We start from the raw sequence: 57,671 nt of genomic DNA, 5'->3' as shown, positions 1-57,671 counted from the left end.
GCTGGTCATGCGGCACAACCTGGCGCACTGGACCGGTGAGGCGGGCGACGCGGGCACCGCGCGGGCGCTGCTGGAGTCGCTGAGCGCGGACAGCGAGCGCATCCTGGGCGCCGAGCACCCGGAGGCGGTCAACAGCCGCCGCGCGCTGGACTGGTGGACGTGGGGTCCGAAGGCCGGCGGCAAGCCCGGCGCGGAGGACGCGGGCGGCCCGAAGGGCCCGGGCGGTCCGGACGGCGGCAAGTCCGCGGCGAAGACGAAGGACAAGTCCGCGAGCAAGGCGAAGAACGCGGCCGAGGCGCAGACCGGCGACCGGGCCGACGACCAGACGGACGACCAGGCGGAGGACCAGGCCGGGGCGAACGCGGCCTGACCCGGTCCGACGTGCGGCGGCGTCGTCCGCGCCGCCGCTCGCCGGCAGATCCACCGGACCGTGCCTGGTCCCGCTAGTCCCGCTCGGGGACCGGCTCCGCGAGGCGGTCGAGGTCGAACTCGCCGTCGCGCACGCCGAGCACGAAGGCCGTCCACTCGCCTTCGGTGAACCGCAGGACCGGGCCTTCCGGATGAGCCGAGTTGCGCATCGCGACCGCGCCGCCGCCGATCTCGGCGGTCTGCACGACGCCTTCGCCGGTGGTGTCCTCGCCGTAGCTGATCCACTCGGCGCCGCTGATGTCGCGCGCGTACAGCTCGGCCTTCTCGGCCTCCATCTCCTCCTGCGTGGCCATCGCGTGTTCCCCTCTGCTCGCTGTGCCGGCCGGGTCGTTCGCTGGCCAACGTACGGCACAACGCGATCGCGCGGACACGGTACGTGCCAAGACGGCAGCAGGCGCGTGCGCCGGGACGGCTTCGCCGGTACGTTCCGCCGTCCCGCCGCACACGCCCGAGCCCGCGGCCCCACCCCCCGGAGCCGCAGGCGCCGACCCGCCGGGTCAGCCCGTCAGAGCACGACCTCGGCGGCGATCCGCAGGTCGCCCGCGTTCCGGCCGACCATGACGGTGTAGGTGCCCGGCACGACCGTCCAGCCCTCGGCCGCCTCGTCCCAACGGGCGAGCGTGGCCGCGTCGACGGTCACCGTGGCGACGGCCTTGGCGCCCGCGGCGGCCTCGACCGACGCGAACCCGACCAGGCGCAGCGGCTCGGGTGCGCCGAACAGCGTGCCGTCGGCGGGCTCCAGGTAGACCTGCACGACCTCGCGGCCGTCCCGGCTGCCGGTGTTGGCGACGGTCACCTCGACGGTCAGACCGTGTGCGGCGTCGCCGGACACGGTGGCGCCTTCGTAGGCCCAGTCGGTGTAGCCGAGGCCGTAGCCGAACGGGTAGGCCGGGGTGAGGCCGCGGGCCGCCCAGAGGCGGTAGCCGATCGCGGAGCCCTCGGCGTAGTCGTGTCCGCCGTCGACGACCTCGGTGGACAGCACCGGGACGTCGGCCTCGTCGGCCGGGTAGGTGGTGGGCATGCGCCCGCCGGGCTCGACGGCGCCGGTCAGCACGTCGGCGAGCGCCGCGCCGCCTTCCTGTCCCGGCAGCCACGCCCACACCAGCGCGGCGACGTCGTGCCGCCACGGCATGATCACCGGCGAGCCGGCGTTGACCACGACGATGGTGTTGGGGTTGGCGGCGGCGACGCGGGCGACGAGTTCGTCGGTGCGGCCGGGCAGTGCCAGGTCGGTGCGGTCGAAGCCCTCGGACTCGATGTCGTCGGTGGTGCCGACGACGACGATCGCGACGTCGGCCGCGGCGGCGTCGGCGACCGCGGCGGCGATCTCGTCGTCCTCCGCCAGGCGCGGGCTCTCCCAGCCCAGGCCGGTGGCGGCGAACCCGGCCTCGCCGAGGGTGTAGCGCATCTCGACCTCGACCGGCACGCCGGCCGCGGCGGCCACCTCGAAGCGCTTGATCGGCGGCTTGAGCAGCTCTTCGATGGTGTCGTTGCTCTCCGACACGAGCGCGAACTCGCTGCGGACGCCGTCCAGGGTCAGGACGAACTCCCCGGCGCCGCGCACGTCGAGCAGGTGGGTGCCGTCGACGGCCGGGGTGAGGCGGGCGCGGGCGGTGAGGGCTGCGGTGCCCTGCGGGAGCGTGCCCGGCCAGAAGACCAGGTTCGAGCCGAGGCGGTGATCGGTGCCGAGCGAACTGCCGTCGGCGGCATGGAACTCGACGCCGAGGCCGGCCTCGCCGGTGGCCGGGTCGACGGACGCGTCGAGCGGCAGGTCGGCGAGCGCGCGGTGGGTGAACGCACCCTGGCGAAGCGTCAGTTCGACGTCGGGGCCGAACGCGGCGCGCAGGCCCTCGGGGATGCCGACGACGTGGTCGGGGTTCACGTGGGCGCTGCCGCCGCCCTGCGAGGACAGGCGCACGGCGTTCGGGCCGACGACGGCGACGCGGGCGAGCTTGGCCGGGTCGACGGGCAGCACGCCGCGGTTCTCCAGCAGCACCATGGCGCGGGCGGCGATCGCCCGGACCTGCGCGTCGGCGTCGGCGGGCAGGGTGACGTCGCCGCGCGGGGCGGTGTCGCCGAGGACGCCGACGCGGGCGGCGAGGCGCAGGATGCGCAGCACCTTGTCGTCGAGGACGACTTCGTCGACGCGGCCGGCGGTGACCGCCTCGACCAGCGCTTCGCCCCAGAACTCGTTGGGCGCGGGCATCGCAAGGTCGGTGCCGCCGTCGGCGGCGGCCTCGGTGGAGCGGACGGCCAGCCAGTCGGAGACCACGACGCCGTCGAAGCCCCACTCGCCCTTGAGGACGTCGTTCTGGAGGCGTGCGTTCTCGGTCATGGACCGGCCGTTGGTCGCGTTGTACGCCGACATGACCAGCCAGACCCGGGCCTCCTGGACGGCGGCGCGGAACGGCGCCAGGTAGACCTCGCGCAGGGCGCGCTCGCCGATGCGGGAGTCGTAGCTCATCCGCTCGTTCTCGGAGTCGTTGGCGACGTAGTGCTTCATGGTCGCCGCGACGCCCGCGGACTGCACGCCTTCCACGAAGCCGACGCCGATCTCGGCGGTGAGCAGCGGGTCTTCCGAGTAGCACTCGAAGTGTCGGCCGCCGAGCGGGGTGCGGTGCATGTTGACGGTCGGCGCGAGGAGGACGTGGATGTCCTTGTCGCGGGCCTGCGCGCCCATGAGGTAGCCGATCTTGCGGGCGACCTCGGGGTCCCACGCGGCGGCCTGGGCCGTCGGGGACGGGAACAGCAGCGACGTGTCGCGCTCGTCCCACAGCACGCCGCGGACGCCGACCGGGCCGTCCGACATGCGGAGCTTGCGCAGGCCGATCTGCGGCATCTCGGGGAGCGACCAGAAGTCCTCGCCGACGACCAGGCGGACCTTGTCCGCCAGGGACAGCCGGGCCACCAGGCCGCGCAGCTCGTCCTCGCCGATCCCGGTGTCCGGGGTGGGGGTGTGGCTCGTCATGGCGTCTCCACTGTCGCTCTCCGAAAATCCTGCGCGTCCCGGAAAGGTAACCCCAAAAACCTAGTGAATGGTAGTTTTGTTATTCCTGCGTGATCCACACCATGTCCGCGCCCCCACGAGGCACGGCAGGATGGGCACATGGAAGCCACAGAGACGGCAGACCGTACGGCCGGCGGCCGGGGCCGGCGGCAGGGTTACGCCACCGGCGACGCCCGGCGGGCCCGGATCCTCAACATCGCCCTCCAGGAGTTCGGCGAGAACGGGTACCGCGGCACGTCGCTCGCCCGCATCGCGGAACGCGCCGAGCTGACCCAGGCCGGCCTCCTGCACCACTTCCGCAGCAAGCAGGACCTGCTCACCGCGGTCCTCGACCTGCGCGACCGGATGGACGGCGAACGCCTCGACCTGGCCGACCACGCCGACGGCGCGGAGGGCGCGCTGGCGGCGCTGGTCGACCTCGTCGGCCACAACGCGCGGCAGCCCGGCCTCGTGCAGCTGTTCACCGTGCTCACCGGCGAGGCGGTCACCACCGACCACCCCGCGCACAGTTGGGCGCAGGAGCGCTACCGCGTGCTGACGACCTCGCTGACCACGTCGTTCCGCAACGGCGTCGAGTCCGGGGAGATCCGCCCGGACGTCGACCCGGCGGTGTGCGCCCGCCAGGTCCTGGCGATGATGGACGGCCTCCAGCTGCAGTGGCTGCTGGAGCCGGAAGACGTCGACATGGCCGCGGTGTTCGGCGAGTACGTGCGCGGCTTCCTGGCGCAGATCCGGGCCTGAGCCCGGCCTGCGCCGCGGCCTACTCCGCGGCCTACTCGGCGGGCGCCGTCTCCGGCGCGGTCAGCTCGGTCAGCACCGCGGCCAGGTCCCAGCCGGACAGGCTGGCGATCGCCTCGCGGAACGTGGTGAGCGCGAACAGGTCGCCGCGCGCGGTCATCCGCCCGTCCACCAGCGCTTCCCGCGGCAGCGACCGGTCGTTGTCGAGCAGCAGGCTGCGCGCCGTCGGATAGTCCATGTGGATCATCAGGTCCGGTCCGGGCAGCAGCCCGGGCCGGACCAGCACACGGCCGTGGAACACGTCCAGGTGCAGTTCGGCCGGGTCGCTGCGGCCCGGCACGTCGCTCACCACGATGTCCACCACGGCCGGGTGCGGGGTGCGCTTCTCGGGGTCCGGAGTGATCAGCCGGCTCAGCCGGGAGACCGCGGCGATCCACTCCTCGGACATGAACGGGTACCGCTCGAGCGCCGGGGCTTCCGGCTCGGCCGGCACCTCGGGCTCCACGAAGTTCTCCGCCTCCATCGCCCGGCCCACCGACTCGCCGAGCTGACGGGTCGCCAGCCGCCGTATGGCACGTGCCAGTTCACTGTCCACCGCGCGCTGCGCGAGCGGCCGCAGGCGGCGGATCAGCTCGGCCATCTCCGGGGCCTCTTCGTCCGGCCCGGCCTCGTCGAGGTAGTGCTGCCACAGGTGCGCTTCGGTGAGCTGCATGAACGTCCCGGCAACGCGCTCCATGTCGGACCGCAACGCCCGCAGGTAGTCCAGCAGCGCGTGCACCGGCACGCCCGCCGCGTGCAGCTCGGCGCTCACCGCGAGTTCGCGCGGGCTCGGCACCCGGAACACGGTCAGCGTGTCGTCCTCGGGCTCCAGCAGCCCGAACTGCACCGCGCCGGCAATCGTCACCGGATCGGACAAACCGCCGAACATCGACGTCAGTTCGGCACGTGTCATCCGGCCCGGTTCCTCATCGGTCCACGGCCCGGTGACCTCGGCCACCAGGCCGAGGACGCCGCCCAGGCTGCGGCCGTTGTCCCACGCATCGAGCAGCTCCTTGATGCTGACCAGGCTGTAGCCGCGTTCGAGGAGCTGGCCGATCAGGCGCAGCCGGGCCAGGTGGCTGCCGTCGTACAGCGACACGCGTCCGGCCCGACGCGGGCGGGGCAGCAGCCCGCGGTCCTGGTACGCGCGGACGTTGCGCACCGTCGTCCCGCCCTCGCGCGCCAGGTCCTCGATCCGGTAGTCGCCCAACCTCGTGCCTCGCGATCTCTCTGGCTGCACCGACCTTGTGCGGTTACTGCGGTCGGTCAGCAACGTAATGCAGGTTCGCGTGAACCTCGATCACGAAGACGAAGCGAAATCCGCGAGGATTTTCCGTGAATGCCGACGAAACGGTCAATTCGTCCGCAGTGCGGCGGTCACGGGATCACCACGACGGGGCGTTTGGCGTGCTTCACGAGCCGGCAGGAGACCGAGCCGAAGAGCCGGCTCACCAGCCCCGAGGACCCGCCGACCACGATCGCGTCGGCGGCGAATTCTTTGGCGACGTCCTCGATCTCGTGGCAGATGTCGCCGCCGCGCTCCACGAGGATCCAAGGCACGTCGCTCAGGTGGTCGGCGCACGCCAGTTCGAGGCCGAGCGCTTCGGAGCGGTTGTCGGGCACGTCGATGAAGACCGGGGGCTCGCACCCGGCCCACACGGTGGCCGGGATCCGGTTCGCGACGTGCACGATCACCAGCCCGCCACCCATGCGGCGGGCCATGCCCGCCGCGTACGCCAGCGCACGTTCACTCGCCCCCGAGCCGTCGAACCCGACCACCACCGGGTGTTGGAACGCCGGGTCCCGGGGGCGCCGGGAGTCGGGACGGAGCAACGGGGTGCCGTCCGGGAAGTCACTGAAGCCGAAGTCGAAAGCAGCCATGGCAATCGGGGCGTCTTTGCTGAGGAGGGGCGCCGCAGGCCCCTTGAGATCAAATGAAAGAGCCTATGCGTACAGATTACGTCTTGCGGTCGGAATCGGACAGGCTGTGCGGTACGTGAGCACGCACCTTAGTCGCCCTTCGCGCCGTGCGGGAGCCCCTGAGGCCCGGCAGGCGGCCATGTGGGTGAACGCCGGGAGGTCCCGCGGCGATGTCCGCAGCGGATGACTCCGCTGACCGGATACCGGCGTCGCGCGGAGCGGACAGCGCTCCCCCGCCCGCGCTCCCTTTCCGCCGATCTCCCGCCGCCGCGCGGGCGGGCGCGCCGTGTCCGCCGGGTGGCGCGCGGGCACCCGGCTGCCCGCCGCCCGTTACCCCCGGGCGCGACCGGGCGTTGCACAGGGCGACACCGCGTGTCCGGGCGGCCACGTCGACCGGGGCGGCGATCCCCGTCGAGGACGCCGACCCCGCGTCGACGGGGCGCGCCCGAAATTCCCCCAGACCGCACACAAAGCCGCATAGATCTCATTCATGAAATGCGGCGGCGTATAGGGGCATTACCTTCCCAAGCAGCAAGGCCGGTGGTGTGACCGCCGTCACAAACAGGCATATCTACATAACGTCACGTGGAGAACACCATGCATAGACAAGGCCAGAAAGAGTAAGTTCCGATCTTGGGTGACTTGAGTGGCGTGTGTGAACTACTGGGACTCGCCATCAACGACCCCTCCCATCTCGCGGGACGGATCCGGCGGGGCGCGGAGGGCTGAAGAGGGGGCGATCGGAGCCATGAGCAGGACCGACGGTCGACACGCAGGTCGGCACGTCCGGATCGGCACCGCGGAAAGCGGGCGCGAGGACGCGGCGGAAGGGCCCGGAGCGGGCGCCGAGGACGCGGCTTCCGCGTCCGGCGGCCCGGACACCGGGATACCCGCCGGCATACCCGCGGCCCGCGGCGCGGAGCCGCCTGCGGGTCCGGCCCCCGACGCGGACGCCGCGGACGCGGCGCAGGTCCCGGGACCGCGTGCGCAGGGGGAAGCCGACACGGAAGGCTCCGACACTTCCGACGCCGGAACCGGCGCTGCCGGTTCCGCGGACGCCGGGGACTTCGGGGACTCTGGGGACTCCGGGAACACAGAGAAGGCCGATCCCGACGAAGTGTTCGGCTTCGCCGCGGAGGCGGGCGCCGGGCTCGACGCCGAGGACCCGGACGAACCCGACGAAACAGATGAAACAGACGAGTCCTTCGAGGACGACGGAGCCGACGAGGACGCCCCGCTCTTCGCCGGGCACGTCGCGCGGACCGTCGCGGCGGACTCCCGCGACGACTACGACGACGAGTACGACGAAGACGGGCGGCTCGTCCGCGCGGACGCCGCGCCCGGTGCGTACGGCGAATGGCCGGCCCGGCTGGTCGGCCGGCGCCGCGCCGAGACCATCGCGGTCCTGCTGTTCGCCGAGACGCCGATCCTGGAGAGCTCGATCCCGATCTCGGTGTTCGGCGTGGACCGACGGGACGCCGGAGTCCCCAACTACCGATTACTGGTATGTGCCGCCGAGCCGGGTCCGCTCCGCACCACGGGCGGTGTCGAACTCATCGCCCCGCACGGCCTCGACGGGCTGCACCGGGCGGGCACCGTGATCGTCCCGGCGTGGCACTCGCCGTCCCGCAAGCCGCCGGCCCCGGTGCTGGAGGCGCTGCGCCGTGCGCACCGCGAAGGCGCGCGCGTGGTGGGGCTGTGCGGCGGGGCGTTCGTGCTGGCCGCGGCGGGGCTGCTGGACGACCGTCCGGCGACGACGCACTGGATGTACGCGCCGGCGCTGGCAAAGTCGTTCCCGAAGGTGCGGGTCGATCCGCGCGAGCTGTACGTGGACGACGGCGACGTGCTCACGTCGGCGGGCACCGCGGCGGGCATCGACCTGTGCCTGCACCTGGTGCGCATCGACCACGGTGCGGACGCGGCCAACGCGCTGGCCCGGCGACTGGTGGTCCCGGCCCACCGGGTGGGCGGGCAGGCCGCGTACATGGACCTGTCGCTGCCCGAGGAGATCAGCGGCGACCCGCTGGCCACGGTGATCTCGTGGGCGTTGGAGAACCTGCAGGAGAAGTTCGACATCGAGGTGCTGGCGACGCGGGCGTACATGAGCCGCCGGACGTTCGACCGGCGCTTCCGGTCGCTCACCGGGTCGGCGCCGCTGCAGTGGCTGCTGACCCAGCGGGTGCTGCAGGCGCAGCGGATGCTGGAGACCACCGACCTGCAGGTCGAGGAGATCGCGCGGCGGTGCGGTTTCCGGTCGCCGGTGGCGCTGCGCGGGCACTTCCGCAAGCAGCTCGGCATTCCGCCGGCCGCGTACCGGGAGGCGTTCCGTACCCGGGACCCGGATGCGGAGGACGCCGAACCGGCGCGCGCGTCGTAGGACGGGGCAGCCGCGGGCCGGGCCTTCGGGTCCGGTCCGCGGCGCCGCCGCGGTGTCGTCGCACCGCCGTCGCAGCCTTCCCCGGCAGGTTTCCGCGGCACGGCCTAGGCTGATCGGCTATGAATGACCGCTTGGTCTGGATCGACTGCGAGATGACCGGACTCGACTTGTCCCGGGACGCGCTCATCGAGGTGGCCGCTTTGGTGACCGACTCGGAGCTGAACGTCCTCGGGGACGGAGTCGACGTCGTGATCCGCCCGCCCGCCGAGGCGGTGGAAGGCATGCCCGACGTGGTGCGGGCCATGCACACCGCCTCGGGGCTGCTCGACGTCCTCGACGAGGGGGTGACGATGGCGGAGGCGGAGGAGCTGGTGATGGGCTACATCCGGGCGCACGTACCGGAGGGCCGCAAGGCGCCGCTGTGCGGCAACTCCGTCGCCACCGACCGCGGCTTCCTGGCCCGGGACATGCCCGGCCTGGAGTCGTACCTGCACTATCGGATCGTCGACGTGTCGTCGATCAAGGAGCTGTCGCGGCGCTGGTACCCGCGCGTGTACTTCCAGTCGCCGCCGAAGACCGGCAACCACCGGGCGCTGGCCGACATCAAGGACAGCATCACCGAGCTGAAGTACTACCGGGACACCGTCTTCGTCCCGATGCCCGGCCCGGACACCGAGACCGCGAAGGCCGCGGCCGCGAAGTACACCGCTCCGCAACTGCCGCTGCCGTAGTCCCCGCTCGCTCCCCCGGGGGGCCTTCCCGCGGCCGGAGGCGGCGCCGGGTGACGGGTCGCGAACCCGCGACTCGGCGGCGCTGCCGGCCCGGGAACAACCCGGGAGCGAGCACCCCTCAATCCCCTGTACACTCTTTCTCGCTGCTCCGGTCGGGCAACCGGCCGAGTCGCGTGGTGGGTGTAGCTCAGTTGGTAGAGCACCTGGTTGTGGTCCAGGACGTCGCGGGTTCGAGTCCCGTCACTCACCCCACTCATACGAAGGCCCCGTCCGCGGAAACGCGGACGGGGCCTTCGTCGTTGGCGCCTATTCCGCCGGGGCCCGCTTGGCGCCGAGGAGGCGGGTGTAGCGGGGGCGGGCGGCGAAGTCGGCCGGCGTCCAGACGGCCGGGCGGGCCGCTTCCTTGCAGAGGTGGAGGATGCGGTCGGCGGCGAGGTGGACGGCCACGTGCGCGGCGTAGCCGTCGGGGCGCCCGGGGAGCGGACCGGCGTCGTAGAGGAGCAGGTCGAGGGGGCGCGGGTCGGTGACGGTGGTCACGGCGGTTTCGTCGGCCCACAGGTCGGAGGAGCGCAGCGGGGGGACGCGGCGGCCGAAGTGGGCGAGGACGGCGTACGCGTACACCTGGCAGTTCGCGCCTTCGGAGACGTCGCCGGGGGTCGTGCGCCCCGGGTCGCGGGCGTAGACGTAGGGGACGTTGCGCAGGTGGGTGGGGAGGAAGAGCAGGTCGGGGTCGGCGGGACCGCGGAGGAGGGCGTCGGCGCGCACGGTGAGGGTGGTGCCGTCCCAGGCGAGGCAGGCCAGGTCGGGGACGACGATGTCCGCGTCGGAGTCGAGGGCGCGCTTGCCGATGCCGACGACGTGGCCCGCACCGGCGGCGCGTGCGGCCCGGATGCCGGCCGCGGTGTCTTCGAAGACGGTCGTGTGGGCGGGGGCCAGGCCGAGGCGGGCGGCGGCCGCGAGGTAGCAGTCCGGGGCGGGTTTGCCGGTCGCGACGGTGTCGCCGGAGACCAGGACGTCGGGCAGCGGGAGCGCGGCGCCGCCGAGTCGGGCGGTGGCCAGGACGGTCGTTGCCGAGGTGACCACGGCCCAAGGCCGCTCCCCCAGGCCGGCGAGCAGCGCCGCGGCGCCGGGTATCGGCCGGGTGTGGACGGCGTCGGCGGTTTCGATGGCGTCGATGCGGGCGACCGCGGCGGCGATCCCGGCGTCGTCCCGGTCGGGCAGGAAGTGCCGTGCGGTTTCGGTGGATCGGCGGCCGTGGATGGCGGGCAGGACGTCGGCGGGGTCGAGTCCGTGTTCGGTGGCCCACTGGGCCCAGCCCCGTTCGCCCGCGGCGACCGAGTCGACCAGGACGCCGTCGCAGTCGAAGAGCAGGGCCTTGGTCGGGATGCGGAGGACGTCGGGCGAAACGGGACCGTGCGGCATTCGCTGCTCCGTGATCGGCGCGGGACGACGGACTGATCACGCTACTCATCGGCGGAGGCGTCCGCCCCGGGAATACCGCGTCGCGGAACCCGCCCTGCGCCAGGGCGGGTTCCGCGGCGGATCAGCCCGCGGACAGGTCGGTGTGCCGAGGGGAGTCGCCGGAGCGGACGCGCTGCCACGTGCGGCGGTAGAGGGCTGCGGCGGGTTCGGCGGGAACGATCGCGCGGCGGGTGGGCAGGTTGCGGTCCATCAGGCCGTACAACGGCAACTTCCAAGCCTCCAGGGGAAGATGCGGGGCCTTGGCGGCCTCCCACTCGCCGGGGAGGAACAGCGAGCGTCCGGCGCGGGCCCGGCGGGCTTCGACGACCCAGCCGCTGCCTGCCAGCGCGGCGCGGGCGGCCTTCGCGCGGGCGGGCTTCCAGCCGGTCCACAACGCGGTGTTGCGGTCGGTGGGGTCGGGCATGGCGAGCAGCATGAGGAACAGCGTGGCGGCATCCTCGGCGAGGCCCAGTTCCGCGGCGACCTCGGCGACCAGGTCGGGGACGGAGCGGGACGGGTCTTGCGGCCACCACGTGCCGTCCCGGTCCCGGCTGCCCGCGACGGGGTCGCCGGGGTCGCCCAGCAGCGCGGCGAAGGCCGGGTCGAAGGCGCGGCCGAGGGTGATGCGCCGGGGCAGTCCCGGGTCGAACTTCGGCTCCGTGGCGAAGGCCAGTTCCAGGTAGGGATCGTGCCCGGCGTCGTCCAGCAGGTCGGTGCGGACGAGCGGCGAGGTGACGATGCCCGGGTGCGCGTCCCAGTCCAGCCGCGGCACGACGAAAGCGCCGTAGCGTTCCCAGCCCTCCCCGGTTTCGGTGGGCTCGCCCGCGGCCGTGCGGTACGCACCGAAGTGCGCGAGGGCGTCGAGGTCGAGCAGCATCCCGGGTGCGGCGAGCCGTTCGCGGATCCGCGCGAGTGCGGTCGGCAGGGAGGAGCGCAGCGGGTCGCCGGCCGGCAGGCGGTGCGCGAGCCACTGCGCGGCGGTGACGGTCACGTCGAGGATGCCGCCGTGGAAGGCGGGCGTCTGCGCGTCGGCCGGAATGGGCCGCCCGTCGTCCAGCGTCCACGTGTGGTCCCCGGTCAGCTCGGGGCACGCGTCCGGGTCCAGCACGGCCCGCACCGCGGCGGCGGGGCCGCGGGAGACCAGGTCCGCTTCACTTGCCCAGCGCATGCGGCCCGCCCTGGCCCACTGGAGGTTGGGCAACGTGGCGTTCGCCTCGACCAGCAAGGGGTCGGGGATCGGCCGCAGACGCCCGACGCGGGCGTTCCAGACCTGGGCCGCCGCGGCCGCGTCCACGCCGTCGGTCCACAGCCGGGCCGGGTCGGCGGGCAGTAGCGCCGCGACCAGTTCGGCCCGCACGTCGGGAGCCGCCAGGCGCCAGACCTCGCCGCGGGCGGCTTCGGCTTCGGACGCCTTGAGGCCGAGGACGGCGCGGAGTTCGGCGGACGGGAAGACCGGGCTGGACAATTCCGGGAGTCCGGCCGTGACAAGGCGGGCCACGGCGCGGCCGACGCCGGTGGCTTCGGCGAAGACGTCGGCGGCGGCCGGATTCCACGGCAGTTGTCCGTGCCGGGCCCACGCGTCCAGGAAGTTGCCGAGTCGGGCGAACCACGCAGTGTCGACGGGTGCCGCATCGGTGACGGTGTAGCCGTCCGGGAGGGCGAAAATGCCGGACGGGTCGCGGATCAGCGCGGTCACGTCCAGGCCGTAGCCCCGGCGGTTCCCGGTGTAGAGCGGGATGTCGGCGTCGCCGACGAACAGGAACGCCCCGCCGCCGAGCCCCAGGACACCGCGCGCGTCGTCGTCGTAGGCGTTGTCGCCGTGCCACTCGGCACGTTGCAGGGTCTCCCGGTCCACGTGCAGGCGGAGGCGGCGCCAGCTGCCCGGGTTCTCGGTGCCCAGTCGGAAGGCGTCGAGGAGCGTGAGCAGGATGTGGAGCGCCTCCTGTTCCGCGGGCGGGGTGACGGGTGACGCGGCCTTGAAGGCGATGGCCGCGGCGTACAGGACGACTCCCTCGACGCTGATCTCGGAATGGCGCAGACCTTCCTGGCCGAAGTGCAGCCGCCGTATGTCGTCCGCTGCCTCGTCGGGTGCCGCACGCCTTGCGGTGAATTGCGCGTGCAGCTCGCGGAGTTGCTTGAACCCCCGGGCTTGCCCCTGGCGCACGGCGGCCCACGTCGGCTCGGGTGGCTTGCCGATGGCATGCTGCGCGAGGCCGAGCCCGTCGAGGGCGCAGCGAAGCAGCTCATCGCCCGGGTCGGTCTTCGGGTCTCCCGGCACCTCGTGAGGCCCGTTCTCCGGCTCGGGGGTGGTGATGCGCGCGGCCACCGCGTCGAGGACGGTCCGGCGCTGGGCGGCGAACCGGACCACGCCGGCGATGCCCGCGGCCAGGACGGGGTCGGTGACCGCGGGAAGCAGGCTGCGGATCGCCGCGGCGAGGTCGTCGGCAGCCGCCGCCTTGAGCAGCGCCGCGGCGGTCTCGTCGTCGATCGCGCGCAGAGCGGCCGAGCCCGCGGCGTCGCGGATGCGCATCAGGTGCCAGAACGGCGTCGGTGGCAGGACCGGGTTGCCGGCTCGGAAGTCGTCGAAGGTGCCGGCGGTGATCACCCCGTCGGGGTCCGCGATGTCGACCTGGTCGTGCTTGTCGCGGAGCAGCGCCCGCGGCCGGTCGTCGCCGGGCAGCGTCAGTGCCGCGAACGGGTGGGCGGGGAAGGAACGCTCGGTCGCGTCACCTGGCACGGTCACGACCCGACCGGCGAGGTCTTCACCGCGCAGCATGCCGCCCGGTTGCGCGGTGACCCGCCAGCCGAGCAGCCCGTCGGCGGGGACGCCGACCGGGCCGGGCTCGACGCCGGGCGCGGGCCGCACCCAGCTGTGGCGGCCGTCGAGACCGTCGGCCGCCAGGAAGGCGGGCTGGTCGCGGTCGCCGCGCAGCCCGGTCACGGGGTCGTGGCGGAACCACGCGGATGCCTGGTCGTCCCAGGCCCAGAAGTGCGTGCCGTCGCCGCTCACCGCGCCGTCGCCGGGGATGTCCGAGGCGTCCGCGGCGAGGATCCCGCGGCCGGTGAAGCGGCCGCCGCCGGGCAGCGGTAGGGAGACGTCGTCGGCCCGCGGGTCGCGTTCGTCGTCCAGGCTGCGCAGCGGCACGGGCTCGGCGGGGGTGTCGGGCGACTCGTCCGGCCGGTACCAGTAGCCGCGGAAGCCGCTGGCGAAGTCTTTCCAGTACACGAGCAGCGCGCCGTCCACGTACCGGAACCCCAACCGCCAGGAGCGGTCCTCCGGCACGCGCGCGGTGTGCCGCAGCACCACGCCCTCGGGGCCCAGTACCCGGACGTCGTTGTCCGCGGCCACGATCAGGTACGGCCAGGCCTCGCCGACGATCGGCCGCTTCTTCTCGCGCCCCCGGGCGAGTTCCTCGAACTCCGGCCAGCACAGCTCGTCGGTGAGTCCGGTGCGGAGCGTACGGGCCAGTTCCGGGGCGAGATCGGCCTTCGTCGCGTTGAGGACCGAGTCGGGAGCGAGGGCGGCGATGTCGCGCGGGAGCCAGGCCAGGCTCTGCTGCGCGGCGGGATGGTTCGGCAGGCCGGCCGGGGCGGAAGCACGGGACAGTTCGCGGATCCAGTCGGCGAGCAACTCGCGGCCGCCCGGGGTGGCCGCGACGGTACGGGCGGTCCGCGGATGTTCGCTGTCGTCGTACCAGCCGCGGGCGCCGTTGCCGAACGCCCGGGCCAGCGCGGGAGATGCCGCGAGGGCACGCAGGTCGCGCCGCTCGGGGCCGCGCGCCCAGCGGTCGAGTTCGAGCCGGTGTCCGCGCGGATCGGGGTCGGAAACCGGGATGTCCAAGGAGAGCAGGAGGTCGATCAGGTCGACGTCCGTGGCGAGGCGCCAGGACATCTCGAAGCTGCGTCCGGATGCCGCGAGTTCGCCGCGTATCCGGTCGGCGATCGGGGGTAGCAGGGCATGCAGGCCGGGCATGCGAGGGTCGTCGCCGCCGGCACTCCAACCGTCCAGGATGCGGACGAGCCATCCGGCCGTGCCGTCGGACGGGCGTTCCGCGTCCGTGACGTCGGCCCCGTCGCCGAGTCCGGCGGTGGCGCCGCAGTCCTCCAGAAGCGCGATCCACATCGCGCTCAGCGCCCGGGCCTGGTCGAACGTCATGTCGCGCTGATGCCATTTGGGGGCGACGTTCAGCAGCCCGCCGCGAAGGGCGGGGTCGCGCCGCGCGGCGGCGACCACGGCGGTCCGGTGCGCGGTCCACCAACCGGCGGGGGCACGGACGACGACGGGCATCCGCAGGATCTCCGCGACATACTCCTGCTCGCGCCTTTCCTTGTCGCCCGCCTCGCGTGCCAACTTGCGGATGGCCGAAGCCATCTGGACGGACGGCGGCATCCCGGCCTCGGTACGGCGCACGCAGAGCCGGGCGAACCGCGCGAAGGCCTCATCGGCGGAGAAGCGGCTCGACAGGTCCTTGGAGTATTCCGCGACGGCCTTGGCGGGCAGTGCGTCGGCGACCACGAACTCCAAGAAGATCGCGTCGACGTGGTCGTCGTCCACCGGCAGCCCGTGTTCGGCTTCGGCCTGCCGCGCGGCGGCGAGCAGTTGCGCGGCGAACGCCTGGTGCCGGGTGGACAGGAAGGCGCGGGCGGCGTACTCGTGGAAGCCTGGCAGGAGGTGCGGGGCGGAGCGGGTCAGCTCGGCGGCGATGCCCTGGTACGTGCCGAGGGCCTTCTTGGGCTGGGACCAGGCGCGGCGGCGGGCGGTCTTGAGGTCGTCGGGGAGTCCCGGCAGCAGGCGCAGCAATCGTGCCGTGTCGTGGGGGTGTTCTCGACGCACCCAGTCCAGAAAGTCGCTCTTCTCCCGCGCACTCATATGACCGCACCTCTCCACCCGGCTGTCTGAAATCCCGCTGCCGCCAGCGGCGTTCTGCGGGGTTCGAGCGAGGCTAACCGGGCCGGAGGACAACCACGCGGCACGGCGAGGCCGTTCTGCGCTGCGCGGATAGCCGTGGTCTCCACCGGATGCCAGGTCTGCCGCCTGCCGCCCTCACCGCCCCAGGATGCCGCTCCAGATGTCCGCGGCGAAGCGGTTCATCGGGCGCAGGACGCGGCTGTTGAGCCAGCGGGCCGGGCGGGCGACCGCGTACTGCCAGACGACGCCGAGAGCGTGCAGGATCGGGCGCAGGACCGTGCGGTAGACGGCGCGGCAGGGGACGACGGCGGTGACGCGGACGATGGCGGTCGCCACGCGCCAGCCGTAGCGCAGCGTGGCCTTGAGGGCACGCCACAGCGGGTGCAGGATCCAGCGCCACAGCAGCCGGAGCGGCCACACGACGCACCAGTTGAGCACGAACACGACCGCGCACAGCACGACTTTGGCGATCGGCTTGAGGACCCGGCGCCACAGCCACCGGCCGGTCGGGACGAGGACGCGGCGCCACAGGAACTCCTCGACGGCCTTGCGCACCGGCTTGAGGATCCAGTCGACGACGAACGCGACGATCGGGGTGAGGATCAGCCCCCACAGGAGGTGCCGGAGCAGCCAGCCCCACAGGAAGTCCTTGAGGACGATCCAGAGCGGCCGCAGCACCCACCGGTGCAGGAAGCGGCCGACGGGCCGCATCAGCCGCATCCAGAAGAACACCAGGGCGGCCAGCAGGATGCGGCAGACCAGCTTCACGCCTTCCCACAGCAGCCGCAGCGGGATGAGCACGATGATGGCGATGATGCGGGCGATCCACTGCCCGATCGACGTGCGCGGGGCGGGTGGGCCGCCCGGAGTGCTGGGTATCTCGGCCGACATCTGCCGCTCCTCTTCAGGGTGTTGACGCGAAGGTACGGCTCTGCGCTCGGGCGCGGACAGGGTGCGGATACTCAGATTCCGCCGGGAGCTACGGGTGAGTGCCCGGTCGAGCGCGCCGGTGGGTGTTCAGGCCTTCGGGTGAACGCCTGCCGTCGCTCGGGCCGAACGCCGGGGTGCGAGCCCGGGGGCGGCCCAGCCTGGCGCCATGCCCGTGATGGACTGCTGCGGATCGGGACACGTTCGTCCCCCGTGGCCATGGCCCAGGCCGAGCAGGTGGCGGGGCTGCTGCGCGCCGAGTGGCTGGTGCGCGAAGTGCGGGTCGTGCCGTCCACGACGTCGGGCGACCGGTGGACGGGCGATCTCGCCAAGGCGGGCGGCAAGGGCTCGTTCGTCGGTCTGTTCCGATGGCCGAGTGGATCGGCGAGGCGGCCGGGCAGACGCTGCTCGACCAAGGTGCCCGCGAGCTGATCGACGCGATTCCGCACTGAGCGCCGGGCCCGCACCGCAGGGCCGTCCGCGCCGTAGCATCCGACGATGCGTCAAGTGTGGGCTGCGTGGGGGGATGTGCTCGTCGCATGGGCGGTCGCGATACCGGTGCTGGCCGGTGCCGCCGTCGCCGTGTTCCGGCGGCGGGTGCGGCGGGGCATGCCGCGTGCGGAGGCGACGCGGTTCACGGTGGCCGAAGCGTCGCTCCTGGGCGGGACGGTGCCGTGGGTCTGGATGATCCTCACCCCCGTGTCCGGCGAACGCGCGGTGAGCTGGGTGCCGTTGCGGGACCTCGTCGCGGTGCTGGGCAGTGATCCGACCACGGTGGTCGTGCAAGTCGGCGCGAATCTGGTGGCGTTCGTGCCGCTCGGGTTCTTCCTGCCGCGCCGCACCGGGCTGGGCCCGGTGCGGGTGACGCTCGTCGGCCTGGCGATGTCGGCGTCGCTCGAGGTCGCGCAGTACGGGCTCGCGCTCGGCCGGGTGTCGTCGGTGGACGATGTCGTGGTGAACACCGCAGGCGCGGCGCTCGGTGCCTGGCTGTCGGTGCTGTGGACCGGCCGGACTACTGCTTCTTCGGCCGGCTCGCCCCGTCGTCGGAGCCCCCGCCCTTCCGGAGGCGGCGCAGATACTCCCGGGTCCAGCCCGTCGTCTTCACCACATCCGACTGCTTGACGCCCGCGGATAGCGCGGCCACCGCGGCGGCCTTCAAGGCCTGCCGCGCCTCCTCGTGCGCCTTCTCGGTCCGTCGGTAGGCCTTGGCGGCTTTTCCCAGCTCATCGGCCGCGTCGCTCTGTTCCACCCCGTCAGGATGTCACAAGGATCGGCCAAGCACGTAGGCCAACAGAGTTGACATCGGCGCGCAAACGATGGAATATTGCGGTCGAAGCCAAGGTGAACGTCAGGTTAACGAGACCTGGCCGGTGCGGAACATGAGGCGTGTCCCCGCAGCGGTTGCCGAGTACCCGGAGGGGGCCACGCCATGAAGAAGACGTACGAGACCCGTGCCGTTCCCGCGATGTGCCGCCTGTGCGGTGAGCCGTACCTCGCGTCGCTGCATCCGCGCCCGCTGGTCGAGGTGCCCGCCGGCGGCGACCCGATGGGCGGCCGGCTGACCGTGTTCGACGGCGTGACCTACATGGTCGAGCGGCACACCCCGTGCCCCGAGGCTCGCCTGCCCTACTGACGCACCGGCGCCGCGCCGCCGGGTCGACCGGAACGGCGCACCGGGATCATCGGCCGTCCACGTCCGCAAGGACCTGGGCGGCCATTCCCATGGTCGCCCAGTCCGCGCGGCCGCCGTCCAGGAGTTCGCCGTACGTCGTGGTCTCGACCCATGTGCGCTCGGTGTCACCGCTGCCGTGCGGGCCGGGGGCGGCGGTCAGCCGGGCGAGTTCGCCGGCGGTGACCTCCGCGGAGAAGACGTGGCCGCGGTGCACGGACATGGTGGCGGCGAGCTGGCGCACCCCGTGCGCACGCAGCCGCTCGGGGGCGAGGGCGAGGCCGGTCTCCTCCGCGAGTTCCGCGCGGGCCGTCTGCGCCGGATCGGTGAAGCCGCCGGAGCCGCCCGGGAATTCGTGCACATAGCCGTCGGGCGCGCAGCCGGGCGAGCGGAACTCGCGGACCAGGACTAGCTGTGTATCGCGCACGGTCGCGCCGCAGCGGTACAGCACGATGGCGCTGATGTCCGGTCGCCCGACGACGACTTCGTTGTCCTTGATCCGCCCGCCTTCGGCGGCGATCGCCACCGAGACCCGGGCCGCCCAGTACACGAGCGCGCCGGAGACCCGCAGCGTCCACACGACGCCCGCGTCGCGCAGGGTGTTGCCGGCCGCGCGCTGGGCGGCGTACCAGTGCCGGAACTCCGGTGCCGACCAGACGAGCAGCGGCACATGCCGTTCGCCGTCGGCGCGCGGCGCTCCCGTGCCGATGCGGCCGAGGGCGGCGCGGACCGCGGCGTCGAGGGTGTCGGCGAGCGGGATGCCGTGGTTGCGGGCGTACTCGCGCTGGTAGCGGACCTTGGCGGCGTCGGGCGGCGAACCGAACACCGCGCGGCCGCTGTCCTTGAGCCAGCCCCATTCGTCGTTCGTGGTCAGGCCCGGCAGCGTGGCAAGGTCGCGGGGCACCCAGAAGAGGACCTGGTCGGCGGCGGACAGCCAGCGCAGCTCCCAGCCGATCTGGTCGTCGTAGTCGGCGGTGAACGCGCCGGTCGACGGCTCGGGCACAAACACCACCAGGTCGCCCGGGCCTGCCCAGTGCCGGCGGATCAGGTCGACCGCGGCCGGCCGCCACGGCGGCACGTCCGCGTTGCGTGGGGTCGGTCCGGCGAGGAACAGGCTCGCATCCCAGCGCGGCGGCGGTGCGTCGGTGGCGTGGACGACGGTGACGGTTCCCGGCACACCCGGCATTCCTGGCACTCCCGGCACTCCCGGCATGCGGTTCTCCCCCGGCGTGCGGTGTCGCGTTGTGGTCGATCGGCGCAAGCGAGCCTACGCGGCCCGGCGTTCGCGGGACGGCGCCGGGCCGCGGATGGCAGTCTGACCGCGTGATCGTTTCCCGCCGCCGGAGCCGCCGGACACGCCGCTTGGCCGCGGCCGTGCTGGCCGCGGTGCTGGCCGGCGGGTCCGCGGCGGGCTGCACGCACGGGCGTCCCGAGCGCGACGACCCGCCGCCGCGCGGGCTGGACATCGCGGATGTCGTGTTCAGCCCGAAGTCCGCGCTGTCGCAGCGGCAGTTGGCGAAGGCCGCGCAGACCATCCGGGAACGGGCCGAGGCGTACGGGATCCGCGTCCAGCGCACCCGCATCCGCAACGGCGCGGTCGTCGTCCGCCTGTCCGTGCGCGGACTCGGCACCGCGGCGGAGGAACGCGTCGCCCGCCTCGGCGCACCCGACTCGGTCGTCATCCGCCCGGTGCTCGCGACCGCCGGGCTGCCCGCGGGCTCCGTCCCCGCGGGTGCGGTGCCTCCGGACGCCGCCGTGCGGTTCGCCGCGATGGACTGCGGCAGCGACGACGCCCCTCCGCCGGACGTCGTCCCGTTGCCCGGTCCGCTCCTGGCCTGTGACCCGGACGGCAACGAGAAGTTCGCGCTCGGCCCGCCCGTGCTCGACGGCCGCCAGGTGTCCGGTGCCGCCGCGCACTACCGCGAACACGGCACCGGCGGCTGGCAGATCCTCGTCGCGCTGACCCCGGACGGCGCCGAGCGGTTCGCGGACCTCACCGGGCGGCTCGCGGACGGCGGCCTGCCGACCGCGCGGCTCGCCGTGGTGTGGCGGGGCACCGTGGTCAGCGCGCCGGTGATCCGGACCCGCATCTCCTCCGGCAAGGCCGTGGTCAGCGGCAACTTCACCGAACGCACCGCGCAGGAGCTGGCCGGGCTCATCGCCGCGGGCGCGCTGCCGTGCCGGTTCGCGGTGACGTCGTACGTGCACACCTACTGAGCCCGCGCCGGGACCCGGCTCACCGCGCCCGCTCGGCCTCCAGCGCGTCGCGGTGCAGCGCGAACGCCGTCGATACCTCCAGCAGGACGCCGTTGAGCACCGGGGCTTCGGTGTCCGACGGTGTTCCGCCGTCCGGCGCGGGCGCGGGTTCGCCGCGGCGGATCGCGGCACCCAGCGCGTCCATCCGGTCGGCGCACGCCGTGACGATCCGCGCGGCCGGGGCGTGGTCGATGCTGCTGTCGACGTAGACGGACGCCGCCACGATGGCGTCGGTGAGGTGCTCGATCGACACCAGCACCGGCCAGAACGCCGCGGCCCGGCGGGAGACCGGCGGCGGTTCGGCGAGCGCCTGCTGGAAGGCGGTGCGTGCCGTGGTGAGCGTGTTGTACGACCGCCGCCGGGCCCGTGAGCGGGCTGCTTTCCCGCCGGAGCCTTCCGCGTTGAGCAGCCGGATGTAGGCGGCGTCGGCGTCGACCGCGTTCGCGACCAGTTGCCGGAGCCGGGTGTGCCGGCCTTCCGGCCACAGCAAGTAGCCGAACACCAGCACGATCGCGCAGCCCAGCACGGTGTCGAGCAGCCGCGCGGGCACCAGCCCGGACACTCCGGCATGCCCCAACTGGTCGGTGAACAGCAGCAGGAGCGGCGTCATCGCGGCGGTCATCATCGCGTAGCTGCGCACCATCACGATCGGCACGAGGAAGCCGAGGGCCGCGACGACCGCGACGTCGCCCCAGCCACGCGGCACGTAGGTGAGCAGCACGGCGGCCACCAGGACACCGACCAGCGTGCCGAGCGCGCGGAGCAGGCCGCGGACGAAGACCGAGCCGAAGTCGGGCTTGAGCACGAAGGTGATGGTGAGCACCACCCAGTAGGAGCGCGGCAGATCGGTGACCTGCACGATCGCCGCGCCGATGCCGATGCAGAGGGCGAGGCGGAGTGCGTACAGCCACGGCGCCGGTCCGGCGAGCACGGTGCCGATGTGGGTGAGTCCGGCGCGCGGCCCCCAGGAGCCCTGCGCGACGCCGAGCGCGTCGGGGTCGCGGGCGAACACGCCGGTGGCGTCGGCCGGCGGCGGGGCCAGGCGGCCGGCGGCGTACCGCAGCGCGGCGCGCAGGGCCCGTTCGGCGGGGGTGTGCGGGACGAACCCGGGTTCGTCGACGACGTCGTGGCCGGAGGCGATGGCGTCGCCGAGCCGGGTGACCGCGTCGGGCAGCGCGGGGTCGACGGGGGTGGCGTCCCGGCCGATCGCGGAGATCGCTTCGAGGATCGGGTTGACCGCGTTGAGCTGGATCATGAGCCGCCGCACGGCGGGGTCGCGGCCGGGCGAGGTGGCGCGGTGCCGGACCAGGACGTCGTACGCGGCGTCGATGGCGGCGCCGATGCCGCGGGCCGCCTGCACCCCGCCGCCGCCGGTGCCGACCCGCAGGCGGGCCGCGGCGGCGTAGTAGACCTCGGCGACCGCGGCGCGTTCCTCGATGCCGCGGCGCAGCGGCCAGGCCATCAGGGCGAGCACGATCACCAGGGCGGCGCCGCACAGCATGAGCAGGGGCGGCAGCCACCACGGGTCGGGCAGCGGGACGCCGGTGCCGACGCCGGCCAGCAGGAGCAGCATGAGCCCGCACGACGACGCGATGCCGCCGACCGGGCTGATCACGCCGGAGACCAAGGCGACCGCGACCAGGGTGAGCACGGTCGTCCAGCCCCGTCCGGCGGCCGCGTGGCCGACGACGATGCCGACGGCGCCCGCGAGTTGCGGCGGGATCATGCGGATGAGCCGGGTGCGGTAGGCAGTGTGCCGGTCTTCCATGACGCCGTTGAGGGCGCCGAGCGAGACGAGGACGCCGTACGGCACCTTGCCGACCGCGACGCCGACCGCGAGCGGCCCGGCGATCGCGAGCGCGGCACGGGCCGCGGCGGCCCACGGGACGGGTGCGGGCCGGGGGCGCAGCGCGCGGAGGAACCAGTGCTCCTCCGCGGTCGGCGGTGGAGACAAGCAGATCCTCCGCGGGGGAACGACGGTGGGGAATCCTCCTCAAGAGGACGGACAACACCCTATCCTCGGGCAAAGACGGCAGATGCCGCGGGAGGCCGGGTCTCCTCCGTCCGCGCCTCCCGGCAGACCGCGGGCTGGGGAAGAATCGGGTTTCCGGTACGACGGGTGCCGGACGGCGGACCCGGGCGGCACCCCGGGGGGACACGACGGGGAGGCGCGCGGCGCGTGGGCGATTGGTGGCTCGCCGGCCGGTACCGGCTGATCGAGCGGCTCGGGTCGGGCGGCATGGCCGTGGTCTGGCGCGCCCGCGACACCCACATGCACCGGCACGTGGCGGTCAAGCTGCTGCGCGACGAGTACACCGTGCCGGGCGCCGCCGAGCGCTTGGCCCGCGAGGCGCGCGTCGCGGGCGAGTTGGCCAGTCCGCACATCGTCACGGTGTACGACTTCGGCACCGGCCCGCTCCAGCAGGCCGCGCTGGGCGACCCGCACACGCCGCCGGTGCCGGACGCGGCGGGGCACGAGTCGGTGTACGTGACCATGGAGCTGGTGCCCGGCCGCTCGCTCGCGAAGGTGGTGTCCGACGAGGCGCCGCTGCCGCTGGGGCGGGTCCTCGACTGGGCGGCGCAGTTGTGCGACGCGTTGGAGGTCGCGCACGAGGCGGGTGTGCTGCACCGCGACATCAAACCGGCGAACGTGATGACGACCGACCGCGGTGTGCTGAAGGTCCTGGACTTCGGGATCGCGCGGTCGATGAAGACGCTGGCCGCCGGGTCGACGCTGACCCGGCCGGGCGGGGTGCTCGGCACCGCCGCGTACATGTCCCCCGAGCAGGCCAACGGCAGCGAGCTGGACGCCCGTTCGGACCTGTATTCGGCGGGCTGCCTGATCTACGAACTGCTAGTGGGTGAGCCGCCGTTCGGGTTCGGCGAGGTCCCGAGCCTGCTGTTCCGGCACGTGCACGTCGAGGCCGAGATCCCCGAACGGGTCCGCGCCGGGCTGCCCGACGCGATGGCGGAGCTGATCCTGGCGCTGCTCGCCAAGCATCCGTCGGACCGGCCGCAGGACGCCGCCGCCGTGCGCCGTCGGCTGGCCGCGGTGCCGCTGCCGCCGTCCACGCCGCAGCCGTCCCGGTCCGAGCAGGCCGAGGAACTGGCCCGGCGCATGGACGAGCTGTCCGGCCTGCCGCCCGACGAGGCCGTCGACCGGCTGCGCGACCTGCTGCGCGCGCACCTCGCGGTGTTCGGACCGGACCACGAACGCACCTTGAACGTGCGCGACGACCTGGCGTACTACCTGGGCCTGCGCGGCGAACGCCCGCTCGCGGTACGGGTCTTGCGGCAGCTCGTGGTGGACTGCGGGCGGGTGCTGGGCGCCGAGCACCAGGTGACGTTGGCGGCGCGCCGGAACCTGGCGTACTGGACGGCGAAGGCCGGCGAACCGGGTGAGGCCGCCCGGCTGCTCGTCGACCTCCTGCCGGACTACGCGCACGTGCACGGGCCGAGCGACGTGGAGACGCTCAAGGTGCGGCGCGAACTCGCGCTGTGCACGGGCCGATCCGGCGATGTCGACGAGGCCGTCCGGCTGCTGCGGGTGCTGATCGCCGACATGGCCCGGGTTCTCGGTAGCGAGCACCGGCAGGTGATCACCGCGCGCGAGGAACTCGCCTACTGGGAGCACCGGTCGGCCAAGACCGGGACCGTGCTGCCGGAGCCGACGGCGTCACCGGATTCGTCGCCGTCGGCCCGGCGCACGGGCTGAGCCGGACGTCCTCGAACCGGCGCCGCCGGTCAGAGCGCCAGCATGTCGCGCAATTCCCGCTTGAGCACCTTGCCGACCGCGTTGCGCGGCAGCGGCCGGTCGATGAAGCGCACCGTGGTCGGTACCTTGAACGCGGCCAGCCGCCGCGCCACATGGCCGCGCAGCTCAGCCGCGGACACCGCCGTGCCGGGCCGGACCTCGACCACCGCGGCGACCTCCTCGCCGAGTTCACGGTGCGGCACGCCGACCACCGCGACGTCGGCGACCGCGGGGTGCTCGAACAGCACGGCCTCGACTTCCGCGGAGTAGACGTTCTCGCCGCCGCGGATGATGACGTCCTTGAGCCGGTCGACGACGTACACGAAGCCGTCCGCGTCGACGTGCCCGAGGTCGCCGGTGCGGAACCAGCCGTCCGGGAAGCACTCGGCGGTCGCCTCGGGCAGGTTCCAGTAGCCGCGCACGACGTGCGGGCCGCGGAACCGGATCTCCCCGGTCTCCCCCGGCGCCGCGTCCTTGCCGGTGACCGGGTCGACCACGGCGACGTCCACGACCGGGACCGGGCGGCCCACGCTGTCCGGGCGGTCGTAGTACTCCTCGCCGGAGTTCGAGACGACCACGCACGTCGTCTCGGTCATGCCGTAGCCGTTGAGCGGGGACACCGCACGGCCGGACATCCGGCCGACTTCGTCCACCAGGTCGGGCGGTACGGGGGCGCCGCCCGCGCCGAGGGTGAGCAGCGAGGACAGGTCGTACTTGCCGCGCAGCGGGGACTCCAGGAGGCGGCGCAGCAGGGTCGGCACCATCGTCGCGCTGGTGATCTTCTCGGTTTCGATGAGCTGCAGGGCGCGTTCGGTGTCCCAGCGGCGCATGAGCGACACCTTGGCGCCTTGCCCGGCGGCGATGTAGAGGCCGACGAGGCCGGCGATGTGGAAGAACGGGTAGGTCTGCAGCGCGCTCGGCACGGGGATGTCCGGTACGAGCTGCTGGAAGCGCACCGGCCCGGCGGTGAGCAGGTCGGCGGGGACGCCCGCGCGCACGAGCTGGACGGCTTGCGCGAGCTGCATGGTGTGCAGGTTGGTGGTGTGGTTGCGGTGCGTGCCGACGGCGCCTTTGGGGCGGCCGGTGGTGCCGGAGGTGTAGAGGATCGTCGCGTCGTCGTCCGGCGCGGGTCCGCCGTCCGGCAGGTCGCACGGGCCGGTCCAGCCGCGCAGCCGCGCGGACAGGTCGTCGGCGCCGGGGGGCAGCGGGCCTTGGGCGCGCACCACGAGCATCGCGGCGACGCCGGGCGGGACTTCGCCGAGGACGGCGGCGCGTTCGCCGTCGGCGGCCAGCACGGTGGTGCCGGAGTCGGCGAGGGCATAGCGGAGTTCGTCGGCCGTCCACCAGGCGTTGAGCGGGACGGCGATGGCGCCGATCACTTGTGTGGCCCAGAAGAGCAGCGGCCATTCGGGGTGGTTGCGCATCGCGATGGCGACGCGGTCGCCGCGCCGGACGCCGAGCGGTCCGGCGAGATGGCGCGCGAGGTGGGCGACGAGGCGGAGTTGGTCGCCGTACGTGACGCGGCCGTCTTCGTGTACGAACGCGTCGCGGCCGGCGAAGGCCGCGGTGGCCGTGAAGACGTCCCGCAGCGTGCCGGGCGCACCGGGGAACTCCCGGGTCGGGGGCCCGCCGTCGCGGACGGCCGGCTGGATGGCGTAGACGGATTCGGGCGCGGTGAGCGCCGCCAGAGCCCGTGCGCGATCGGTCATGCGAAGCCTGCACCTCCTGGCCGTTCCGCGAAACGGGGATGAACCGGGGGTGGAACGCGGGTCACTCGAGAGTCTGGTCCCGGACGGGCGGACAGGGCAAGGTTGAACGAGCGTTCGCCAGGGCCGCAGCCGAAGGAGCCGCGTAATGGAGTACGAGCAGATCGCCGTCGAGGCCAAGGACGGGATCATGACGGTCCGGCTGGACCGGCCCGACCGGATGAACGCCTACACGTTCCGGATGCGCGAGGAGATCTCCGCCGCGCTGGACCGGGCGGACGCCGACGACGACGTGCGCGTGGTGGTGTTCACCGGGAGCGGCCGCGCCTTCTGCGCGGGGGCGGATCTGGAGCAGGGCGCGGCGACGTTCGACCCCGCCGGGCATTCCGTGGTGACCGGTGAGCCGGAGCCCGCGGCGGAGGACTTCCGGGACGACGGCGGGAAGCTGGTGATGCGGCTGTTCCGCTCGACGAAGCCGCTGATCGCGGCGGTCAACGGGCCCGCGGTCGGGGTGGGCGCCACGATGACGCTGCCGATGGACATCCGCATCGCCTCCGAGGACGCCCGGTTCGGCTTCGTGTTCGCCCGCCGCGGCATCACCCCGGACGGCTGTTCGACCTGGTTCCTGCCGAAGGTCGTCGGGATCGACCGGGCGCTCGAATGGTGCTTCACCGGGCGCGTGTTCGGCGCGGCGGAGGCGCTCGAGGCGCGGCTGGTGCGCGAGGTGGTGCCGGCCGACGAGCTGCTCGACCGGGCATACGCGATCGCGCGGAGTATCGCCGAGCGCACTCCGGCCGTCGCGGTGGCGGTCACCCGTGCGCTGCTGTGGGGCATGCAGGCGGAGCCGGACCCGTGGACGGCGCACCGGCTGGAATCGCGCGCTCTGCATTGGGCGGGCGGGTCGGCGGATGCGCGCGAGGGCGTGGTGGCGTTCCTGGAGAAGCGTTCGCCGAATTTCGGGCTGCGGGTCAGTAGCGATTTGCCGGAGTATCTGCGGAGCTGGCCGACCGAATAGCGGGCGCGTTCGCCGGGCGTTCGCATGGCCGACGGCAAACGGTCGGCGTTTGTCACAAGCAGAGCAGTTGTGTTCAGCAACTGTTGTGCGGCACCCTGTCTACGTCAGGGTTTCCCGGTCAGAGGGTGTCGGCGTGGGCGAGCAACTACAGGCCGTTGATGAGTTTGCGGGGCGGCGCGTCGTCCGCGAGCTGGGGGCCGCGTCGCGGCTGTTGCGCGGCCTGATGACGCCGCCGCTCCAGGCCGCGGGCGTCACGCAGGCCGAGTACCACTTGCTGGTGTATTTGGAGGAGCGCGGCACCTCCACCGGCAAGGAGCTGTCCTGTCGGCTCAGCCTGGACAAGACCACGGTGAGCCGGCAGCTGGCCGCGCTTGAGGAGTCCGGGTCGATCGCCCGGACGACCGATCCGTCGAACCGGCGCTCGCACCTGATCACCCTCACCGACGCGGGCCGGGAGCGGCTCGCGGACGCCCGGCGGCGCACCCTCGCCGCACTGGAGGACCGTTTCTCCAGCTGGCCCGCCCAGGGTCTGGAGGAACTCGCCGACCGGCTCGCCGCCTTCAACGACCAGCTGCGCGGCGAACAGTCGGAGCCGGCCGAGGGCGACCCGGACGCGCCGGCGCTGCGCCCCACGCAGCCTGCCTGACCTGCTGGTTTCCGGACGCCCTAGCCTTCGGGGGTCTCCGCGACGCGCGGGTGGATCCGCGGCCGGGCCCGGTACACGTCGTACACGCCCTGCACCCGGCGCAGCGCACGCAGCAGCCGGGGCAGGCTGGCCAGGTCGGCGAGCCGGATGGTGTAGGTCTGCCGCACCCGCATCTGCTGCGGCGGCGCGATCGACGCGGACGTGATGTCCGCCCCGGCCGCGTCGATGGCCGCGGTGACATCGGCGAGCAGCCGCGGCCGGTCGAGGGCCTCCAGCTGCACGGTCACCCGGTAGCCGCGCTCGGCCTGGTGCGGCAGCCACGCCGCGGTCACGATGTCGCGACCGGCCCGGATCATCTGCTGCACGTTGGCGCACTCGCGCTGGTGCACCGCGACCGTGCCGCCGCGGATCACGAATCCGGCCAGCTCGTCCGGCGGCACCGGGGTGCAGCAGCGCGCGAGGCGCACCGGCGCGCCCGGCGAGCCGGGTACGGACACCATGCTCTCGGCCGCGTCCGGGTCGCCCTCGGCCGCCGCCACGGCGCCCGCGGCCTCGCCGGCCGCGGCAAGGTTGCCGAGCGACGCCTCCGCGGACGCGGCGTGCACGTCCGCCGTGGCGAGCCGGGCGTTCTCGATGCCTTCGCTGCCCTCGGGGTGGGCCACGAACCACGCCTCGATGGCGACCCGGGCGAGCGGGCTGCGGACGAAAGACAGCCATTCACGAGAAGGGCCCGCGCCGGAAGGCGGGGCCGTGATGATGGAGACCGTCTCGCCGTCCGCGAGCACCGAGGAGAGTGCCACGAGGCGGCCGTTGACCTGGGCGCCGATACAGCGGTGCCCGGTCTGCTCGCCGATCGCATAGGCCGCGTCGACGCACGTCGACCCGGCCGGGAGCGTCAGCGGCCGCCCGCCGGGGGTGAAGACCAGCAGCTCGCGGTCCTGCGACAGGTCGGCGGTGAGCTGCGACCAGAACGCGGTGGCGTCCGGGATGCCGCCCTGCCACGCCAACAGCCGGTGCAGCCATTCGAGTTGGCCGCGCTCGCCGTCGTCGTCGACGGTGGCGACCACCCCGAATTCGGCGAGCCGGTGCATGCGCCGGGTGCGGATGAGCACCTCGACGACCTCGCCGCCGGGCAGCGTGATCGCGGTGTGTAGCGACTGGTACAGGTTGAACTTGGGCGTCGCGATGAAGTCCTTGAACTCGCCCGCGAGCGGCGTCCAGCAGGTGTGCAGCACGCCGAGCGCGCCGTAGCAGTCGGTGTCCGCGGCGACGACCACCATGAGCCGGGACAGGTCGAACGGGCCGAGCGCCGCGTCGCCGCGCCGGACCTGCACGCGCCGCGCCGAGACGTGGTGCCGGGGCCGCGGATTGACCTGCGCGTCGATGCCCGCCTCGCGCAGCGCACGGCGCACCGCGCCGGCCAGCTCGGCGGCGGCCTCGTCGCGGGCGGCGGCCTTGGTGTCGAGCACGCCGACGATCGCGGCGTGCTCGTCGGGTTTGAGCGTCGCGAAGACGATGTCTTCCAGCTCGGTCTTGAGGACGTGGATGCCGAGGCGTTCGGCCAGCGGGATGAAGACGTCCCGGGTGACCTCGGCGATGCGGATCTGGCTGGCCCGGCGCATGTGCCGGATGGTCCGCATGTTGTGCAGCCGGTCGGCCAGTTTGATGACCGTCACGCGCAGGTCGCGGCCGGTGGCCACGAGGATCTTGCGCATGGTCTCGGCTTCGGCTTCCTGCCGGTTGTTGAAGTCGACCTTCTCCAGCTTGGTGACGCCGTCGACGAGGTGGGCGACGTCTTCGCCGAAGGACTCGCGGACCGTGTCGAGCGTGAGTTCGGTGTCTTCGACGGTGTCGTGCAGGAGGGCGGCGACCAGCGTCGTGGTGTCGGCGCCCAGCTCGGCGAGGATGGTGGCGACGGCGAGCGGGTGCGTGATGTACGCCTCGCCGCTCTTGCGCATCTGACCGCGGTGGGACATCTCCGCCACCACGAACGCCCGCTGCAGCAGGGCGATATCGGCCTTGGGGTGGTGCGTGCGGTGCACCTGGACGAGCGGGATCAGGGTTTCCAGCGCTTCCGGGCTCCGGCGCCGGTTGCCGCCGATCAGGAAGGTCGCGGCGGCGAGGCTCAGGCGTTGCACCGGGCGGCGGGCGGCGCGGCTCGCGCGCTCCGCGCCCGCGGCATCCGCTCTGGTGTCCGAGCGCGCATCGGCCGGGCGTCCCGCCACATCTCGCGCGCCCGCACCTACGGGCGGGTCGATCCCCCCGATCGTCATGAGGCACCTCCGGCAGCAGAACACCGGCGCTTCGCCCCGGTGGTTCATGCTACCGACATCTGACGGGGGCGTGTCCGGCGGATGTCACCGATGGCACACCTCCACTCGTGCGGGTGAACTGGTCGCGGGCATACGCGCGAAGGCGGCCCGGCGCGCCCGAACCGGTGCCGGTCCGGGGCGCGGGGCCGCCTCGCGAGAGTTGCTGCCACCGGGTAACGCGCACGTGAACGGCGGTTCCCGGGGGCGGCGGGGACTACATGAAGGACGACTCCGCGGTCAAGCCGAGCGCCTCGTCGGCGCCCGTGACGATCGGCTGGCAGTTGCCCCAGCCGACCCCGCCGCCGACCGGATCGGTGACGCGGATCACGGTGTCGCGGATCTGGTGCAGGCGGCGCGCCTGCTCCGCCGTCGAGCAGTCCGCGATGCGTTCGCCTTCGACGTGCAGCTCGCCGCGCCACTCGCCGTGGTGGCGTCCGTCGAGCCCGAAGTACAGCCCGGCGCCCAGGTGGAATCCGGTGTCGGACAGCACCTCGACCTGCAGCGGCCGGGCCGAACCGTCCGCCATGGTGGCGTGCAGCTTGCCGCCGCGCAGGCGGCGGTTGACCGGGTCGAACGACAGGTCGGGCACCAAATCGGCCCACCGGTCCATGCGGCCGTCGGGGTGTTCGACGCCGCCCATGACGTGCTTCTGGCTGAAGCCGGGGGCGGTGATGATCTGGTAGTGCAGGAACAGCGCGTAGCGGCTGCCGTCCGGGCGCTCCATGAGCACCGGGCTCCAGATCATCCGGAAGGACGCCCCCGGCGGCATGCCGGACGGCTCCAGGTCGGACGCCGGGGTCCCCACGTCGTAGCGGGTGCCCCACGAGTGGTCCCGGGTGGAGACCCAGGTGTCCGGGGTGATCTCGGTGCGGACGCCGTCGACCTCGACCCAGCCGTGCGCGACGCCGGTCTGGTGGTAGCGGACCAGGTCGGCGGTCGTCCGGTAGCCGCGCCGGTTGTGCGTGCGGTCTTCGCAGACCGGCTGCACGGCGGCCTCGAAGGTCCAGTCGAACGCGATCGGCTGCGCGTCGGTGGGCTCCAGGACGAAGCGCACGGTCTTGAACGGTTCGAGGACCTCGTAGCGGACCGGCCCGATCTCGGTGCGGTTCGGCTCCGGGGCCAGGCGGCGGGAGGCCCGCACGGTGAGCTGCTCGACACCGCGGGAGACGCCCGCGTAGCCGTCCATGACGTTGCGGTTCGTGTACTTGCCGAGGCCGAAGCCGAGCTGGAGGCTGCCGTCGCGGGCCGCGGCCATCGCGCAGACCTTCTCGGTCCACGACGGGTCGGTGGTCGCGACCGACGCGAAGGTCTCGGTGACCTGGTGGCAGAAGCCCTCGTCGGCGGGGACGAGGTCGCCTATCGGGTTCATGCGCCGGCGTCCTCGGAACCTTCGGGGGCCTCGGACGCCGCAGAGGTCGCGGAGGTCGAGCCGACCGGGAGGCTGTCCCAGAAGGTGCCGTCGAGCATCGCCTCGATGAGGGCGCGGTGCAGCACGGTCTCGTCGAGGTTCTCCGGCATCTCGCGCTCGCCGAAGTGCTTCTGGCGGTGCGCGATGCGGGCCATCACGACGCCGTGCCGGACGGCGGAGTACACCTCGAAGTAGTTCGTGTTGCGCGGCGTGTGGCCGGTGAGTTCGGCGTAGCGCGCGTACACGTCCTCGCGGCGCAGCAGGTCCGGGATGCCCGGGAGGCCGCCGTAGCGGGAGGCGATGTCCTGGAAGAAGTCGTGTATGAACACGAGCCAGGCGAGGTCGAGTTCGCGCGGGCCGACGGCGGCCATCTCCCAGTCGAGGACCGCCGTCGGGGTGAAGTCGACGTAGAGGATGTTGCCGATGCGGGCGTCGCCCCAGCTGATCACGTCCGGGCCGGCGTCGGCCGGGAAGTTGTCCTCGAGCCAGGTGAAAGCGCGGTCGAGCAGCGGGACGGGGTGGCCTTCCATGCCCCAGTCGTAGTACGCCTTCAGGTCGTTGAGGTGGCGGCGCAGGGCGGTGTCGCCGGGCTGGTCGAACTGGAGGAAGGCGATGTCCTCGGCCGTGTGCTCGATCTCGTGGATCGCGGCGATGATCGCGACGGAGGCCTCTTGGAGGCGGGCGCGGTCGGCGGGGTCGGCCTTCAGGAGCCAGCTGTCTATGGTGTACGGCATGACGTCCGGCGGGGCGGATCCGTCCGCCCGGCGCATCACGAAGAACGGGGCACCGAGGGCGTCTTCGCCGGGCTCGTTCCACAGCAGCTTGGGGACGGGGATGCCGCAGCGCTCCCCGACGAGGCTCATGACGCGGTACTGCTTGTCGAGGTCGTAGGTCGGGAAGACCGGCTTGGCGTCGAGCGCCGGGCGCATGCGCACGACGCAGCGCTCGGTGCGGGTCTCGCCCTCCTCGGTCCACGCGGCGTCGAACAGCAGGGTTTCGCTGGACATGCCGTTGGTGGAGGGGATGCTCAGCTCCGAGACCTGCGGGTCGGCGCCGTCCGGGAGGCGGGTGGCAAGCCAGTCGACCAGCCGGTCGTGCACCTCGGCCAGATCGCGCGTGCTGACTTGCGGGCGGGCGGGTGCGTCGGAGTCGGCCACGACAACCTCCGGTATCCGTGCCGCGATTGCGACAAGTTCCCAAGGGCTCGCCCCGCTGCCGGGTCCGCGGGGGCCCGGGAACGAGCCCCAAAAAGTGAAACCGGTTCTATCACGCGCGACACGTGTCAGCAATGGTTGCGGGGCGCGCGTGTGGGTGAACGCGGGGGCGGGGAGCGGACGGGCTCGGGCCGCGAGGAGGCGGACGCGGGTCGAGGGGCGCACGGCGGGCGCGAAAGGCGCGCAAGGTCGGCCCGGTCCGCTGCGCCGTCGCGCCCGCCCTTGCCGGCCGGAGCCCTCGCCCTGTCGGTTCGGGGTGCAACGGTGCCGGGCGGTTCCGGCGTCCTGTCGGTGGTGAGGCATGGCGCGGGGTGGCGTGGTGTGGCGGTCCCGTCGAAAGGGTTGCCTGCGAGGCGCGGTTTCGCGGATCGTCGAGGGAGCAGGCGGGCTTGGGACGGCATGGCAGTCGTCCCGTGGCGCGCTCGCGGTCGCGTGCGCGGGGTTCGCTCGGGCGGGCTCCGCGGCTTCCGCGTGCCCGGGTGCGGGAATGTTCCTTCATCCGCGGCACGGGCGCACCGTCCCGCGCCGGGCGTGCGCCCGGGCAGCCGGTCGCGCCCCGGCGTGCGGCTCCGGGGACCCGGGCGCAGCGCGGGCGCGCGGCGCCGGCGGTCCGCCCCGGCACCACCCTCGCGGGTCGTGGTTTGCCCGCTGGGCAAGGCTGTACCGCGATACGGTTCGGGTGGTCCCGGCCGGCCGGGCGGCCCGCGTGCCGCGCGGCACATCTTCTTCCGTGGACCGAATCTTGGGAGCAGGAGCAGTGGCATGAACATCAACGCGGTCGTGTTCGACGTGGGCGAGACCCTGGTCGACGAGAGCCGGGAGTACGGCACCTGGGCCGACTGGCTCGGCGTCCCCCGCCACACGTTCTCCGCCGCGTTCGGCATGGTGCTCGCGCAGGGCCTGGACTACCGCGAGACCTTCCAGCGCTTTCGGCCCGGCTTCGACCTGGACGCCGAACGCGCGGCGCGCACCGCCGCCGGCGCCCCCGAGTGGTTCGGGGAGGACGACCTGTACGAGGACGTCCGCCCCTGCCTGAAGACGCTCGCCGGCATGGGCCTGTGGATCGGCGTGGCCGGCAACCAGACGATCAACGCCGGATCGATTTTGCGTGGCCTGGAACTGGGCGTCGACCTCGTCGCGACCTCCGACGACTGGGGCGTGTCCAAGCCCGAGCCGGAGTTCTTCGCCCGGCTCGTCGACGCGTGCCCCTGCCCCGCCGACGAGATCCTCTACGTCGGCGACCGGCTCGACAACGACGTCCGCCCCGCCCACCACGCGGGCCTGCGCACCGCGCACATCAAGCGCGGCCCGTGGGGCACCATGGTCGCCGCCGACACCGAACTACGGGAAGTGGCGGACGTGTTGCTCGCCTCGCTGGACGAGCTGCCGGGCGAGGTCGCCCGCTTGGACCCGCGCCGCGCGGTGCGGAGCGACCAGGCCTGACCCGGTCAGGACGGCACCGCCTGACTCGCCGCCAGCCGGTCGTCCAGTTCGGCTACGAAGCGCTCTCCGGACCACGGGGCCAGCGAGGCGCGCACCGTGCGAACGCGGTCCACCGCGGTCGCGTAGCCCTGTCTCTCCACCAGGTCGAGCACTTGGTGCAGCAATGCGCACGCGTCCTCCGGATCCCGCGCGGCCACCGCCGCGGCCGCCAAGTCGGCCAGGGTGACCGCACGTTGCTTGTCCGAGCCGGGGTCGAGTCCGGCCAGGGTCCGGCGCAGCGTCGCCTTCGCGTGGTCGGGGCGGCCCGCGGCCAGTTCCGCGGCACCGCGGAAACCGTCCAGCCGCGCCCCGGAGAACCAGTCGAGCCATACGGGCGGCCCGGCCGCGGACCACGATCCGACCCCGGCGTCCGCGGGGTGCAGCGCACCCGCGGCCCGGTCCAGATACGGGAACGCGGCCCGCGGATTGCCCAGCCGTACTTCGGCTTCGGACGCCACCGCGTCCAGCCAGGCCCGCATCACGGGCCCGCCTTCGCCGCGGGACGCACGGGCCCGGGCCGCCGCCAAGCGGCCGCGGGCCTCCCCCGCCCGCCCGGACCAGGCCGGGGCGAACGCCATGTGCCCGAGCACCGCGGCACCGAGCGCGCCGTCCTTCGCGGTGTCCGCGGCGGCGAGCGCGAGGTCTTGCCAGGCTCCGACCCGCCGCTCGCCGAGCCGCAGGTCGAAGAAGGCTATGCGGGAGACGAGCAGCGCCGATTCGGCGACGGAAGCGGCCACCCGGGCGTCCGCCCGGCGGGCCAGCAAAGCGGTGCCGGTGCGCACATGGCGCACGGCGTCGGGAAGCAGATGAGCGGGTTCGTTCGTCCAATACCGGGCGCGCAGCCGGGCAGTCGTGCCGGCATACGCCACGGGATCGGAGTCCTCCTCCGCGCGGGCGTCGGCACGGCCGGGTGCGGCCGCGGACATCCCCGCGGCCACGCCGGCGGCACCGGCCAGGAAGTTACGTCGTTGCACCACGTCCTCCACGCGCGTCGTGATGGTGGGCATGGTCCGGCCGCCCGGACGGCGCTGCCGTCCGTGAGGGATGCGGAGGGATGGATGCCGGTTCACGATGGTGGACGCCTACTTGCCGCTGCCGCTACGGATTCGGGGGCGGAAGGACCCAAGAGTCCTCCACGCGTCCTCCAGGAGTCCCCGCCCGCGACCTCGTCACCCTGGGTGCCGACCTGATTGCATCGTTGTCGGGACGGAAGACCGGACCGGAGCAGGACGGCCGAGGGACACCGAGGCGCCCGCCAGGTCCGCCACCGGACGTCGCCAGGACGACAGCACCACCGCACGGCAGAACGGAAACGCACCACCGACGCCCGGACCGGATTCAGAGAGGACGCCTCCGTTGAACGCCGACGTGAATCGCACCCGGACGGCCGTGGTGCCGCAGGACATGATCCGCAACCCGCACGCACCGCGGCTGGTCGCGGCCGGCGAGACGTTCGACGTGATCGAGGTCGAGGACCGGCTCGGTTTCGAGGCCCTCGGCGCCCTCTACGCCCACCGGGTCGCGGTGGGCCCCGTGATCTCCGACCGCCGCTACCGGCGCATCGGGTTCCTGGTGCCTCCGGCATCGGCCGCCCCGGTGAGTCGGCAGCGGGCGGTCGGCCCGCGGCACCACGGGCGCGGCGCGTGGATCACCGTGCCGCCGTCGGACAGCGAGGACGGGCCGCTGGTGTGGCTGGTCCCGCCGAGTCCGGAAGGCCGGTTGACCGCGCTGCACCACGTGCGCGCCGCCATAGCCGAAGCCGCGCGCACGCTGGCGGACTCGCGGCCGCGGGCGTCCTGAACCGCTTTCCGTATCACCATTCCGGGCCGGCCCGATGGGCCGAAGCCCCCCATATACGTACCGGCCGGGGTTCCTGACTGAGCGGCTCCCCCTTGTCCGACTCGCCTCGGCCGGTACTGCTCTTATGTGCACCACCGTGCGAAATCCGGTGCCCCGGTTGCGGGTGCCGGATTTCGCATTTCCGGCATCCGCAGCACCGTGCCGTTGTTGCTTTGTCCGGCACGCGTACGTGACCATGCCATTGGGCATGCCCACATCGTCACCACGGGGGTGAGACCGCGTCGGGAGGAATCCGTCATGCCGCCAGAACCGTCCAAGCCGCGCGTCCGGCCGGCCCGTCTGCTGTTCGAACCGGCCGTACTGGAACGCGAGAACGAGCGGTTCTTCGACCTCGACGACCTCACCGACCCGCAGGACATGCTGGACCGTGCGACGCAGCTCGCCGAGGCGTTCCGCGCGGCCGCCGACAAGGCCGTGGACTACCAGGCGATAGCGGTCGCCCGGCTCGCCGACCGGCGCCGGTTCGACCGGCTCGAAGCCGCGGAGATCGCGGAACGCACCGGCTGGAGCGAGGCGTACACGGTCAAGATGATCGAGTACGGCGACCGGCTCATCGCCAAGCGCGGCGAATAGCCCGCGCACCCGTCCGGTTCACACCCGCACCCGGCTGCCTTCGAGCGTCGCGAGCACCGCGTGGTTCGCCTCCCAGCCGTCCGGGAACGACACCGGCAGTCCGAGGTGCACGGGTTCCGCGGACGGGTGGGCGTCCAGCAGTTCGGGGATTCCGGCACGCGCGACCACGAGGCACGCGTGCCGGTGCCGGGACGCGAGCACGCACAGCCGTCCGGTCTCCAGGTGGAACGCGGTGGCGTCGCGCCGCCCGGACAGCGGGTGCAGGAACACCGTGACGTCGAACTCCCGGCCCTGGAGCCGGTTCGCGGTGTCCACGACGATGTCCCCCGCGCCGGGCACGTCCGCGGCGATGCGGCGCAGTGCCGCCTCCACCCGGGACCGCTGTTCGCGGTGGCTGACGCCGACCGCGATGCGGCCCGCGTCCAGCGGGTTCGTGCCCCGCTCCGAGCGGGCGGTGCCGCGGCGGGCGAGGACCCGGGCGGCGAGTTCGGCGACCGTGCGGACGGTTTCGTCGTCGGACGGCAGCGTGTAGCCGGACGGGAGTTCGAGCAGGCCCCAGCCGGAGCCGGCCGCGACGTCCACCACGTCGTCGTACGCGTCCCCGTGCCGGGCCGCGGCGAACTCCAGGGAGCGCTCGTGCCTTTCCGTCCCGGACCGGAACGGCGTGAACGGGTAGAACGCCTCGGACACCAGCGGCGCCGCGGTCGCGGGCAGCCGCCACGACACGGGCAGGCGGTGCACCGGCAAGTCCGGGTTGTGCCGCCGCAGTACCGCGACCGCGCTCTGCGACGGGTCGTAGGTGAGGCCGTGCCACTGGGCGGCGTCGACGGTCGCGAACGGGTCGAGCTGGCCCGGGTCGCCCACGAACAGCGCCCGGTCGAACAGGCGCGCGACGAGCAGCAGCGCGTCCGAACGCATCTGGTACGCCTCGTCGACGATCGCCCACGCCCACCGCCGGTCGTCGACCAGCGCCCACTTCGCCGCGGTCGAGACGACGATCTCGCAGCCGTCCAGGTCGGCCGCCTTGCCCGCGATCCGCACGGGCAGCGCGGCAAGTTCCTCCCCCGGCCGGTAGTCCGCGGCGGACAGCCGGCCGAGCTGCAGTTCGGGATGGTCGGCGGCGAGGCGCAGCAGCAGGTCGTCGACCTGGTTGTTGGTCTGCGCGACGATCATCAGCGCGTCGCCGCGGCCGGCGATCTCCGCGGCCGCCTTGACGACCAGCGTGGATTTCCCGGCGCCGGGCGGCGAGTCGACCACGACACCGCGGTGCCGGCCCGAGCCGAGGTCGGCGAGGACGGCGTCGGTGACGCGGGCGGCGGCCTTGGCGGGGCTCGTGCCGGGTGCGGCCTGCTGTTTGACCAGGTGGGCGGTCGGCTGTGCGGTCGGCTGTGCGCTCAGCTCCACGGTTCCTCCGCACCCGGGTCGTCGTCGTCCTCGGCGGCACCCTCGGGGCGGCCGCCGTCCGGGTCGGGCGGGCCGCCGTGCGTCCACGGGGTCTCTTCGGGTTCCGGCCATTTCGGGCCGCCGCGGAAGCCGGGTGCGGCGGTCGTCCAGGTCAGAAGTTCACCCGTTTCGGGGACACTGCCTTCTTCCGGCGTCTTGCCGCGGCCCATGCCGCCGGTGAGTTCGAGGCGCACATCGAGGGTGCCGCCCTGCGCGCTCTCCGCGACGGCGACGAGTTTGGCCTTGGCCTTCGGCCGCTCCACACACTCCAGTTCGGTGTCGAGCGTCATGAGCGGCTCGTCACTCGTACGCAGGACCAGCAGCGGCCGCGGTCGGGCCTGCTTCTTGCCGGGTTCGGTGACCATGCGGTCCGCTTCGACGGCGACGACGTCGCCGCGGAACGCCTGGCCGGCGAGCCGGGCTTCGGCCATCAGCAGCGGGTCGTCGCGCAGTTGTTCGGCTTCCAGGCGGGCCTGCGCGGTTTCCCGGCGGACCAGCTGCTGCGCGGCGGCGACCGCGCCCGGGGTGCGCGGCTGGGGGCGCGAGTCGGGCTTGGCGAGGTCGGCGGAGAACAGGCTGTAGGACATGCGGTCGATCTCCCAGCGGCCGGCCACCGAGGCGCCGACCGGGAGTTCGCGCAGCAGTTCGAGGCCGCGCCACATGCGGTGCCAGGTCGGCATGAGTTCGCCGCCGAGCGCGTCGCGGATGCGTTCCTCGGCGCGGGCCCCGGCCCGCGGGTCGTCGGCGCGCTGTGCGTGGTCGTAGGCGGCGATCATCGGGGCGAGCCGCTCGTCGAACTTGGGGTCGGTCGCGGGCCCGGCGGGCGCGGCGCCTTCCGCCTCGCGGGCGGTCTCCGCGCCGGTACGGCCCGGGTCCGGGTCGATCCAGCCCAGGAGCGCGGCGAGTTCGCCGTTCTCCAGGTCGCTCTGGCCGGTCGCCCAGGTGCGGGCGAGCAGGTCGGTCATGGCGAGGAGCAGCGACGAGCCGGGTGTGCGGGCGCGTTCGGCGAGGTAGGTGCACCAGCGTCCGAGGAGCGGGACGTCGGGGTGGACGGCGTATTCGCCGTCGGTGCGGCGGAACCGGGTGGAGCGGCCGAGGAGGCGGACGTACTCGATGCCGGCCGGGGACGGGACGATGATCTGCGGGGCGTCGACGGCGCGTTCGTACGGGTCGTCGTTCTTGCGTTCGATCGTCTCGGACTTGGCGAGCCACTCGGTGAGGTACGGCAGCAGCACCGCGGCGAGGTCGGCCACGTGCCCGAACCGCCGGTCGCGGTCGCGCGGTTGCGGCACGATCAGCAGGTGCGGCGCAGCCGGGTCGTCGCCGACCAGCGCGGCGAGCGGGGCGAACGCTTCGCCGGACATCGCATACGGCACGAACACCACGGGCCGGTCGGACAGATGCCGGTGGCGGACGGTCGCGGCGGGCTGGGCGTAGCCGGTGGCCGCGGCGCGCAGCCGGCCGAGGGCGGCGACGGCGCTCATCGGGCGCCCTCGAGGACTTCGCGCCGGAGTGCGGCCGCGCGCCGGAGCACGCGGGCGATTTCCTCTTCGCCGTGCGCCGGGGCGCACGCGCCGTCGGCCAGGTCGAGGGCCCGCCCGATGTCGTCGATGCCGCCGAGGACGCCGCGAATGCCGGTGCCGAGAGTGCCGACCAGGCCGCCGGAGCCGTGGCCGCCTTCGCAGGCGCGGGCTTCGGACCGGCAGAAGTAGGCGAGTTCGCAGGCGGAGAGGCAGTCGGGGACGTACGCGGCGGGCACCGAGCCGACGGCCTGCCGAACGGCCGCGGGTCCGGCGTCGCCCTGGTCCTCGGCGTCGACCGGGTCGAACGTCAGTCCGGCCGGCAGGTCGGCGAGCAGGTCGTCGATGCGGGCGAGACGGGTGAGGCGCCGCCGGGTGACCGCGAGTTCCTTGCGGATGTCGAGGAGCGCGGCGGTCGGCTGGTTCGAGAAGTCCCGGGCGCAGACCAGGACGACGTCGGTGGACACCACGTCCCGGCCGAAGCCCAGGTCGGCGGCGAGGTCCTGCAGCGCCAGGACGTAGACCGCGGCCTGGCGGGCGGCGGAGGCCAGCTTGCCGGGGTCCGCGCCGCCGTCGAGCACCGAGAACGACTTGATCTCCACGACGTGCAGGCGGCCCGCGACAAGGCAGGCCATCGCGTCCGGCTCCAGGTAGGCGCGGGTGCCGGCGACGTCGAGCGGGAGGAGGGGGTGGTCGAGGATCGCACAGGTGTCCGAGCGCGCCTCGTCGAGGACGCGTTGGAGGGCGCGGCGGGTGAGCGTGACGCGTTGTTCGCGGCCGAGGCGTTTGGGTTCGCGGGCGGCGGACGGGTCGATCTCCGGGTCGGCTCCGGGCTCGGTCTCGGCTCCGGGTGCCGTTTCGGCTCCGGGTTCCGGTTCGGGTTCGGGTTCGGGGATCTCGCCGCCGAGTTCCTCGTACGCGCCTTCGGCGACCGCGGATTCCGGGACGCCGAGCGCCTCGTGCAGCAGGGCCCGGAGCTGGGCGCCGCCATCTGCTTTGACCTGGGCTTCGAACGCGTGTCCACGGACGATCGCGAACGGCGACTGGCCGTACTGCACGGGATGGCCGAGCCGGGTCGCCAGCGCGGTCTTGTCTATTCCGGCCGCGTCCATGACGCCGCGCCGCGCACAGCCCGGGTTCGCGGCGAGCGCCGCGACCGTCCGCGCGTTGTGGTTGCGCGCGGGCAGCGACCCGCGCAGCTGTCCCAGTCGAGAGTCGGTGGTGCCCATGGCGTGGTGTGCGGCTCCGTACCGTCGTCGTGGTTGCGCCGGCGTATCGGCTTATATGCGATCGCCACAGTGTGGCCCATGCGTACGACAGGACGGGCCATCCGGGGTACGGCGCGTCCCGTGTGCCGCACCGTATCCCGTTCGTCCGTCATTTTTCGCGCCGGGATTCCCGGAGTCGGACGTCGTGGACGCCGTGGATGCGCTGGATGCCGTCGATGCGCTGGATGCCTTGGATGCCGTGGCGTGCGGGTCCGGCGGTCATTCGAGGGCGCCCCGCTCGTCGCCGCCGAGGGCCGCACTGCCGTTCTCGCCCCGCCAGGCCTCGAGTTCCTGGTCCAGGCGCCGGATGCAGTGCGCGTTCTTGAACGGCTCCAACTGGGTGCGCACGTCCCACACCCGCGTCATGGCCGTGCGGTACCACTGGCGGGTGAGCGCGTCGAGCGCCCGGGACAACATGCCGCTGGCTTCGTCGATGTCGCCGCTCATCGCGGCCACCCGGGCGAGGTCGGCGCAGGTCACCGCCTGCTGCTTGGCGGCGCTCGGCGGCAGGTCGCCGAGCGCGTCGGTCAGCGCGTCCCGTGCCGCGTCGAACCGGCCCGCCTCCAGCTCCGCGGCACCGCGGAAGCCCCACAGCCGCGCCGAGTCGAAGAAGTCGAGCCAGGCCGGGACTTCGAGATCGTCCGGGTGGCACAGGATGTCTTCCGCGCGGTCGATGTAGTGCAGCGCGAGGTCCTTGTCGCCGATCAACGACTCGATCTCCGCGTTGACCGCGCACAGCCACGCACGCATCAGCGCGGGCGCCCCGGCGGCGTGCAGCGCGGCCGGGTTGTTGGCGCGCGCGATCATGGCGCGGGCGTCGCCGGCCCGGCCCGCCCACGCGGGCACGAAGGCCACGTGGCCGAGCACCGCGTGCCGCAGCAGCGGCTCGCCGGCTTCCGTGGCCGCCTGCTCGGCGAGGCTGTAGTACTGCAGGGCGCGCTTCTTGTCGCCGAGGTCGAAGAACGCTATCCGGCCCGCCAGCATGGCCGTCTCGGCGACCGACGCCGCCAGCACGCGGCGCGGCCGGGACGGACCGGGCGCGTCGAGCAGCGTGGTGCCCAGGTGCACGTGGCTTTCCACGGGCTGGAGGGTCATCTGCGCGGGGGCGACCCAGTACATCTGGCGGTAGGAGGCGGTGAGGCGCGCGTACTGGTCGGCCATCGGCGACCCGAGCCGGCCGCTGTGCGCGGGGCCCGGCACGACGGCCTCGATGTCGCGCGGATCGGCCACTTCGATGCGGCTGACGACACTGAGAAGGTCCGGAATACCGGACAGGCGTTCGACGGAGTGGGCGCCCGGGGCACTGACGGCGGGGCGGCCGGGGAGGATCAGGCCGGAGGGGGTGGCGGGGATGGCAGGGGTGGCGCTTGTCGCACTTGTCGCACTTGTCGCACTTGTCGGGCTTGCCGGGCTTGGCAGACCTGCCGCGCCGGTCGTCCCGGTGATGGGGGCGAGCGGGCCGCCGAGGCGCTGCGGCCTCTCCGCGGGCTGCCGAGCAGCGCGCCGGGAACCGGGCACGAATCTGCCGCCGGACAACCGCGGCGCGGGCATCCCGGGCGTGGACTCGTCGAACCGGGGCTGCACTTGCCGCACCGGCTCGGGCATCAGCCCGGCGGCCAGGGACGCGGCGGTATCGGCGGGCCCGGGGGGAGGGACGGCGCGGGGTAAGACGAGGCCGTCGGGTGCGCGTGCGTCGGGCGTCCGTCCGTCGGGCATGCGGCCCTCGGGGATCCGCCGCTCGGTGCCGTCCCGGTGCCGTCCGACCCGGAAGCCGCCGGGCCGCGGTGGCCCGAGCCGCGGCGTGTCGACGGCCCCGCCCAGGGGGGCGGAGCCGGAGGCGGAGGCAGGGGACGGACCCGGGCCCGGGGGCTGGGCGTAGCGGGGGTCGGGGGATCTGGGGTCGGCGTACGGGTGCGGGTGGGGGTAAGGATGCTGGTCGTGGCCGAGGGCGGGGGGCGCCTGGTCGTACCCGGCCGGACCGTAGGCGTCGTAACCGCCGGGCGGGGTTTGGCCGTTGCCGCCGTTGCCACTGTTGGCGCCGCCATGCACGCCGCCATGTACGCCGCCTCCGGGGCCGCCGAAGCCGTGCAAGTCGTCCGTCGCGGCGTCCAGGTCGGCCTGCCACGGTGGGATGAACCCGAGGTCGGTCAGCGGGCAGCCGAACAGCTCCTGCAGAACCTTCTGGTAATCGGGCGTGGGCCAGGGCGGATCGGCGCTTTCCCAGCGCCTTACCTGCCGTACCGAAACGGCCAGTCGCAGGCCGCACTCCAACGCCTTCTTCTCGAACGCGTCGGCCAGTTGCTGCTGCGACACCCAGCCATTGGCATGCCGCAACGCTTTCAGCCGCACGTTCCCCGACGACGAGGAGCCGCCACTCTGCCGTATGGCCATTGGCGTCCTCCCCAGAGATGCGCGGCCCCACGGTGTCGGACCGTCAAACTACCGTGATGTGAGAATGGCGGGCCGTGATCCTGACGGTACCCGTCGTGAGCTGCACGCGGGGACCACTTGACAGATGTCTTGAATCCGGCGTCCTCCCCGTGTCCTCGGAAACGTCCTCCCCCGACCGCCCCTGGCCCCACCCCTCTCTCCGCCCCCACCGGACCACCTTTCTCCCGTTTACCCCGGAAGTGGGGCCAACCACCTTGATCGGGGTGAGGCGGGGTGGCTGATTGACGGGGATGAGGCGGCCGGCGCCGGCCACCAGATCGGGGCTGCGTGGGGTGGCAGCCTGATCTGCGGGGTGAGACGGGGCCCGCACTCGGGGTTGGGCGAGCGCCGAGACCGACGGCGCGCACGTCGCGGAACGCCCGACGTCGCAGGTCAGCCGTCGCGGCAAGCCCCGTTTCCCCTCCCCGGACGCCAAACCGTCGATTTCTTGATCACCGCGAAGTCCTGCTACTGTCTACCCATCGCAGCAAGCGCCGCTAGCTCAGTTGGTTAGAGCAGCTGACTCTTAATCAGCGGGTCCGGGGTTCGAGTCCCTGGCGGCGCACCTCGCAAGCGGTACCAGACAGGGCGTTCTCGGTCATCCGAGGACGCCCTGGTCGTTTCGGCGGCGTGGTGAGGACGCGGTCGGGGCCACCGTTCGAGCACGGTCGTTTCGCATGATCCAACGTCCCAGGGAGTGGACCTGGTGACCGCCCCATCGGCGTTCGCCACCACGGCGCAGCCGTGTCGGGCATGCACGTCGCTTGGAACCTACTCACGCGTGAGCAGGTTCGCATACCGCCAAGCCGCGGTCGCCAACGGATCTCCTCCAAGAGGCCTGGATACTGGGCGTGTTCGCGTTCCTCGGCAAAGACCGAGCACAGGGTGTCGAGCCCTAGACTTCCGCCGTTGACGCTGGCGGCGTCTGGCCGTTGCGCGCCTCGTGGGGGAGGAAATCGCATGCAGGACCCTTCGGACTCGTCGGAGATCGCCGCGCCCGAGGAGGAGAACCGGGGCAAGACCGCCGACCTGCCCGTGGTGAACGATCCAGCACCCGGCGGGGACGCCGACCCCACTGCGGCATCAACGATCCTGGCGGAGATACTCCCCGGGATCGTCGTCGTCTGCGGCGACGTCCCTGCCGAACTCAAAACCGGTCTGGTGGACTTCGGGATCGTGTCGGCGGCCGATCGCAAGCGGGTCTCCGCATTCGTCGCCTCGATCGGGAACACGGCGACCGTGGCAGGCAACCTCGCGAACGCATACGCCGGCGTGCAAGGGCTCTACCGGGTCAGTAGCGCCACGCAGGCCCTGCTGAACGCCGGCGCGACACTTGCCGTCAAGGACGGCGCGAACCTCGGAGCGGTGTTCCTCAACGGCAAGATCATCGCCCAGGCCCGCCTCATCCCCGTGACGGCGGTGAGCGCGGCGCAGACCGCGGCTACGCTCGGGCCGGCGCTGGCCATGGTCGCCCTGCAGATGCAGCTCAGCGAGATCGCGGGTCTCGTCAGAACCAACATCGCCCTGACAAGCCAAGTACTCAAAAGCATCCGCAGCGAGCAGTGGTCCGAGCTGAACGGCCTCGTCGCCACCATCGATCACACGGTCGATCAGGCGCGAGCGATCGGAGCAGTCCCCGCCTCCTTGTGGGAGAACGTCGCGGGCAGTGAAGCGTCGCTGCGCAAGCAGCTTGAGCTCTACCGGCAGAACGTCCACGGTCACGTCGGGCACATCAATCAGACCGACGCGCGTCTCCACCGCGAGTATCTGCAGACGAACGCCGAGGCAATCGTCTTCGACGCCTACGCTCTGATGTCCTCCCTCAAAGCATGGATCGGGTACCAGGCGCTCCGCGCCGGAAAGGCGAGAGCCGCCGGCCGCAAAGATCCTGACGAGACACGGCTCGTCGACGTCATCGCACGCGACACCCGCACGGAATTCGACTCCGCCCTCGCCGAGATGACGGGCCTCGTCGCCTCGTTGACGCGCGAGCTGCGCATCATCGCCGAACTCGGCGGACCCGACGCGCTGTCACCGTCGCTGATCGGCAAGCAGAAGGACTCGAAGGCGGCCCGCGAGACCGCCGCCCGTCTGCTGAAGGCGATCGAGCCTCTCGCCGACGTCCTCCGTCCGCCGTCCGATCTGCTCGCAGCACCGGATGTCGTGTGCGCACCCGAAACGCTGGACCACGAACCGTACCTTCGGATCTTGGGGTGGTTCCTGGAGAACGACGAGCCCGTACGTGTCCTTGCTTTCGCCGACCAGCTCGATGCCCTCGGTCCGACTTCCTCGATCCTCGGCGGTGTGAAGGGCAAGTTGGCGGCAGCGATGGACAAGACGGACAAGGCCTCCGCGAACACGCTGGTCGTCATCACCGACCGCCGCATCATCACGGCCAGGACCAACGCGTTCCTTGACCAAGGCGAGATCCGTCGAGACGTCCCGATCGACCAAGTGCGATACGTCCGAGCAGCAACGGCACAGGACAACGGCGAGCGCCTGGCGATCGACCTCATCACGCGCGACGAGAACTTCCGGTGGCTCTTCCGCTCCGACATCGACCACAAACAAGTGGACGCACTCGCCGCCGTGCTCGCCGAGTCGATGACAATCCCGGATACCGAACGCGCCGCGCTTGTGCAGCGGCGCCACGCCTCCATCGCGTCGGGCAAGTAGCGCGAGAGCACCGACACGAAGCTCTCCGAATCGACCTGTGCCGGCGAACCGCGAATAGGCCCGAACGCCGGTCTGCACGCGCACTCTTCGTCAACGGGCCGGGGGGGGCGAGTTCCTGGCGGCGCTCGCAGTGCGGTACCGGTCAGGGCGCTCTCGGTTGACCCGAGAGCGCCTTGATTTGAGAAGCCTGCTACGTCACGGACTCGGGCTTCTCGGTTCGCTCTGTGCACATGGGTCGGTCGTTGCGTTCCGGTCAGGCGGTGGCGTACGTCCAGTCACCGCAGTTGTAGCGGCCTCCGCTTGGGCCGTTCTGGGCGCACACACTGAAACGGATCTTTCGACCTTCGGCGAAATCGTAGTTGAAGGTCACCCGCTCGCCGGCGCCGCCACCGAAATAGCGATTGTCGTACCGGTAGTAGCCAGTGCTGCTGTAGAAGTCGATGCGAAGCGCGACGCCATCGCCGTCGGCGACATCGTCGTGAAGTTCGAACTTGTCGCCGTAGCTGAAGAAGTACGCCATGCCCTGCGGCCAGATGTATCCGCCCGGGGCGGCATCCGCCGAGTAGACGTCGTGACCTGCGGCAGACGCGGACGGGGCAGATATGGCGGTGCCAGTGACCAGCGCCATGGTCGTGGCGGCCATGGCGGCAGCCCGCTTGACTGAGGTGCGCATGAGGGGACTCCCTGTCGTGCGTGAGGGATAGGCCTCGAATTATTGACCCGCATGCGCATTCGAAATATCCAAAGTGCGCGGAGGTGAATCGGAAAGACAGCCGGCAGAACGCCGCGCTTGTGGCCGTTTGGCTGCTCGGTTGGATGCTCTACTCTGCCACCGCTGCCCGGAGTGACCGCAGCGGACTCCCCGCTGAGACAGCCGGGGCGTGGCCGGCCCGAGGTGTGCGATCGCTGCCGCTAAGCGGAATCGGTGGTGTCCGTCGGCTGGGCCTGTTGGTAAAGCGCCACCAGCACACCATGCACCGGCTGGTCCCCCGCACCCTCCTCCGCCTCGTCGACCAACTTGGTGAGGGTGTCGCCGAGTTCTTTCGCCTGGGCCGGGGTGAGGCGTAGGTGGCGCAGGGTCAGGGTTTCGGCGGGTGAGCGGTCCAGTTCGTGGGCGAATGCGGCGAGCATGGCGGCGGTGCCTGCCGCCTGGGGTTCGGCGACGAGCATGCGGCGGGCGGTGCGTTGGTAGTACTGCTCGGTGCCGCCGCGGACGTGGCGGCTCTCGGCGATGTGGACCAGCCCGGCTTCGCGCAGCACTTTGAGGTGGTGGGCGACGTTGCCCTTCTTGGCGTCGAGCTGTGCCGCGAGGCGGCTGGTGGTGGAGGGCTGTTGGCCGAGGGCGAAGAGCAGTCGCTGGCGCAACGGGTGGGCGAGCGCCGCGAACTGTTCGGGCGCGCCGATCTCCAGGACGTCCTCGGGAGGCGGCGGGTAGGACGGCTGATCAGGCATACGGAAAGTGTCTGGACTTCTTGACGCTTTCGCAAGGGCGATGCTCTACTCCCGGCCATGACCATTGCCACGAAGGTCCTGCCTGCCCCGATCGTCGACGAGACCGCACGGCTCGTGACCGAGCACTACGTCTTCCCCGAGACCGCCGAGCAGCTCGCCGAGCTGCTGCGACGACGCCTCGCCGACGGCGCGTACGACGTCGACAGCGCCGAGGAACTCGCCGGCCTGGTCACCACGGACCTGCAGTCCCTCAACGGCGACCGCCACCTGCGACTGAAGCACCACGCCGAACCGGTACCCGCGGGGCAGGGCGCGGCGACTTTGGCGTCCATACGCCGGGACTTCGACACCTCGCTGGGCGGGGCGCCCCGGGTGGAGCTGCTCGACGGCGGGGTCGCCGTCGTGGAAATGGCGCCGATGCTGTTTCCGCTGGACTGGGCCGCCGAGCCGTTGAGCGCCGCGCTCACCCTCGCGTCCCGCGCCCAAGCGCTGATCGTCGACCTGCGCGCCAACCGCGGCGGCGACCCGGACACGGTGGCCTTCGTCTGCAGCCACCTCCTGGACAAGCGCACCCACCTCAACACCATGTACTGGCGCGACGGCGAGCGCAGCGAGCAGTCCTGGAGCCAGCCGCACGTCCCCGGCGCCCGCTTCGGCGGCAGCAAGCCGCTGTACGTGCTGACCAGCGACAGCACCTTCTCGGCTGCCGAAGAACTGGCGTACGACCTCCAGCAACTCGGCCGCGCCGTCGTGGTCGGCGAACGCACCCGCGGCGGCGCCCACCCCTGCCAGGGCTGGACAATCCACCCCCACCTGGAAGCCACCGTCCCGGTCGGCCGTGCCGTCAACCCCGTCTCCGGCACGAACTGGGAGGGCAGGGGCGTGGAACCGGACGTGGCGTGCGCGGCGGCGGATGCTCTGGAGCGGGGGCACCAGCTGGCGTTGGGGCGACTGGCGGGCTGACTTGGGCCTGGTCCGTGGGCCCCAAAACCGGATCGAGGTCATCCACATCGACCTGGAACGCCGCCGCATCGGTCTGTTCCGCGTGGAGAGACGCGCACACTGCCGCGAGTCGGACCGACCGTGTGCCGCCGACCGGGCGTCGGACTCGTGCCGCGCTCGCCCACGCGGGGCGGGCAAGCGCGGCGCACGGGGATGCATGCCGGCGGAGTCGGCCGGTTCACCGGCGAGTCGCCCCGTTGGTGGAGCGATCAGGCAGTCAGTCGCTCGGCGTTCCGGAGGGCCCAGGCCTCGTATGTGACCGGTGGTCTGCCCGTCACGCGTTCGACCGTGGTGTGGACCGGGGACTCGTCGATCAGGTTGTCGACGTAGAAGCCGAAGTAGGCGTCGACGCGTTCGCGGGGGAGGCGGGATTCCATTTCGGTGCGGGCTTCGTCGTTGGGGACCGGGGCGAAGCGGAGGTTGCGGTCGAGGACGCGGGCGAGGATGGCGACCTGTTCCTCGGGGAGGAGGGCGTCAGGGCCGGTGAGTTCGTGGATCGCGCCGTGGTGGAGGTCGGGATTGCGGAGGGCCTCCGCGGCGACGGCGGCGATGTCCTGGGGGTCGATGAAAGCGGTGCGGCGCCAGGAGAAGGGGACGCGGACGACGTCGCCGGCGGCGAGTTGGGGGAGCCAGCGCAGCGAGTTGGACATGAAGGCGCGGGGGCGCAGGAACGTCCAGGTCATGCCGGACTCGCGGATGGCGCGCTCGCTGAGGGTCATGTAGCGGGAAATCGCGTTGTCCATGCGCTGGATGCCCGCGGAGCCGCCGGTCATGAGGACGACGTGCTCGACGCCTTGGGCGCGCATGGTGGCGGCCAGGGCCGGCATGTCGTCGTAGCCCGCGAGGGTGAAGACCCGGGTGACGCCTTCGAACACACCGTCGAGGGTGTCGGGTTTGTTGAGGTCGGCCACGATGTGCCGGTCGTGAAGCGGGTGTTCGGTGCGTTCGTGGTTGCGGGTCAGGGTTCTGATGCGGTGCCCGGCTGCGGTGAGTTGATCGGCCAGGGCCGATCCGACATTGCCCGTCGCCCCGGCCACAAGTATCACGGAGGCTCCTTCGCCCTCGGAAACAGGAACGGAGTGACGCAGGTTCACCCCACATTCACTCCGCGGCCATCGTCACCCAGGGATCGCGGCAGGCATATGGCACCGCGTGATTCGGATAGTCGAACGGAGGGTGCGGAGCGACGCGATACGGGAGGGATGAGAGTGAGGGGAGAGGTGGGAGAGGTGTGATGCCAGGGGGTGGTGCGGGAGGCGAGGAGGGGGGAGCACGCCACGCAGGGTGCGGCGGCGCGCCCCTCCCAAGGAGCGTGACGCGCCTCTCGCATAGGGCGTGGCGTGGCCTCCCCAAGGAACGTGACACTCCGGGCAAAGCGGCGCGCCGCGCAGCAGGGGGCGGGGCCACGCCCTACACGCCGGGCATCTGCTGCACTGCTCCACCAAACCACCCTCCGGCAAGCACCCGTTCCGCCCACCTCACCCCCTCGAACCACCCCTCCCGCCCCCTCGAACCACCCCCGCCCTCACCCCCGATAAGGCGGCGTAATCCCCCAATCCCACTTCGGCATCGGCGTCTCCGGCAGCGGGGGCGGGTTGTCGCCCGCGTAGATCAGGGCCATGCGGGTGCCCCATTCCAGGTAGTAGCTGAAGACGCCGCGGAATTCGGGGTCGTTGGGGAGGCCTACCTCGTCGGCGGTGTCCTGGAGGAGGGAGACCCAGCGGCGGCGCTGGGTTTCGGTGAGGTGGCGGCCGAGGTGGCGGGAGGCCATGTGGCGGTGGCCGCCGTGTTCGGTGCTGTAGACCGCGGGGCCGCCGAAGACTTCGCCGATCCAGGCGGCGACGTGCTGGGCGTGGTGCGGGTCCATGCCGGCGAAGACCGGGGCGAGGATCTCGTCGTCGGCGACGTGTTCGTAGAAGCGGGTGAAGAGGCGGTCGAGGGCTTCGGCGCCGCCTGCCCAGGCGTACAGGGTGGGGTTGGCGCCGCCGGTGCCGGTGACTTCGGTCACGGTGTCGTAGTGCCGCATTTCCTGGATGGCGTGGAAGTAGGGCTTGATCTCGGCGAAGAAGGCCGGGAAGTGCTCGCCCTTCCGGAAGCCTTCGAGGTGGTCCGGTGTGGAGGTCCAGCGGATGCGCAGGATGTACGACGCGGAGTCCTCCTGACAGCGCGTCAGTTCGTAGTCCGCGCACTCCGGCGCGGCGCGGAGTGATGCGGCGGCGCGGGCGTAGGCGGCCTCGAAATCCGCCTGCTGGTCTGCCGGAATGGTGTAGCGGATGTACTCGACGATCATGTGTCTGCGTCCTTGGAAGTGTCGACGGACGGTGGACGAGCCATGCTTGTGCGGATGTGCCGCGGCCGGGCCAACGATCCGGGAACCGGCGGAGATTCCCCGCTTCGCCGTCGGCGTACACGCGGGCCCGATCACGCGGGATCTCGCCGTGAACGCGCAGCCCGCAACATCGGTCGGAATCGGTCGATCCGCGAACGCGTCATGTCGGGTACCTCCGGAAAACACCCGCTTCACGTAGGGTTCCGGGACTCTGACTCCGCGTCATGCGCGTGATTAGGATGTTGGCGCTTGCTGTCCGCTCGCCATGTCTCCACCGAGCGTGGTGTATCCGAGGAAACGATGACCGATAGCGTCCCGCCCGCGGTGTTCTGGTGCCTTGCCGCGGTCACTGTCGCCCTCGCCGCCGTCCTCGTGCGCATGCTCCTCGCCGGCTCGGTCCGGCGGCACCGCATCGCGGCGCTGGAGTCCGCCGTCGAGGCGCGCGACACGACCCTGCGCGATCTCGTCGAGGCGCGGCTGCCGTTGTACGAGGCCCGCCAGACCCCGCCGCCCGCACCACGGCACCCGGTGCTGGAAGGCACGTCGTTCGCGCTCAGCCTGCACTTGGTCGAGGAGCGCTTCGCGGGGACCGTGGCGCGCGCGCAGACACGTGCCGATCAGTCGGCCAAGTCCGCGCTCAAGGGCGCCATGCGGGCGCTCCAGGGCCTGGCCAACGAGCAGCAGCTGTCGATCAGCGAGATGCAGGAGCGTCACGACCACCCCGAAGTGCTGCACGACCTGCTGCAGATCGACCACACCAACGCCCAGTTCGGCCGCCGCGCGCAGGCCATCGCGGTGCTGTGCGGGTCGTGGCCGGGCCGGCAGCGCGCCGCGTCGCCGCTGCTGGACGTGGCGCGCGGGGCGACGTCGCGGATCCGCGACTACCGCCGGGTGCGGGTGCACGCGCAGATGGAGATCGCGGTGGTGTCCCGGGCGGTGGAGCCGGTCGTGCTGGCCGTCGCCGAGCTGCTGGACAACGCGGCGCGGCACTCGCAGCCGAACACGTTCGTCGAGGTGTCCATCCAGCCCGCGCACAACGGCGCGTGCGTGGTCATCGACGACGCGGGCGTGGGCATGGACGAGCAGGAGGTCGCGCACGCGGTGCGGCTGCTCGACGGGCAGAGCGGTGTGGACGTCAACCGGCTGGGCGACCCGCCACAGTTCGGGTTCGCGGTGGTCGGCGTGCTGGCCGAGCGGTACGGGTTCCGCGTCTCGGTCGACACGCGGTCGCCGTACGGCGGTGTCCGCGCCGTGGTGTTCCTGCCCGGCGCGCTGCTGACCGCCGTCGAGCCGGATGCCCCGGTGGCCTACCGGCAGTCCGCCGAGCCGCCCGCGGCACCGCCGCGGCACCGGGCGCCGGCCGCCCCCCGCGACACCCCGGAGGGCACCGACGTGATCGGCTCCACCCCGGCCGGCCTCCCCAAGCGCCGCCGCCGCGAGCCGAGCGCCGGAACCGCCGCGGCCGCCGCGCCGCAGCAGGGCGCCGCGGTTCCCGAGCAGCCGGCACCCGGCACCGAGCCCGGCACCACCCGCTCGGTCCACGAAACGGCGTCGCGCATGGGTGCGTTCGCCCGGGGCACGCGTTCCGGACGGGCCGCCGCCGAGCAAGACGGAGAGGGGATCGGACAGCAATGAACGAGCACGGCGAGAACGACCTGGGCTGGATGCTCGACGAGTCGTTGAAGGTTCCCGGCGCACGGCACGCGATCCTGCTGTCCGCCGACGGCATGCTGCGGGCGCATTCCCGGGGCATCGACCGCGACGAGGCGGACCGCCAAGCGGCCGCGCTGTCCGGGCTCCAGTCGATCAGCCGGAGCACGGCGGAGTTCGCCGGGCGGGTCGAGACGCCGTGGCGGCAGACGCTCGTCGAGTTCGACGGCGGCTACGTCTTCCTGGTGGCCGCCGGACCGGGCGCCTACCTCGCGGTCTCGGCCTCCGAGCACGTCGACATGGAGGCCGTCACGTACGCGATGCAGAAGCTCGTGGACCGGCTCGGCAAGGAACTCGGCGCGCCCTTGCGGCAGAACACGGGCACCTTCCGATGAACCCGCCCCCGGAGCCGGGCGGGCGCGGCCGCGGCAAGGGGCTGGTGCGGCCGTACGTGGTCACCGGTGGCCGCGCCCACCCCACGCGCAACACCTTCGACCTGGTCACCCTGGTCTACGCGCCGCACGAGCGCCCGATCGCCGGGCTCGGCCCGGAGCAGCGCCGGCTCGTCGAGCTGTGCCGTCCCGGCTCGCTGTCGGTCGCCGAAGTGGCGGGACACCTGGGCCTGCCGGTCAGCGTCGTCAAGGTGCTGCTGGCCGACCTGGTCGACTCCGGGCACATTCTCACGCGTGCTCCCATCCCCGCGGCCGAGCTTCCCGAGGCCCAGTTGCTTCAGGAGGTGCTCGATGGACTCCGCGCTCGTCTCTGAGCCTGCGGCGTATCTGCGGCCGACGGTTCGCATATCCGTGAAGCTGCTGGTGGTCGGCCACTTCGCGGTCGGCAAGACGACCTTCGTGGGCACGCTGTCGGAGATCCGGCCGCTGCACACCGAGGAGAAGATGACGCAGGCCGGCGCGCTCGTCGACGACTTGAGCGGAGTACCGGACAAGACCACGACGACCGTGGCGATGGACTTCGGCCGTCTGACGCTGAACGACCAGATCGTCCTCTACCTGTTCGGCGCGCCGGGGCAGCAGCGGTTCACCCGGCTGTGGCGGGACATGACGCAAGGCGCCCTGGGCGCCCTCGTGTTGGCCGACACGCGGCGGCTCGACCAGTCGTTCGAGGTCATGGGCCTGCTGGAAGAGCACGGGCTCCCCTACGCCGTCGCGGTCAACCACTTCCCCGACGCGCCGTTCTACGCGGACGCGGACATCCGCGAGGCGCTCGACCTGCTGCCCGAGACACCGCTGGTGACCTGCGACGCGCGCGACGCCCGGTCGTCCACCCAGGCGCTCATCGCGCTCGTCGAGTACTTGCAGCGCCGCCCCCGCTGACCGCCCCCGCTGACCGTCCCCGTCGGCACCCGCACTTCCCCAGCACCTCCCGGACCTCCCCGGATCTCCCCCGCCCGTCGTCCCGCCGGCCGGACCCGCGCGGCCCGGCCGGCTCGTGCCAGGAGCTTTGACGTGACGAGCAGTTCCCCGTCCCCGACCCCGCCGCCGGAGTGCCCGGCACACGGGTACCCGCTGTACGGCCAGGAGTTCGCCGACTCGCCGGCCGACGCCTACGCGCATCTGCGCCAGTACGGCCCGCTGGCCCCGGTGACGCTGCACGAGACCGTGACCGCGTCGCTGGTGACGTCCTACGAGGCCGCGCTGCACATCCTGCGCTCCCCCGAGACGTTCTCGAAGGACCCGCGCCGCTGGGCCGGCCTGCAGGACGGCCGGATCGGGCCGGACAACCCGCTGCTGCCGATGATGGGCTACCGGCCGAACGCGCTGTTCACCGACGGCGCCGAGCACGCCCGCTTCCGCTCCGCGATCACCGACAGCCTGGACCGCATCGACCCGATCGAGCTGCGCGAGTATGTCGAACGCAGCGCCGACAAGCTGATCGACGCGTTCGAGACGGACGGCAAGGCCGACCTGCGCCGCGAATACGCGCTCGTCGTGCCGCTGCTGGTCTTCATGGAGATGTTCGGCTGCCCGCCGCAGATCGCCGAGAAGCTGGTGCGGGGCATGTCGGGCATCTTCGAACTCGTCGACGCCGAGAAGGCGAACGCGCTCCTGTTCGAAGGCATGGTCGAACTCGTCGCGCTCAAGCGCGCGAAGCCCGGTGCGGACGTTACGTCGTGGCTGATGGCGCACCCCGCGGAGCTGTCCGACGAGGAGATGATCCACCAGCTGACCCTGCTGATGGGCGCGGGCACCGAGCCGCAGCAGAACCTCATCTGCAACGCGCTGCGGCTGCTGCTGTCCGACGACCGGTTCGCGGGCAGCCTGTCCGGCGGCACCATGCCGATCGACGACGCGCTCGACGAAGTCCTGTGGACTGACCCGCCGATGGCCAACTACGGCGTTCATTTCCCGGTTCACGACGTGGATTTCGCGGGTACACGTCTGAAAGCGGGGGAGCCGATCATGGTCAGCTTCGCGGCGGCCAACACCGATCCGGCGCTGGCCACCGAGCACCGTGCGGGCAACCGCGCGCATCTCGCGTGGAGTGCGGGACCGCACACGTGTCCGGCGAAGGACGGCGCGCGCCTCATCGCGTCGGTGGCGATCGAGCGGCTGCTCGACCGCCTGCCGGATGTCGAACTCGCCATTCCCGCGGAGCGGCTGCGCTGGCGTCCCGGTCCGTTCCACCGGGCGCTGGCGGAACTCCCGGTGGTGTTCCCGCCGGTGGATCCGGCCTCGGCCGCGCCGCCCCGCCGTCCCCCGCTGCCCGAATCGACCGCATCCCAGCTTGGAGACAGCACGTGGCCGAACAGCCCAGCGCGTACGTCATCGACCCGTCCGGAAGCGACCTCCACGGCGAGCACGCCCGGCTCCGCGCCCGCGGACCGGCCACGCTGGTGGCACTCCCTGGCGGTGTGGAGGCGTGGTCGGTCAACGACCAGGCCCTGATCAAGGACCTGTTGACCGACCCGCGCGTTTCCAAGGACACCCGCCGTCACTGGCCGGCCTGGATCGGCGGCGAGATCCCGGCGGATTGGCCGCTGCAGATCTGGGTGGCGGTGCAGAACATGTTCACCGCGTACGGCGGCGAGCACAAACGGCTCCGCACGCTGGTCTCCAAGGCGTTCACCGCGCGCCGCACCGCCGCGCTCCAGCCGCGCATCGAGGAGATCACCGCGTCGCTGCTCGACCGCATGGCCGAGGGCGACACCGCCGACGCGCGGCGGGACTTCGCCTATCCGCTGCCGATCAGCGTGATCTGCGAGCTGTTCGGCGTGGCGGCGGAGGTGCAGGAAGAACTCCACGTGGCGGTGGACACCATCTTCCGCACCACCGCGACGCAGCAGGAGCGGGAGGCCGGGCAGGCCAGTCTGTACGGCATCCTCACCGCGCTGGTCGCGGAACGGCGCGCGAAACCGGCGGACGACATGACGTCCGGCCTGATCGCGGCCCGCGACGAGGGCGACGGTGCGCTCAGCAAGAGCGAACTCATCGACACGCTCATCCTCATGCTGTCCGCCGGGCACGAGACCACGGTCAACCTGCTCGACAACGCGATCCACGCGCTGCTGACCCGGCCCGACCAGCTCGAACTGGTGCGCTCCGGCAAGGCGAGCTGGGACGACGTGATCGACGAGACGCTGCGCGCCGAATCGCCGATCTCCAACCTGCCGCTGCGCTACGCGGTGGAGGACATCGAGATCGGCGGCGGCGTGACCATCGCGAAGGGCGACCCGATCCTGGTCGCCTACGGCGCCGTGGGGCGTGACCCGAAGGTGCACGGCGACGACGCGGACACCTTCGATGTGACCCGGGCGAACAAGGACCACCTGGCGTTCGGACACGGCGTGCACTTCTGCCTCGGTGCCCCGCTGGCCCGGCTGGAGGCGCAGATCGCGCTGCCCGCACTGTTCGCCCGCTTCCCGGATCTCGCGCTGGCGGTGCCGGCGGAGGAGCTGGAGCCGATGGAGTCGTTCATCTCGAACGGGCACAAGACGCTGCCGGTGCGGCTGCGCTGACCAACCGGCGACGCCGATGGACCGGCTTCGGCGGCCGGTCCGACACCATGAGGGCCGGGTCCCGTTCCGGGGCCCGGCCTGGTGCCGTAGCTTGTCCGCAACAGCCTCGGAATCGCGGCCGCGCCGCTTCCGCCTTCCGGTGTCAACCAGCACTATTCTGCAGGTCGGAGCGGCTTTCGATCTACACCGAAGCCCCTCGGATTCCCGCGCCGCACGCGGCCACCATGGTCGGCATGCCTTCCTCCCCGGATTCCTTGCTCTCCCCTGCCCGGAACGCCGCCCCGCACACCGTCCGCACCGCCACGGCCGCCGCCCGGAAAGCCCCCGAATCCGCGCTCGAGCTCGTTCCCGAAGCCCGCGGCTGGTTGCGCGGCCTGGCGGCCAACCCGGCCGCGCCGGAGTCCGTCCGGGACCGGTTGCGCGCCGCCGGTCACGCCGCGGACGCCCCGCCGGCCCTGACGCTCGCCGGCCTGGCCGACGCCGTGCGCGGCACGCCCGACGCGGCAGCGCTGCGGGTCCGGCTCGGCACCTCCGAACTTCCCGACGACCTGGCCGAGGTCGCGCTGCGGAGCGCACCGACAGACGAGGAGGCCGGATCACGGGCCGCCGGGGTGCCGTGGCGGGAAACCGTCCCCTGGACCAAGGCGACCAAGGCGACCAACGCGATCAGGAAGACCAAGGGAACCGAGGGAGCCGGGGGTTTCGGGATGCACGACAACGCGCCGGTCTCCGCGCGGTCGCCGCTGGAGCGGCGGCGCAGCGCCGCAACGGCGGTCTGGCTGCCGGATTTCGACACCGCGGCGCTGGCCGCGGACCCGGATTTCACGGTGCGGATGCTGCTCGCCTGGCATCACACGTACGCGCCGTTGGCGGTCCGGCAGGAGGCCTACGCGACGTGGGCCGACCCGGCATGGCAACAGTTCGGCATCCGGCCGGGGTTCCGGGCCGGCGGTCTCGCGCGCTTCGCCGCGCACCCGCGGCCGTACGCACGGATGGCGGCCCTCGACGACCCGGCCGCGGACTTCGCGGCACTGGCAGCCGATCCGAGCCCGACCGTGCGGTGGTGGGCGCGCCGCAACCGCCACCTGCCGTGGCAGCAACTGCGCGCCCTGCTCGTCACCCACCCGGAAGACGCCGCCGCCAACCCGGGATTGCCTCCGGAGGTGATGCACCGGTTGCTGGACATCGCCGCCATTGCCGATGTCCCACCGGTGGACACCCATGGGCCGAGCCTCCGTCCGGGCGCCGGAAGCTCAGCCGGGAGCTGAGCCTGGCGCCCGCACGGACCGGGGGCGTCCGCGGCTGTCCGGACGCGGTCGCCCCCGGGGTTCGAGGGAGTCGTCAGGCGGTGCCGGGCCCCCCCGGCCCCCCGGGCCCCCCCCGCGGCCGGGGCGGGGGCCCCGGGGCCCGCCGCCCGCGCACGGCCGGGCAGCCGCAGGATCTTCGGCGGTACGTCCGGACCGGACGCCAGCGCCGCCGTGAACTGCTCGGT

The 57,671-nt window shown here is 72.6% G+C and carries 45 protein-coding genes and 2 tRNA genes (1 of these 47 running past the window's edge); 25 read left to right on the top strand and 22 right to left on the bottom strand.

The features are described 5' to 3' along the window. Window positions 1–370, top strand: the final stretch of a protein-coding gene (locus ACPA54_RS36295; RefSeq protein ID WP_423536417.1) for a tetratricopeptide repeat protein. 710 nt of this gene lie to the left of the window's left edge; 370 of the gene's 1,080 nt are visible here — the last part of the coding sequence; its start codon lies off the left edge, out of view; the stop codon is at window positions 368–370. Window positions 371–443: 73 nt separating this feature from the next. On the opposite strand, the gene ACPA54_RS36290 is transcribed toward ACPA54_RS36295, so the two are convergent. After that, window positions 444–722, bottom strand: coding sequence for a DUF397 domain-containing protein (locus ACPA54_RS36290; RefSeq protein ID WP_345676886.1), 279 nt, complete (start codon window positions 720–722; stop codon window positions 444–446). 212 nt (window positions 723–934) lie between these two features. Then, a complete protein-coding gene (locus ACPA54_RS36285; RefSeq protein WP_423536415.1) occupies window positions 935–3,397 on the bottom strand; it encodes a beta-glucosidase in 2,463 nt (820 codons plus the stop codon). Window positions 3,398–3,535: 138 nt separating this feature from the next. Between ACPA54_RS36285 and ACPA54_RS36280 the strand changes: the two genes are divergently transcribed. Further along, window positions 3,536–4,177 (top strand): TetR/AcrR family transcriptional regulator, encoded by a 642-nt coding sequence (locus ACPA54_RS36280; RefSeq protein ID WP_423536413.1) that lies wholly within the window; start codon window positions 3,536–3,538, stop codon window positions 4,175–4,177. A gap of 31 nt (window positions 4,178–4,208) precedes the next feature. Here ACPA54_RS36280 and ACPA54_RS36275 read toward each other — a convergent pair whose 3' ends face one another. Then, the gene (locus tag ACPA54_RS36275) at window positions 4,209–5,423 is read right to left on the bottom strand and encodes a MerR family transcriptional regulator (RefSeq protein WP_423536412.1); all 1,215 of its coding nucleotides are present in this window, start codon (window positions 5,421–5,423) and stop codon (window positions 4,209–4,211) included. 167 nt (window positions 5,424–5,590) lie between these two features. Continuing rightward, a complete protein-coding gene (locus tag ACPA54_RS36270; RefSeq protein WP_345676882.1) occupies window positions 5,591–6,094 on the bottom strand; it encodes a universal stress protein in 504 nt (167 codons plus the stop codon). 1,408 nt (window positions 6,095–7,502) lie between these two features. Between ACPA54_RS36270 and ACPA54_RS36265 the strand changes: the two genes are divergently transcribed. The 3 genes from ACPA54_RS36265 (at window position 7,503) to ACPA54_RS36255 (ending at window position 9,493) form a co-directional block, all read left to right on the top strand. After that, window positions 7,503–8,510 (top strand): GlxA family transcriptional regulator, encoded by a 1,008-nt coding sequence (locus tag ACPA54_RS36265; protein WP_345676997.1) that lies wholly within the window; start codon window positions 7,503–7,505, stop codon window positions 8,508–8,510. A gap of 119 nt (window positions 8,511–8,629) precedes the next feature. Continuing rightward, window positions 8,630–9,241, top strand: coding sequence for an oligoribonuclease (gene orn, locus ACPA54_RS36260; RefSeq protein ID WP_345676881.1), 612 nt, complete (start codon window positions 8,630–8,632; stop codon window positions 9,239–9,241). A 176-nt stretch (window positions 9,242–9,417) separates the two neighbouring features. Further along, window positions 9,418–9,493 (top strand) — tRNA-His (locus ACPA54_RS36255). A 54-nt stretch (window positions 9,494–9,547) separates the two neighbouring features. On the opposite strand, the gene ACPA54_RS36250 is transcribed toward ACPA54_RS36255, so the two are convergent. The 3 genes from ACPA54_RS36250 to ACPA54_RS36240 all read right to left on the bottom strand — a co-directional run bounded on the left by ACPA54_RS36250 (window position 9,548) and on the right by ACPA54_RS36240 (window position 16,502). Next, window positions 9,548–10,663: an HAD-IA family hydrolase gene (locus ACPA54_RS36250; protein ID WP_423536409.1), complete on the bottom strand. Its 1,116-nt coding sequence runs from the start codon at window positions 10,661–10,663 to the stop codon at window positions 9,548–9,550. A 121-nt stretch (window positions 10,664–10,784) separates the two neighbouring features. After that, on the bottom strand, window positions 10,785–15,572 hold the full coding sequence (locus ACPA54_RS36245) for a DNA-binding protein (protein WP_423536407.1): 4,788 nt from the start codon (window positions 15,570–15,572) through the stop codon (window positions 10,785–10,787). A 174-nt stretch (window positions 15,573–15,746) separates the two neighbouring features. Further along, the gene (locus ACPA54_RS36240) at window positions 15,747–16,502 is read right to left on the bottom strand and encodes a hypothetical protein (protein WP_423536405.1); all 756 of its coding nucleotides are present in this window, start codon (window positions 16,500–16,502) and stop codon (window positions 15,747–15,749) included. A gap of 18 nt (window positions 16,503–16,520) precedes the next feature. Here ACPA54_RS36240 and ACPA54_RS36235 point away from each other — a divergent pair, with 18 nt between their 5' ends. The 3 genes from ACPA54_RS36235 (at window position 16,521) to ACPA54_RS36225 (ending at window position 18,171) form a co-directional block, all read left to right on the top strand. Beyond that, on the top strand, window positions 16,521–16,970 hold the full coding sequence (locus tag ACPA54_RS36235) for a hypothetical protein (RefSeq protein ID WP_423536403.1): 450 nt from the start codon (window positions 16,521–16,523) through the stop codon (window positions 16,968–16,970). A 66-nt stretch (window positions 16,971–17,036) separates the two neighbouring features. Next, the gene (locus ACPA54_RS36230) at window positions 17,037–17,660 is read left to right on the top strand and encodes a VanZ family protein (protein WP_423536401.1); all 624 of its coding nucleotides are present in this window, start codon (window positions 17,037–17,039) and stop codon (window positions 17,658–17,660) included. 307 nt (window positions 17,661–17,967) lie between these two features. Next, window positions 17,968–18,171, top strand: coding sequence for a hypothetical protein (locus ACPA54_RS36225; RefSeq protein ID WP_423536399.1), 204 nt, complete (start codon window positions 17,968–17,970; stop codon window positions 18,169–18,171). A gap of 46 nt (window positions 18,172–18,217) precedes the next feature. Here ACPA54_RS36225 and ACPA54_RS36220 read toward each other — a convergent pair whose 3' ends face one another. Next, window positions 18,218–19,384 carry an NUDIX hydrolase gene (locus ACPA54_RS36220; RefSeq protein WP_423536397.1) on the bottom strand — a complete coding sequence of 389 codons (1,167 nt, stop codon included), beginning with the start codon at window positions 19,382–19,384 and terminating at the stop codon, window positions 18,218–18,220. Between the two features lie 146 nt (window positions 19,385–19,530). Here ACPA54_RS36220 and ACPA54_RS36215 point away from each other — a divergent pair, with 146 nt between their 5' ends. Then, window positions 19,531–20,424: a SecDF P1 head subdomain-containing protein gene (locus ACPA54_RS36215; protein ID WP_423536395.1), complete on the top strand. Its 894-nt coding sequence runs from the start codon at window positions 19,531–19,533 to the stop codon at window positions 20,422–20,424. Window positions 20,425–20,443: 19 nt separating this feature from the next. On the opposite strand, the gene ACPA54_RS36210 is transcribed toward ACPA54_RS36215, so the two are convergent. Next, complete coding sequence (locus ACPA54_RS36210; protein WP_423536392.1) at window positions 20,444–22,417, bottom strand: FUSC family protein; 1,974 nt, start codon at window positions 22,415–22,417, stop codon at window positions 20,444–20,446. 225 nt (window positions 22,418–22,642) lie between these two features. On the opposite strand from ACPA54_RS36210, the gene ACPA54_RS36205 reads away from it, so the two are divergent. Next, window positions 22,643–24,178, top strand: a complete 1,536-nt coding sequence (locus ACPA54_RS36205) for a serine/threonine-protein kinase (protein WP_423536390.1) — start codon at window positions 22,643–22,645, stop codon at window positions 24,176–24,178. A gap of 29 nt (window positions 24,179–24,207) precedes the next feature. On the opposite strand, the gene ACPA54_RS36200 is transcribed toward ACPA54_RS36205, so the two are convergent. Then, on the bottom strand, window positions 24,208–25,926 hold the full coding sequence (locus ACPA54_RS36200) for a class I adenylate-forming enzyme family protein (protein WP_423536388.1): 1,719 nt from the start codon (window positions 25,924–25,926) through the stop codon (window positions 24,208–24,210). A 145-nt stretch (window positions 25,927–26,071) separates the two neighbouring features. Between ACPA54_RS36200 and ACPA54_RS36195 the strand changes: the two genes are divergently transcribed. Further along, window positions 26,072–26,938 carry an enoyl-CoA hydratase-related protein gene (locus tag ACPA54_RS36195; RefSeq protein ID WP_423536386.1) on the top strand — a complete coding sequence of 289 codons (867 nt, stop codon included), beginning with the start codon at window positions 26,072–26,074 and terminating at the stop codon, window positions 26,936–26,938. 133 nt (window positions 26,939–27,071) lie between these two features. Next, complete coding sequence (locus ACPA54_RS36190; protein WP_423536384.1) at window positions 27,072–27,584, top strand: MarR family winged helix-turn-helix transcriptional regulator; 513 nt, start codon at window positions 27,072–27,074, stop codon at window positions 27,582–27,584. Between the two features lie 20 nt (window positions 27,585–27,604). Here ACPA54_RS36190 and ACPA54_RS36185 read toward each other — a convergent pair whose 3' ends face one another. The 3 genes from ACPA54_RS36185 to ACPA54_RS36175 form a co-directional block, all read right to left on the bottom strand. Further along, window positions 27,605–29,857 carry a RelA/SpoT family protein gene (locus ACPA54_RS36185; protein ID WP_423536382.1) on the bottom strand — a complete coding sequence of 751 codons (2,253 nt, stop codon included), beginning with the start codon at window positions 29,855–29,857 and terminating at the stop codon, window positions 27,605–27,607. A 253-nt stretch (window positions 29,858–30,110) separates the two neighbouring features. Continuing rightward, the gene (locus ACPA54_RS36180; protein ID WP_423536380.1) at window positions 30,111–31,265 is read right to left on the bottom strand and encodes an Rv3169 family protein; all 1,155 of its coding nucleotides are present in this window, start codon (window positions 31,263–31,265) and stop codon (window positions 30,111–30,113) included. After that, entirely contained in the window at window positions 31,262–32,461 is a 1,200-nt protein-coding gene (locus tag ACPA54_RS36175; protein ID WP_423536378.1) for a phosphotransferase family protein, read from the bottom strand. Before ACPA54_RS36175 ends, ACPA54_RS36180 begins: the two co-directional genes overlap by 4 nt. A gap of 819 nt (window positions 32,462–33,280) precedes the next feature. On the opposite strand from ACPA54_RS36175, the gene ACPA54_RS36170 reads away from it, so the two are divergent. Next, a complete protein-coding gene (locus tag ACPA54_RS36170) occupies window positions 33,281–33,961 on the top strand; it encodes an HAD family hydrolase (RefSeq protein ID WP_423536376.1) in 681 nt (226 codons plus the stop codon). Window positions 33,962–33,966: 5 nt separating this feature from the next. Here ACPA54_RS36170 and ACPA54_RS36165 read toward each other — a convergent pair whose 3' ends face one another. Beyond that, window positions 33,967–35,070 (bottom strand): NsdA family TPR-like regulatory protein, encoded by a 1,104-nt coding sequence (locus ACPA54_RS36165; protein WP_479729417.1) that lies wholly within the window; start codon window positions 35,068–35,070, stop codon window positions 33,967–33,969. A gap of 286 nt (window positions 35,071–35,356) precedes the next feature. Between ACPA54_RS36165 and ACPA54_RS36160 the strand changes: the two genes are divergently transcribed. Further along, entirely contained in the window at window positions 35,357–35,800 is a 444-nt protein-coding gene (locus tag ACPA54_RS36160) for a hypothetical protein (RefSeq protein ID WP_345676862.1), read from the top strand. A gap of 297 nt (window positions 35,801–36,097) precedes the next feature. Further along, entirely contained in the window at window positions 36,098–36,433 is a 336-nt protein-coding gene (locus tag ACPA54_RS36155; protein ID WP_345676861.1) for a hypothetical protein, read from the top strand. 18 nt (window positions 36,434–36,451) lie between these two features. Here the strand turns inward: ACPA54_RS36155 and ACPA54_RS36150 are convergent, their stop codons facing one another. The 4 genes from ACPA54_RS36150 to ACPA54_RS36135 all read right to left on the bottom strand — a co-directional run bounded on the left by ACPA54_RS36150 (window position 36,452) and on the right by ACPA54_RS36135 (window position 43,055). After that, window positions 36,452–37,795, bottom strand: a complete 1,344-nt coding sequence (locus ACPA54_RS36150) for a helicase (RefSeq protein ID WP_423536444.1) — start codon at window positions 37,793–37,795, stop codon at window positions 36,452–36,454. Window positions 37,796–37,827: 32 nt separating this feature from the next. Continuing rightward, on the bottom strand, window positions 37,828–39,360 hold the full coding sequence (locus tag ACPA54_RS36145; RefSeq protein WP_423536371.1) for a hypothetical protein: 1,533 nt from the start codon (window positions 39,358–39,360) through the stop codon (window positions 37,828–37,830). Then, window positions 39,357–40,625 (bottom strand): hypothetical protein, encoded by a 1,269-nt coding sequence (locus tag ACPA54_RS36140; RefSeq protein WP_423536369.1) that lies wholly within the window; start codon window positions 40,623–40,625, stop codon window positions 39,357–39,359. The genes ACPA54_RS36145 and ACPA54_RS36140 overlap by 4 nt, the downstream gene beginning before the upstream one ends. 258 nt (window positions 40,626–40,883) lie before the next feature. Beyond that, window positions 40,884–43,055 (bottom strand): NsdA family TPR-like regulatory protein, encoded by a 2,172-nt coding sequence (locus ACPA54_RS36135; protein WP_423536367.1) that lies wholly within the window; start codon window positions 43,053–43,055, stop codon window positions 40,884–40,886. Window positions 43,056–43,585: 530 nt separating this feature from the next. Here ACPA54_RS36135 and ACPA54_RS36130 point away from each other — a divergent pair. After that, window positions 43,586–43,659 (top strand) — tRNA-Lys (locus tag ACPA54_RS36130). Window positions 43,660–44,054: 395 nt separating this feature from the next. Beyond that, window positions 44,055–45,770, top strand: a complete 1,716-nt coding sequence (locus ACPA54_RS36125) for a hypothetical protein (RefSeq protein WP_423536365.1) — start codon at window positions 44,055–44,057, stop codon at window positions 45,768–45,770. A 253-nt stretch (window positions 45,771–46,023) separates the two neighbouring features. Here ACPA54_RS36125 and ACPA54_RS36120 read toward each other — a convergent pair whose 3' ends face one another. Continuing rightward, window positions 46,024–46,443 carry a hypothetical protein gene (locus ACPA54_RS36120; RefSeq protein WP_423536363.1) on the bottom strand — a complete coding sequence of 140 codons (420 nt, stop codon included), beginning with the start codon at window positions 46,441–46,443 and terminating at the stop codon, window positions 46,024–46,026. A gap of 239 nt (window positions 46,444–46,682) precedes the next feature. Beyond that, the gene (locus ACPA54_RS36115; protein WP_423536361.1) at window positions 46,683–47,222 is read right to left on the bottom strand and encodes an ArsR/SmtB family transcription factor; all 540 of its coding nucleotides are present in this window, start codon (window positions 47,220–47,222) and stop codon (window positions 46,683–46,685) included. A 57-nt stretch (window positions 47,223–47,279) separates the two neighbouring features. Here ACPA54_RS36115 and ACPA54_RS36110 point away from each other — a divergent pair, with 57 nt between their 5' ends. Further along, entirely contained in the window at window positions 47,280–48,185 is a 906-nt protein-coding gene (locus tag ACPA54_RS36110; RefSeq protein ID WP_423536359.1) for a S41 family peptidase, read from the top strand. 248 nt (window positions 48,186–48,433) lie between these two features. On the opposite strand, the gene ACPA54_RS36105 is transcribed toward ACPA54_RS36110, so the two are convergent. Continuing rightward, window positions 48,434–49,270 carry an SDR family oxidoreductase gene (locus ACPA54_RS36105; protein ID WP_423536357.1) on the bottom strand — a complete coding sequence of 279 codons (837 nt, stop codon included), beginning with the start codon at window positions 49,268–49,270 and terminating at the stop codon, window positions 48,434–48,436. Between the two features lie 479 nt (window positions 49,271–49,749). Beyond that, entirely contained in the window at window positions 49,750–50,514 is a 765-nt protein-coding gene (locus ACPA54_RS36100; protein WP_423536355.1) for a group II truncated hemoglobin, read from the bottom strand. A 339-nt stretch (window positions 50,515–50,853) separates the two neighbouring features. Here ACPA54_RS36100 and ACPA54_RS36095 point away from each other — a divergent pair, with 339 nt between their 5' ends. The 7 genes from ACPA54_RS36095 to ACPA54_RS36065 all read left to right on the top strand — a co-directional run bounded on the left by ACPA54_RS36095 (window position 50,854) and on the right by ACPA54_RS36065 (window position 57,447). Further along, window positions 50,854–52,188: an ATP-binding protein gene (locus ACPA54_RS36095; protein WP_423536353.1), complete on the top strand. Its 1,335-nt coding sequence runs from the start codon at window positions 50,854–50,856 to the stop codon at window positions 52,186–52,188. Continuing rightward, window positions 52,185–52,598, top strand: coding sequence for a roadblock/LC7 domain-containing protein (locus ACPA54_RS36090; protein WP_423536351.1), 414 nt, complete (start codon window positions 52,185–52,187; stop codon window positions 52,596–52,598). Before ACPA54_RS36095 ends, ACPA54_RS36090 begins: the two co-directional genes overlap by 4 nt. Beyond that, a complete protein-coding gene (locus ACPA54_RS36085; RefSeq protein WP_423536349.1) occupies window positions 52,595–52,969 on the top strand; it encodes a DUF742 domain-containing protein in 375 nt (124 codons plus the stop codon). Before ACPA54_RS36090 ends, ACPA54_RS36085 begins: the two co-directional genes overlap by 4 nt. After that, window positions 52,947–53,537 (top strand): GTP-binding protein, encoded by a 591-nt coding sequence (locus ACPA54_RS36080; RefSeq protein WP_423536347.1) that lies wholly within the window; start codon window positions 52,947–52,949, stop codon window positions 53,535–53,537. The genes ACPA54_RS36085 and ACPA54_RS36080 overlap by 23 nt, the downstream gene beginning before the upstream one ends. A 132-nt stretch (window positions 53,538–53,669) precedes the next feature. Further along, window positions 53,670–55,109, top strand: coding sequence for a cytochrome P450 (locus ACPA54_RS36075; RefSeq protein ID WP_423536345.1), 1,440 nt, complete (start codon window positions 53,670–53,672; stop codon window positions 55,107–55,109). Further along, on the top strand, window positions 55,058–56,179 hold the full coding sequence (locus ACPA54_RS36070; RefSeq protein ID WP_423536343.1) for a cytochrome P450 family protein: 1,122 nt from the start codon (window positions 55,058–55,060) through the stop codon (window positions 56,177–56,179). Before ACPA54_RS36075 ends, ACPA54_RS36070 begins: the two co-directional genes overlap by 52 nt. Window positions 56,180–56,412: 233 nt before the next feature. After that, the gene (locus ACPA54_RS36065) at window positions 56,413–57,447 is read left to right on the top strand and encodes a hypothetical protein (RefSeq protein ID WP_423536341.1); all 1,035 of its coding nucleotides are present in this window, start codon (window positions 56,413–56,415) and stop codon (window positions 57,445–57,447) included. The last annotated feature ends 224 nt before the right edge of the window (window positions 57,448–57,671 follow it).

The sequence above is a fragment of the Uniformispora flossi genome (assembly GCF_049534875.1).
Classification (GTDB): domain Bacteria; phylum Actinomycetota; class Actinomycetes; order Streptomycetales; family Streptomycetaceae; genus Yinghuangia; species Yinghuangia aomiensis.
The sequence above is the reverse complement of the archived record's forward strand: the minus strand, read 5'-3'. Positions and strand labels throughout refer to the sequence as shown.

What these genes read in the sequence shown, in the direction of transcription:
- ACPA54_RS36290 (WP_345676886.1), bottom strand. Translation starts at nt 722, where the DNA reads ATGGCCACGCAGGAGGAGATGGAGGCCGAGAAGGCCGAGCTGTACGCG.
- ACPA54_RS36285 (WP_423536415.1), bottom strand. Translation starts at nt 3,397, where the DNA reads ATGACGAGCCACACCCCCACCCCGGACACCGGGATCGGCGAGGACGAG.
- ACPA54_RS36280 (WP_423536413.1), top strand. Translation starts at nt 3,536, where the DNA reads ATGGAAGCCACAGAGACGGCAGACCGTACGGCCGGCGGCCGGGGCCGG.
- ACPA54_RS36270 (WP_345676882.1), bottom strand. Translation starts at nt 6,094, where the DNA reads ATGGCTGCTTTCGACTTCGGCTTCAGTGACTTCCCGGACGGCACCCCG.
- orn (WP_345676881.1), top strand. Translation starts at nt 8,630, where the DNA reads ATGAATGACCGCTTGGTCTGGATCGACTGCGAGATGACCGGACTCGAC.
- ACPA54_RS36250 (WP_423536409.1), bottom strand. Translation starts at nt 10,663, where the DNA reads ATGCCGCACGGTCCCGTTTCGCCCGACGTCCTCCGCATCCCGACCAAG.
- ACPA54_RS36245 (WP_423536407.1), bottom strand. Translation starts at nt 15,572, where the DNA reads ATGAGTGCGCGGGAGAAGAGCGACTTTCTGGACTGGGTGCGTCGAGAA.
- ACPA54_RS36240 (WP_423536405.1), bottom strand. Translation starts at nt 16,502, where the DNA reads ATGTCGGCCGAGATACCCAGCACTCCGGGCGGCCCACCCGCCCCGCGC.
- ACPA54_RS36230 (WP_423536401.1), top strand. Translation starts at nt 17,037, where the DNA reads ATGCGTCAAGTGTGGGCTGCGTGGGGGGATGTGCTCGTCGCATGGGCG.
- ACPA54_RS36225 (WP_423536399.1), top strand. Translation starts at nt 17,968, where the DNA reads ATGAAGAAGACGTACGAGACCCGTGCCGTTCCCGCGATGTGCCGCCTG.
- ACPA54_RS36200 (WP_423536388.1), bottom strand. Translation starts at nt 25,926, where the DNA reads ATGACCGATCGCGCACGGGCTCTGGCGGCGCTCACCGCGCCCGAATCC.
- ACPA54_RS36195 (WP_423536386.1), top strand. Translation starts at nt 26,072, where the DNA reads ATGGAGTACGAGCAGATCGCCGTCGAGGCCAAGGACGGGATCATGACG.
- ACPA54_RS36185 (WP_423536382.1), bottom strand. Translation starts at nt 29,857, where the DNA reads ATGACGATCGGGGGGATCGACCCGCCCGTAGGTGCGGGCGCGCGAGAT.
- ACPA54_RS36180 (WP_423536380.1), bottom strand. Translation starts at nt 31,265, where the DNA reads ATGAACCCGATAGGCGACCTCGTCCCCGCCGACGAGGGCTTCTGCCAC.
- ACPA54_RS36170 (WP_423536376.1), top strand. Translation starts at nt 33,281, where the DNA reads ATGAACATCAACGCGGTCGTGTTCGACGTGGGCGAGACCCTGGTCGAC.
- ACPA54_RS36155 (WP_345676861.1), top strand. Translation starts at nt 36,098, where the DNA reads ATGCCGCCAGAACCGTCCAAGCCGCGCGTCCGGCCGGCCCGTCTGCTG.
- ACPA54_RS36145 (WP_423536371.1), bottom strand. Translation starts at nt 39,360, where the DNA reads ATGAGCGCCGTCGCCGCCCTCGGCCGGCTGCGCGCCGCGGCCACCGGC.
- ACPA54_RS36140 (WP_423536369.1), bottom strand. Translation starts at nt 40,625, where the DNA reads ATGGGCACCACCGACTCTCGACTGGGACAGCTGCGCGGGTCGCTGCCC.
- ACPA54_RS36135 (WP_423536367.1), bottom strand. Translation starts at nt 43,055, where the DNA reads ATGGCCATACGGCAGAGTGGCGGCTCCTCGTCGTCGGGGAACGTGCGG.
- ACPA54_RS36125 (WP_423536365.1), top strand. Translation starts at nt 44,055, where the DNA reads ATGCAGGACCCTTCGGACTCGTCGGAGATCGCCGCGCCCGAGGAGGAG.
- ACPA54_RS36120 (WP_423536363.1), bottom strand. Translation starts at nt 46,443, where the DNA reads ATGCGCACCTCAGTCAAGCGGGCTGCCGCCATGGCCGCCACGACCATG.
- ACPA54_RS36115 (WP_423536361.1), bottom strand. Translation starts at nt 47,222, where the DNA reads ATGCCTGATCAGCCGTCCTACCCGCCGCCTCCCGAGGACGTCCTGGAG.
- ACPA54_RS36110 (WP_423536359.1), top strand. Translation starts at nt 47,280, where the DNA reads ATGACCATTGCCACGAAGGTCCTGCCTGCCCCGATCGTCGACGAGACC.
- ACPA54_RS36100 (WP_423536355.1), bottom strand. Translation starts at nt 50,514, where the DNA reads ATGATCGTCGAGTACATCCGCTACACCATTCCGGCAGACCAGCAGGCG.
- ACPA54_RS36095 (WP_423536353.1), top strand. Translation starts at nt 50,854, where the DNA reads ATGACCGATAGCGTCCCGCCCGCGGTGTTCTGGTGCCTTGCCGCGGTC.
- ACPA54_RS36090 (WP_423536351.1), top strand. Translation starts at nt 52,185, where the DNA reads ATGAACGAGCACGGCGAGAACGACCTGGGCTGGATGCTCGACGAGTCG.
- ACPA54_RS36085 (WP_423536349.1), top strand. Translation starts at nt 52,595, where the DNA reads ATGAACCCGCCCCCGGAGCCGGGCGGGCGCGGCCGCGGCAAGGGGCTG.
- ACPA54_RS36080 (WP_423536347.1), top strand. Translation starts at nt 52,947, where the DNA reads ATGGACTCCGCGCTCGTCTCTGAGCCTGCGGCGTATCTGCGGCCGACG.
- ACPA54_RS36065 (WP_423536341.1), top strand. Translation starts at nt 56,413, where the DNA reads ATGCCTTCCTCCCCGGATTCCTTGCTCTCCCCTGCCCGGAACGCCGCC.